General features: G+C 64.8%; 48 protein-coding genes and 4 tRNA genes. 26 read left to right on the top strand and 26 right to left on the bottom strand.

Annotated features, from left to right (window positions below):
• Positions 1–183 precede the first annotated feature (183 nt).
• The 4 genes from AC1ZV1_RS19735 (at position 184) to AC1ZV1_RS19720 (ending at position 647) form a co-directional block, all read left to right on the top strand.
• Positions 184–259 (top strand) — tRNA-Glu (locus AC1ZV1_RS19735).
• 2 nt (positions 260–261) lie between these two features.
• Positions 262–337, top strand: a tRNA-Gly gene (locus AC1ZV1_RS19730).
• An 84-nt stretch (positions 338–421) separates the two neighbouring features.
• A tRNA-Gly gene (locus AC1ZV1_RS19725) sits at positions 422–497 on the top strand.
• Between the two features lie 74 nt (positions 498–571).
• Positions 572–647 (top strand) — tRNA-Gly (locus tag AC1ZV1_RS19720).
• Positions 648–750: 103 nt separating this feature from the next.
• On the opposite strand, the gene AC1ZV1_RS19715 is transcribed toward AC1ZV1_RS19720, so the two are convergent.
• The 4 genes from AC1ZV1_RS19715 to AC1ZV1_RS19700 form a co-directional block, all read right to left on the bottom strand.
• Entirely contained in the window at positions 751–1,275 is a 525-nt protein-coding gene (locus AC1ZV1_RS19715) for a DUF3592 domain-containing protein (protein WP_484293234.1), read from the bottom strand.
• Between the two features lie 144 nt (positions 1,276–1,419).
• Positions 1,420–1,830, bottom strand: a complete 411-nt coding sequence (locus AC1ZV1_RS19710) for a PA2817 family protein (RefSeq protein WP_192432874.1) — start codon at positions 1,828–1,830, stop codon at positions 1,420–1,422.
• 72 nt (positions 1,831–1,902) lie between these two features.
• Complete coding sequence (locus AC1ZV1_RS19705; protein ID WP_484293233.1) at positions 1,903–2,322, bottom strand: PA2816 family glutamine-rich protein; 420 nt, start codon at positions 2,320–2,322, stop codon at positions 1,903–1,905.
• 119 nt (positions 2,323–2,441) lie between these two features.
• Positions 2,442–4,877 (bottom strand): acyl-CoA dehydrogenase, encoded by a 2,436-nt coding sequence (locus tag AC1ZV1_RS19700; RefSeq protein ID WP_484293232.1) that lies wholly within the window; start codon positions 4,875–4,877, stop codon positions 2,442–2,444.
• A 247-nt stretch (positions 4,878–5,124) separates the two neighbouring features.
• Here AC1ZV1_RS19700 and AC1ZV1_RS19695 point away from each other — a divergent pair, with 247 nt between their 5' ends.
• The 4 genes from AC1ZV1_RS19695 (at position 5,125) to AC1ZV1_RS19680 (ending at position 8,361) form a co-directional block, all read left to right on the top strand.
• Positions 5,125–5,784: a transglutaminase-like domain-containing protein gene (locus tag AC1ZV1_RS19695; protein ID WP_484293231.1), complete on the top strand. Its 660-nt coding sequence runs from the start codon at positions 5,125–5,127 to the stop codon at positions 5,782–5,784.
• A gap of 144 nt (positions 5,785–5,928) precedes the next feature.
• Entirely contained in the window at positions 5,929–6,546 is a 618-nt protein-coding gene (locus AC1ZV1_RS19690; protein ID WP_484293230.1) for a glutathione S-transferase, read from the top strand.
• A 106-nt stretch (positions 6,547–6,652) separates the two neighbouring features.
• Positions 6,653–7,585 (top strand): ABC transporter ATP-binding protein, encoded by a 933-nt coding sequence (locus AC1ZV1_RS19685; RefSeq protein ID WP_484293229.1) that lies wholly within the window; start codon positions 6,653–6,655, stop codon positions 7,583–7,585.
• Positions 7,582–8,361 (top strand): ABC transporter permease, encoded by a 780-nt coding sequence (locus tag AC1ZV1_RS19680; RefSeq protein WP_484293228.1) that lies wholly within the window; start codon positions 7,582–7,584, stop codon positions 8,359–8,361. The genes AC1ZV1_RS19685 and AC1ZV1_RS19680 overlap by 4 nt, the downstream gene beginning before the upstream one ends.
• Before the next feature lie 152 nt (positions 8,362–8,513).
• On the opposite strand, the gene AC1ZV1_RS19675 is transcribed toward AC1ZV1_RS19680, so the two are convergent.
• Complete coding sequence (locus AC1ZV1_RS19675) at positions 8,514–9,833, bottom strand: heavy metal sensor histidine kinase (RefSeq protein WP_484293227.1); 1,320 nt, start codon at positions 9,831–9,833, stop codon at positions 8,514–8,516.
• Positions 9,830–10,510: a heavy metal response regulator transcription factor gene (locus tag AC1ZV1_RS19670; protein ID WP_484293226.1), complete on the bottom strand. Its 681-nt coding sequence runs from the start codon at positions 10,508–10,510 to the stop codon at positions 9,830–9,832. The genes AC1ZV1_RS19675 and AC1ZV1_RS19670 overlap by 4 nt, the downstream gene beginning before the upstream one ends.
• A 126-nt stretch (positions 10,511–10,636) precedes the next feature.
• On the opposite strand from AC1ZV1_RS19670, the gene AC1ZV1_RS19665 reads away from it, so the two are divergent.
• The 5 genes from AC1ZV1_RS19665 to queF all read left to right on the top strand — a co-directional run bounded on the left by AC1ZV1_RS19665 (position 10,637) and on the right by queF (position 14,850).
• Positions 10,637–10,768, top strand: coding sequence for a co-regulatory protein PtrA N-terminal domain-containing protein (locus AC1ZV1_RS19665; protein ID WP_484293225.1), 132 nt, complete (start codon positions 10,637–10,639; stop codon positions 10,766–10,768).
• 171 nt (positions 10,769–10,939) lie between these two features.
• On the top strand, positions 10,940–11,491 hold the full coding sequence (gene copI / locus AC1ZV1_RS19660) for a copper-resistant cuproprotein CopI (RefSeq protein WP_484293224.1): 552 nt from the start codon (positions 10,940–10,942) through the stop codon (positions 11,489–11,491).
• A 10-nt stretch (positions 11,492–11,501) separates the two neighbouring features.
• Positions 11,502–13,163: a copper resistance system multicopper oxidase gene (locus AC1ZV1_RS19655; protein WP_484293223.1), complete on the top strand. Its 1,662-nt coding sequence runs from the start codon at positions 11,502–11,504 to the stop codon at positions 13,161–13,163.
• A gap of 9 nt (positions 13,164–13,172) precedes the next feature.
• Positions 13,173–13,880: a copper resistance protein B gene (locus tag AC1ZV1_RS19650; RefSeq protein WP_484293222.1), complete on the top strand. Its 708-nt coding sequence runs from the start codon at positions 13,173–13,175 to the stop codon at positions 13,878–13,880.
• A gap of 139 nt (positions 13,881–14,019) precedes the next feature.
• Complete coding sequence (gene queF, locus AC1ZV1_RS19645; protein ID WP_484293221.1) at positions 14,020–14,850, top strand: NADPH-dependent 7-cyano-7-deazaguanine reductase QueF; 831 nt, start codon at positions 14,020–14,022, stop codon at positions 14,848–14,850.
• An 84-nt stretch (positions 14,851–14,934) separates the two neighbouring features.
• Here the strand turns inward: queF and AC1ZV1_RS19640 are convergent, their stop codons facing one another.
• The 3 genes from AC1ZV1_RS19640 to pcrP form a co-directional block, all read right to left on the bottom strand.
• Positions 14,935–15,198, bottom strand: a complete 264-nt coding sequence (locus AC1ZV1_RS19640) for a DUF4404 family protein (RefSeq protein WP_484293220.1) — start codon at positions 15,196–15,198, stop codon at positions 14,935–14,937.
• Positions 15,199–15,276: 78 nt separating this feature from the next.
• The gene (locus tag AC1ZV1_RS19635) at positions 15,277–15,858 is read right to left on the bottom strand and encodes a phosphonate degradation HD-domain oxygenase (protein WP_484293219.1); all 582 of its coding nucleotides are present in this window, start codon (positions 15,856–15,858) and stop codon (positions 15,277–15,279) included.
• Entirely contained in the window at positions 15,855–16,598 is a 744-nt protein-coding gene (pcrP, locus tag AC1ZV1_RS19630; RefSeq protein WP_484293218.1) for an HAD superfamily inactivated hydrolase PcrP, read from the bottom strand. Before pcrP ends, AC1ZV1_RS19635 begins: the two co-directional genes overlap by 4 nt.
• 112 nt (positions 16,599–16,710) lie before the next feature.
• On the opposite strand from pcrP, the gene AC1ZV1_RS19625 reads away from it, so the two are divergent.
• The 4 genes from AC1ZV1_RS19625 to rssC all read left to right on the top strand — a co-directional run bounded on the left by AC1ZV1_RS19625 (position 16,711) and on the right by rssC (position 20,146).
• Positions 16,711–17,427: a UTRA domain-containing protein gene (locus AC1ZV1_RS19625; RefSeq protein ID WP_484293217.1), complete on the top strand. Its 717-nt coding sequence runs from the start codon at positions 16,711–16,713 to the stop codon at positions 17,425–17,427.
• 169 nt (positions 17,428–17,596) lie between these two features.
• Positions 17,597–18,301 carry an MlaA family lipoprotein gene (locus AC1ZV1_RS19620; RefSeq protein ID WP_484293216.1) on the top strand — a complete coding sequence of 235 codons (705 nt, stop codon included), beginning with the start codon at positions 17,597–17,599 and terminating at the stop codon, positions 18,299–18,301.
• A gap of 181 nt (positions 18,302–18,482) precedes the next feature.
• Positions 18,483–19,667 carry a two-component system response regulator RssB gene (gene rssB / locus AC1ZV1_RS19615; protein WP_484293215.1) on the top strand — a complete coding sequence of 395 codons (1,185 nt, stop codon included), beginning with the start codon at positions 18,483–18,485 and terminating at the stop codon, positions 19,665–19,667.
• On the top strand, positions 19,664–20,146 hold the full coding sequence (gene rssC / locus AC1ZV1_RS19610; RefSeq protein ID WP_448681851.1) for an anti-sigma factor antagonist RssC: 483 nt from the start codon (positions 19,664–19,666) through the stop codon (positions 20,144–20,146). The genes rssB and rssC overlap by 4 nt, the downstream gene beginning before the upstream one ends.
• Before the next feature lie 65 nt (positions 20,147–20,211).
• Here rssC and tal read toward each other — a convergent pair whose 3' ends face one another.
• Together tal and dusA are read right to left on the bottom strand one after the other, a co-directional pair.
• Complete coding sequence (gene tal / locus AC1ZV1_RS19605; protein ID WP_484293214.1) at positions 20,212–21,132, bottom strand: transaldolase; 921 nt, start codon at positions 21,130–21,132, stop codon at positions 20,212–20,214.
• Positions 21,133–21,194: 62 nt separating this feature from the next.
• Positions 21,195–22,196: a tRNA dihydrouridine(20/20a) synthase DusA gene (dusA, locus tag AC1ZV1_RS19600; protein WP_484293213.1), complete on the bottom strand. Its 1,002-nt coding sequence runs from the start codon at positions 22,194–22,196 to the stop codon at positions 21,195–21,197.
• A gap of 190 nt (positions 22,197–22,386) precedes the next feature.
• Here dusA and AC1ZV1_RS19595 point away from each other — a divergent pair, with 190 nt between their 5' ends.
• Together AC1ZV1_RS19595 and AC1ZV1_RS19590 are read left to right on the top strand one after the other, a co-directional pair.
• The gene (locus AC1ZV1_RS19595; protein WP_484293212.1) at positions 22,387–22,728 is read left to right on the top strand and encodes a hypothetical protein; all 342 of its coding nucleotides are present in this window, start codon (positions 22,387–22,389) and stop codon (positions 22,726–22,728) included.
• A gap of 64 nt (positions 22,729–22,792) precedes the next feature.
• A complete protein-coding gene (locus AC1ZV1_RS19590; RefSeq protein WP_484293211.1) occupies positions 22,793–24,436 on the top strand; it encodes a methyl-accepting chemotaxis protein in 1,644 nt (547 codons plus the stop codon).
• A gap of 90 nt (positions 24,437–24,526) precedes the next feature.
• Here the strand turns inward: AC1ZV1_RS19590 and AC1ZV1_RS19585 are convergent, their stop codons facing one another.
• From AC1ZV1_RS19585 to puuE, 5 genes are all read right to left on the bottom strand, one after another.
• Complete coding sequence (locus AC1ZV1_RS19585; protein WP_413349600.1) at positions 24,527–25,873, bottom strand: nucleobase:cation symporter-2 family protein; 1,347 nt, start codon at positions 25,871–25,873, stop codon at positions 24,527–24,529.
• 428 nt (positions 25,874–26,301) lie between these two features.
• On the bottom strand, positions 26,302–27,639 hold the full coding sequence (locus tag AC1ZV1_RS19580; protein ID WP_484293210.1) for a urate hydroxylase PuuD: 1,338 nt from the start codon (positions 27,637–27,639) through the stop codon (positions 26,302–26,304).
• 53 nt (positions 27,640–27,692) lie between these two features.
• Positions 27,693–28,199: an ureidoglycolate lyase gene (locus tag AC1ZV1_RS19575; protein ID WP_484293209.1), complete on the bottom strand. Its 507-nt coding sequence runs from the start codon at positions 28,197–28,199 to the stop codon at positions 27,693–27,695.
• Positions 28,200–28,268: 69 nt separating this feature from the next.
• Positions 28,269–28,784, bottom strand: coding sequence for a 2-oxo-4-hydroxy-4-carboxy-5-ureidoimidazoline decarboxylase (gene uraD / locus AC1ZV1_RS19570; protein WP_484293208.1), 516 nt, complete (start codon positions 28,782–28,784; stop codon positions 28,269–28,271).
• On the bottom strand, positions 28,781–29,716 hold the full coding sequence (puuE, locus tag AC1ZV1_RS19565; RefSeq protein WP_484293207.1) for an allantoinase PuuE: 936 nt from the start codon (positions 29,714–29,716) through the stop codon (positions 28,781–28,783). The genes uraD and puuE overlap by 4 nt, the downstream gene beginning before the upstream one ends.
• A 410-nt stretch (positions 29,717–30,126) precedes the next feature.
• Between puuE and uraH the strand changes: the two genes are divergently transcribed.
• Entirely contained in the window at positions 30,127–30,480 is a 354-nt protein-coding gene (uraH, locus tag AC1ZV1_RS19560) for a hydroxyisourate hydrolase (RefSeq protein ID WP_484293206.1), read from the top strand.
• A 405-nt stretch (positions 30,481–30,885) separates the two neighbouring features.
• Here the strand turns inward: uraH and AC1ZV1_RS19555 are convergent, their stop codons facing one another.
• The gene (locus AC1ZV1_RS19555; protein WP_484293205.1) at positions 30,886–32,232 is read right to left on the bottom strand and encodes an NCS2 family permease; all 1,347 of its coding nucleotides are present in this window, start codon (positions 32,230–32,232) and stop codon (positions 30,886–30,888) included.
• Between the two features lie 395 nt (positions 32,233–32,627).
• On the opposite strand from AC1ZV1_RS19555, the gene AC1ZV1_RS19550 reads away from it, so the two are divergent.
• On the top strand, positions 32,628–33,404 hold the full coding sequence (locus tag AC1ZV1_RS19550) for a GntR family transcriptional regulator (RefSeq protein ID WP_484293204.1): 777 nt from the start codon (positions 32,628–32,630) through the stop codon (positions 33,402–33,404).
• Positions 33,405–33,550: 146 nt separating this feature from the next.
• Here the strand turns inward: AC1ZV1_RS19550 and AC1ZV1_RS19545 are convergent, their stop codons facing one another.
• The 4 genes from AC1ZV1_RS19545 to AC1ZV1_RS19530 all read right to left on the bottom strand — a co-directional run bounded on the left by AC1ZV1_RS19545 (position 33,551) and on the right by AC1ZV1_RS19530 (position 38,781).
• Positions 33,551–35,008, bottom strand: a complete 1,458-nt coding sequence (locus AC1ZV1_RS19545) for an efflux transporter outer membrane subunit (protein ID WP_484293203.1) — start codon at positions 35,006–35,008, stop codon at positions 33,551–33,553.
• Positions 35,005–36,072: an HlyD family secretion protein gene (locus AC1ZV1_RS19540; RefSeq protein ID WP_484293202.1), complete on the bottom strand. Its 1,068-nt coding sequence runs from the start codon at positions 36,070–36,072 to the stop codon at positions 35,005–35,007. The genes AC1ZV1_RS19545 and AC1ZV1_RS19540 overlap by 4 nt, the downstream gene beginning before the upstream one ends.
• 26 nt (positions 36,073–36,098) lie before the next feature.
• Positions 36,099–37,694, bottom strand: coding sequence for an MFS transporter (locus tag AC1ZV1_RS19535; RefSeq protein WP_484293201.1), 1,596 nt, complete (start codon positions 37,692–37,694; stop codon positions 36,099–36,101).
• A 163-nt stretch (positions 37,695–37,857) separates the two neighbouring features.
• Positions 37,858–38,781 carry a LysR family transcriptional regulator gene (locus AC1ZV1_RS19530; protein WP_253448310.1) on the bottom strand — a complete coding sequence of 308 codons (924 nt, stop codon included), beginning with the start codon at positions 38,779–38,781 and terminating at the stop codon, positions 37,858–37,860.
• Between the two features lie 164 nt (positions 38,782–38,945).
• On the opposite strand from AC1ZV1_RS19530, the gene AC1ZV1_RS19525 reads away from it, so the two are divergent.
• Positions 38,946–39,368 carry a universal stress protein gene (locus AC1ZV1_RS19525; protein WP_484293200.1) on the top strand — a complete coding sequence of 141 codons (423 nt, stop codon included), beginning with the start codon at positions 38,946–38,948 and terminating at the stop codon, positions 39,366–39,368.
• A 217-nt stretch (positions 39,369–39,585) separates the two neighbouring features.
• Here the strand turns inward: AC1ZV1_RS19525 and guaD are convergent, their stop codons facing one another.
• From guaD to AC1ZV1_RS19500, 5 genes are all read right to left on the bottom strand, one after another.
• Positions 39,586–40,890 (bottom strand): guanine deaminase, encoded by a 1,305-nt coding sequence (gene guaD, locus AC1ZV1_RS19520; RefSeq protein WP_484293199.1) that lies wholly within the window; start codon positions 40,888–40,890, stop codon positions 39,586–39,588.
• A gap of 83 nt (positions 40,891–40,973) precedes the next feature.
• The gene (gene xdhC / locus AC1ZV1_RS19515; RefSeq protein WP_484293198.1) at positions 40,974–41,825 is read right to left on the bottom strand and encodes a xanthine dehydrogenase accessory protein XdhC; all 852 of its coding nucleotides are present in this window, start codon (positions 41,823–41,825) and stop codon (positions 40,974–40,976) included.
• A 192-nt stretch (positions 41,826–42,017) separates the two neighbouring features.
• On the bottom strand, positions 42,018–44,408 hold the full coding sequence (xdhB, locus tag AC1ZV1_RS19510) for a xanthine dehydrogenase molybdopterin binding subunit (protein WP_484293197.1): 2,391 nt from the start codon (positions 44,406–44,408) through the stop codon (positions 42,018–42,020).
• On the bottom strand, positions 44,401–45,864 hold the full coding sequence (xdhA, locus tag AC1ZV1_RS19505; RefSeq protein WP_484293196.1) for a xanthine dehydrogenase small subunit: 1,464 nt from the start codon (positions 45,862–45,864) through the stop codon (positions 44,401–44,403). The genes xdhB and xdhA overlap by 8 nt, the downstream gene beginning before the upstream one ends.
• 353 nt (positions 45,865–46,217) lie before the next feature.
• Positions 46,218–47,354: an alkane 1-monooxygenase gene (locus AC1ZV1_RS19500; RefSeq protein WP_484293195.1), complete on the bottom strand. Its 1,137-nt coding sequence runs from the start codon at positions 47,352–47,354 to the stop codon at positions 46,218–46,220.
• A gap of 182 nt (positions 47,355–47,536) precedes the next feature.
• On the opposite strand from AC1ZV1_RS19500, the gene AC1ZV1_RS19495 reads away from it, so the two are divergent.
• The 4 genes from AC1ZV1_RS19495 (at position 47,537) to ligA (ending at position 55,392) form a co-directional block, all read left to right on the top strand.
• Positions 47,537–48,196, top strand: a complete 660-nt coding sequence (locus AC1ZV1_RS19495; RefSeq protein WP_484293194.1) for a GntR family transcriptional regulator — start codon at positions 47,537–47,539, stop codon at positions 48,194–48,196.
• Between the two features lie 36 nt (positions 48,197–48,232).
• A complete protein-coding gene (gene smc / locus AC1ZV1_RS19490; RefSeq protein ID WP_484293193.1) occupies positions 48,233–51,721 on the top strand; it encodes a chromosome segregation protein SMC in 3,489 nt (1,162 codons plus the stop codon).
• Positions 51,722–52,020: 299 nt separating this feature from the next.
• On the top strand, positions 52,021–52,917 hold the full coding sequence (gene zipA, locus AC1ZV1_RS19485; RefSeq protein WP_484293192.1) for a cell division protein ZipA: 897 nt from the start codon (positions 52,021–52,023) through the stop codon (positions 52,915–52,917).
• Positions 52,918–53,004: 87 nt separating this feature from the next.
• Positions 53,005–55,392, top strand: a complete 2,388-nt coding sequence (ligA, locus tag AC1ZV1_RS19480; RefSeq protein WP_484293191.1) for an NAD-dependent DNA ligase LigA — start codon at positions 53,005–53,007, stop codon at positions 55,390–55,392.
• Positions 55,393–55,420: the final 28 nt, after the last annotated feature.

Here is a 55,420-nt window from a genome sequence, read left to right as displayed (position 1 = left end):
AATGTCTTAGTGATACTGCTGATAGCGGCAGCTCAGTTTTTACTCAGAAGTCTTTGATTTAAAAAATATTTCTACTAAGGGTTGACGGACTTTCAAAGCGTCCCTAGAATGCGCGCCACTTCGACGCGAAACGCAGAACTTGCCGGAACGACGAAGTCGGAAAGATGTTAAGTTCCGGGCCGCGTCCCCTTCGTCTAGTGGCCTAGGACACCGCCCTTTCACGGCGGTAACAGGGGTTCGAGTCCCCTAGGGGACGCCATTGCGGGAATAGCTCAGTTGGTAGAGCACGACCTTGCCAAGGTCGGGGTCGCGAGTTCGAGTCTCGTTTCCCGCTCCAGATTCTCGATCATCGCTTCGGCGGTGATCGAAAGATGAAATGGCGTTACCCTTCGGCGAAAGCTGAAGGTTGCAATAAGTTGCTGCGGGAATAGCTCAGTTGGTAGAGCACGACCTTGCCAAGGTCGGGGTCGCGAGTTCGAGTCTCGTTTCCCGCTCCAAAATCGAAACGCCGCCCAGTTGGGCGGCGTTTTCGTTAACCACCGGCGAATGCCGACGGTTACAGCAGGTTGATGCGGGAATAGCTCAGTTGGTAGAGCACGACCTTGCCAAGGTCGGGGTCGCGAGTTCGAGTCTCGTTTCCCGCTCCAGAATCGAAACGCCGCCCAGTTGGGCGGCGTTTTCGTTTGTGCCGAGAAAATGCCAACGCAAAAGCCCGCTCATGGCGGGCTTTTGCGTTTCCAGGGCCGGGGATCACGCGGCAGACGGCTGTTCCTCGCGGGGTACGAACAGGCGCCGGGTTGCCAACAGGTGGACGATGAAGCTGATCAGCGCAGCGCCCAGTACACCCACACCCAGGCGAGTGAACAGGCCGCTGGTGTCGGAGAGGCCTTGCAGTCGGTCGAGACGGTCGAAGTGCGCCGGGTTGGCGTTGGAGTAGGCGATCTGGAGCACGGTGCCTTCCGGATACTTGTCGGCGTTGCTGCCAGCGATGTCGAAGCGGCCGATGTAGGGCTGGCCTTTCACCTCGAACTGGTAGGTGAAGTGGTACATCTCCTTGGTACGGCCGCGGCGGCCGCGCTCCTCGGTGACTTCATCCAGCGCCAGTGGCGCGCTGACCACCGAGTGGTCGGCAAGGATGCGTTTGGCGCGCAGGTGATCGCCGATGGCGGTGAGACACATCACCAGGATGAAGCCGATGGCGAAGACCGTACAGAGGATGCTGGAGATGCGGCGGACCTTCTCGTGGGCCCCTTGCGAGATCTTGAAGCTGAGCATGACGTTCCCTGCCTTGTCGTGGAAAAGTAACAAAAGGCTACGAGCGGGACGGCAGGGTGTCCTTGTCAGTTTGTCAACCGGACCGGGTGGAGTGCTGGACAGATCGTCCGTGGCGCGGCGGCAGGTGCCGCGCCGCCGGGAACATCAGTGCTTCGGCGCGTCATCCGGCAGGGCGAGCACCTGCTTCTCGCGGTTCCAGTCGAAAGGCTCGCCGTTTTCTTCGGCCTCGAAGCGACGTTCGTCGAGCTGCTGGTACATCTGCAGCTCTTCGTCGGGCATGTAGTGCAGGCAGTCGCCGCCGAAGAACCACAGCAGGTCGCGGGGAATCAGGTGGGCGATCTGCGGGTAGCGGTGGAAGATCTGGCTGATCAGGTCCTGGCCCAGGTACTGGGCACCTTCCGGGTCGCGCGGCAGTTCCACCAGCAGTTCGTCGAAACGCTCGAGGAACAGGCCGTGGTTGTCCTCGGGAACCTGCTCGGCTTCGCCCAGGGCGCCAAGGATCATGCGCAGGTGGTTGAGCAGGGCGATATGGTGGTCGAGATAGGCGCTGGCCATGGGATTCCTCTGGAGCTCTGTACAAACGGCCGGGGAGTATATCGGGTTTCGCCGCCGCTGCCGCCGGAACGATCAGCGGATCGGTTGCATCTGGATCTGCCGGCGCTGGTTGTCGATCTGTTGACGCTGTTGGTCGAGCAGGCGCTGCTGCTGTTGCAACTGGTCCCGCTGCAGCTCGTTCTTCTGCCGCTGGATCATCTGGTCGCTCTGTCGACGTTGTTCGTTCCAGCGCCGCTGATTGTCCTGCTGTCGTTGAAGGTCCTGCTGCTGTATCTGCAGGCGCTGGTCCTCATAGTTCAGGCGCTGCCTGTCCAACTGGTTCTGCCGCAGCTGCTGCTGGCGGCGCAGGCTGTCCTGCTGTTGCTGGATCGGATCGATGACCGGGTTGGGGGGCGGCACCGGGCGTTGCCGGCTGGGGTAGAGCCAGGGATCGGCGTGGACGCTGCCGGCCAGCAGCATTGCCAGCAGCAGGAGGGGAAGGGATCGACGCATGGTGCGGTTCTCCATTGCGGTGATTGTCTGAGTGTGCGCCCAATAGCCCGAACAGGCCTTGCTTTGCGTCGGACAAAAAGAAGGGCGCCCGAAGGCGCCCCGTGCGTGGATGGCGTTGGTCAATCAGCCTTGCCGGCCAGTTCTTCCTTGGAGAAATCGTCCACATCGATTACCGCGCGGCGTGCGCGCTCGGCAGCGTGGAGGGTTTGCGCCTCGTCGGCTGCCAGCACACCTGCGTCGTGGGCGGCGTCGATGGGCGACTGCCCCGGCTTGGGCGTGACGCCGTGCTCCTTGAGTGCCTTGTGCAGTTTCTTTTGCAACGGCGCGGCGGCGGCCAACTGGTCGTAGGCAACGGTGAGCTTGGCGACCGGATCGTCTGCGCCAGTGGGCAAGTGCGCGCCAGCGAGGATCGCCTGTAGCGCCGGGTCGCTCAATGGGCGGCCGAGGATGTCGGCGATCTCGGCATCCAGCGCATCGCTCGGGCCACGGTGGCGACGGCCCAGTGGTAGCACCAGCACGCGCAACAGGCAGCCGAAGGCGCGGTTGGGGAAGTTGTCGATCAGGTCGGCCAGCGCGGCTTCGGCCTTCTCCAGGTTCTCCTCCATCGCCCAGTGCAGCAGCGGATGCAGGTAGTCCGGGTTGTCCAGGTCGTGGTAGCGCTTGAGCGCCGCAGAGCCCAGGTAGAGGTGGCTCAGCGCGTCGCCCAGACGCGCGGACAGGCGCTCGCGGCGCTTCAGCTCGCCGCCGAGCATCATCATGCTGAAGTCGGCGAGCAGGGCGAAAGACGCGGCAAGGCGATTCAGCGCGCGATAGTACGGACGGCTGATCCGATCGCCCGGCACCTGGTCGAAGCTACCGAAGCCCAGGCCGAGCAGCAGGCTGCTGGCGGCGTTGCTGACGGCGAAGCCGACGTGGTTCAGCAGCAGTTCGTCGAACTCGCGCTCCGCCTGGTCCTGGTCGTCGCGGCGGGCCAGTTCCATCTCCTTGAGCACGTACGGATGGCAGCGGATCGCGCCCTGGCCGAAGATCATCAGGTTGCGCGAGAGGATATTGGCGCCCTCGACGGTGATGAAGATCGGCGCGGCCTGCCAGGAGCGGCCCAGGTAGTTGTTCGGGCCCAGGATGATGCCCTTGCCGCCGTGGATGTCCATGGCGTGGGCGATGCACTCGCGGCCGCGTTCGGTGAGGTGGTACTTGAGGATCGCCGAGAGCACCGAGGGCTTCTCGCCCAGGTCCACCGCGTTGGCGGTGAGGATGCGCGCGCTGTCCATCATCCAGGCGTTGCCGCCGAGACGGGCGAGGGCTTCCTGGATGCCTTCGAAGGCCGACAGCGGCACGTTGAACTGCTCGCGTACCTGGGCGTAGCGGCCGCTGACGTAGCTGCCCGCCTTGGCGGCGCTGGTGCCCACCGCCGGCAGGGAGATGGAGCGGCCCACCGACAGGCAGTTCATCAGCATCATCCAGCCTTTGCCGATCATCTCCTGGCCGCCGATGATGTAGTCCAGCGGCACGAACACGTCCTTGCCGGAGTTCGGGCCGTTCATGAACGCGGCGCCCAGCGGCACGTGGCGGCGGCCGATCTGCACGCCGGGAGTGCTGGTGGGAATCAGCGCCAGGGTGATGCCCAGGTCCTCTTGCTCGCCCAGCAGATGGTCCGGGTCATGGCACTTGAAGGCCAGGCCGAGGAGGGTGGCCACCGGGCCGAGGGTGATGTAGCGCTTCTCCCAGGTCAGGCGCAGGCCGATCACTTCCTCGCCTTCCCACTGGCCCTTGCAGACCACGCCGACGTCGGTCATGCCGCCGGCATCGGAACCGGCCTGCGGGCTGGTCAGGGCGAAGCAGGGGATCTCGTCGCCGCTGGCCAGGCGCGGCAGGTAGCGCTGGCGCTGGGCATCGGTGCCGTAGTGCAGCAGCAGCTCGGCCGGGCCGAGGGAGTTGGGCACCATCACGGTGGAGGCGAGGTCGCCGCTGCGGGTGGCCAGCTTCATCACCACCTGGGAGTGGGCGAAGGCGGAGAAGCCCTTGCCGCCGTATTCCTTGGGAATGATCAGGCCGAAGAAGCCCTGGCTCTTGATGTAGGCCCAGGCTTCGGGCGGCAGGTCCATGTCCTTGCCGACCTGATAGTCATTGATCATCGCGCAAAGCTGTTCGGTGGGGCCATCGACGAAGGCCTGCTCCTCCTCGGTCAGCTGTGCGCGGGGGTAGGCCAGCAGGGTGTGCCAGTCCGGACGGCCGCTGAACAGCTGGCCGTCCCACCACACGGTGCCGGCCTCGATGGCCTCGCGTTCGGTCTCGGACATCGGCGGCAGGGTCTTCTTGAACCAGGCGAACAGCCGCGAGGTGAACAGGCTGCGGCGCAGGTCGGTGGCGAGAATCGTCACCGCGACCACGGCCCAGAGCAGCCACAACAGCACCATCCAGCCATGGGCGTGGCTGAACAGGCTCATCAGAACCAGGTACACGGCGACGATGCCGAGTGCTTTCAGAGGCGCGGCGCGGCGATGTGCGAGCCAGGCGACGCCGAGGATCAGAACCAGTAACCAGACGAGCAGCATGCGGATTCCTCCATGACAGCCAGCCCCGGCGACCGCAGGCCGCGGCGGGCTTGGTGACGAACGTGCGCGAACACAGCGGCAGGTATTTCCAGCGGGAACTCCCTTCACCATGCACTCAAAGCGTAGCTGGGCGAATCGGGCCGATGGCCGCATGGCCGGACAGCTTGGCCGGATCGCCGTGTCGGGCGGACGCCGGCGCTGGTTAGACTGTGGGCGCCATCACGGATGACCGCCCGGAGACAACGCCATGCAGTCCTACCTCCAGCCCAGCCGCTTCGTTGATAGTGACCACCCCGGTGTAATCGAGTTCGCTCTAAATCACCGGGGCGACGGCGGCACGCCGCTGGAGCAGGCGGTGGCGCTGTATTACGCGGTGCGCGACCAGATTCGCTACAACCCCTACGTGTTCAGCCGCGACCCGCAGACGCTCAAGGCCAGTCATGCGCTGGAAGCCGGTCAGTCCTACTGCGTGCCCAAGGCCACGTTGCTGGCGGCCTGCGCGCGGCACTGCGGCATCCCCGCACGGATCGGCCTGGCCGACGTGAAGAACCACCTGGCCACGCCGCGCCTGCTGGAATTGCTGCGCAGCGAGGTATTCGCCATGCACGGCTACACCGAGCTGTTCCTCGAAGGCCGCTGGGTCAAGGCCACGCCGGCCTTCGACATCGGCCTGTGCGAAGCCTTCGGCGTACTGCCGCTGGAGTTCGATGGGCGCACCGACAGCGTCTTTCACCCGTTCAACCGCGACGGCGAACGGCACATGGAGTACCTGCGCGACCACGGCCAGTTCCCCGATGTACCCGAGGCGTTCTTCTTCAGCTACCTGAAGCAGTGCTACCCGCATCTGTTCACCGGCGAGGAGGCGCCCCTGGAGGGCGACATGCGCAGTGAGGCGGCAAGGCAATAAAGCGATCGCCCATGAACGCAATCGATAGTAACCATCAGTACGCGAGTCTTTTTTCCTGGCGCCGTTGTCGGTAGGGTGCCGTCATCCGAAGTCACGCCTTCAGCCCGTGCCTTCATCCGATGACGACGACAAGAGAGGCGCAGCATGCTCAAGATCTGGGGCCGGAAGAATTCCTCCAACGTGCGCAAGGCGCTCTGGTGTGCGGAAGAGGCGGGTCTGGCCTATGAGCGGATCGATGCCGGCGGCGCGTTCGGTGTGGTCAACGACGCGCCTTATCGCGCGCTGAACCCCAACGGCGTGGTGCCGACGCTGGACGATGATGGCTTCGTTCTCTGGGAGTCCAACACCATCGTCCGCTACCTCGCCGCGCGCTACGCGCCGGACCTGTACCCGCAGGACCTGCAGCAACGCGCCAGCGCTGAGAAATGGATGGACTGGACCACCTCGTCCCTGGCAACGCCGTTCCGCACCGTGTTCTGGGGGACGGTCCGCACCGCGCCGGAGCAGCGCGACGTCGCCGCCATCCAGGCCGCCATCGATACCTGCGTGGGTTTGCTGGCAATCCCTGAGGCTGCGCTGGCCAAGCAGCCCTTTCTCACCGGCGAACAATTCGGCATTGGCGACATTCCGCTGGGCTGCTTCATCTATGCTTGGTTCGAAATGCCCATCGAGCGCCCGGCACAGCCGCATCTTGCGGCCTGGTACGAACGCCTGAAGGCGCGCCCGGCGTACCGTGATGCGGTAATGACCGACCTGACCTGAGGGCCTGCGCGTGCCGCGGAGGTTGCAATCCTCGCGGCGTACCCTTATCAAGCAGGCCTTTTTCCAAAGACATGCGTCTTTCTACCGACTTGCAACGGGAATACCCATGAGTTCCGCGCTGTCCATCCGTCAACTGACGAAGACCTACGGCAACGGCTTCCAGGCCCTCAAGGGCATCGACCTGGACGTCGCCGAGGGTGATTTCTTTGCTTTGCTGGGCCCCAACGGCGCCGGCAAATCCACCACCATCGGCATCCTCTCCACCCTGGTGAACAAGACCAGCGGCACGGTCAACGTGTTCGGCCATGACCTGGACAAGGACCCCTACGGTTTGAAGCGTTGCCTGGGCGTGGTGCCCCAGGAATTCAACTTCAACCAGTTCGAGAAGGTGTTCGACATCGTCGTCACCCAGGCCGGCTACTACGGTATCCCGATGAGCGTGGCCAAGGGCCGCGCGGAGAAATACCTGACCCAGCTGGGCCTGTGGGACAAGCGCAACTCCGCCTCCCGCGAGCTCTCCGGCGGCATGAAGCGTCGCCTGATGATTGCCCGCGCGCTGGTGCATGAGCCGCGCCTGCTGATCCTCGATGAACCCACCGCTGGCGTGGACATCGAACTGCGCCGCTCGATGTGGAACTTCCTCACCGAGCTCAACCAGGAAGGCATCAGCATCATCCTCACCACGCACTACCTGGAGGAGGCCGAGCAGCTCTGCCGCAACATCGCGATCATCGACCACGGCACCATCGTGGAGAACACCAGCATGCGCAAACTGCTGAGCAAGCTGCACGTGGAGACCTTCTACCTCGACTTGCAGGGCACGCTGAGCGAGGCGCCGAAGCTGGATGGCTACCCGGTGCGCCTGGTGGATGACCACACCCTGGAAGTGCAGGTGGACAAGTCGCTGGGCATCAACGGCCTGTTCGTCCAGCTCAACGCCCAGGGCCTGCAGGTGCTGAGCCTGCGCAACAAGAGCAATCGCCTGGAGGAGCTGTTCGTGTCGCTGGTGGAGAAGAATCTGTCGAAGGTGGCGGTATGAGTCACGAACTGCGCGCCAACTGGGTCGCCCTCAACACCATCGTCTACCGTGAAGTCCGCCGTTTCCTGCGCATCTGGCCGCAGACGCTGCTGCCGCCGGCGATCACCATGGTTCTGTACTTCGTTATCTTCGGCAACCTGATCGGCCGGCAGATCGGCGACATGGGTGGCTTCACCTACATGCAGTACATCGTGCCCGGCCTGATCATGATGTCGGTGATCACCAACTCCTACGGCAACGTGGTGTCGAGCTTCTTCGGCAGCAAGTTCCAGCGCAACATCGAGGAGCTGCTGGTCTCGCCGGTGTCGCCGCACACCATCCTCCTGGGCTTCGTCGCCGGCGGCGTGCTGCGCGGGCTGGCGGTGGGTCTGATCGTCACCCTGCTGTCGTTGTTCTTCACCGATCTGCAGGTCCACCACATTGGGATCACTGTGCTGGTGGTGCTGCTGACGGCGGCGATCTTCTCCATGGGCGGTTTCGTCAACGCGGTGTTCGCCCGCAACTTCGACGACATCTCGATCATCCCCACTTTCGTGCTGACGCCGCTGACCTACCTGGGCGGGGTGTTCTACTCGATCACGCTGCTGCCGCCGTTCTGGCAGACCGTGTCGCTGGCCAACCCGATCCTGCACATGGTCAATGCCTTCCGCTACGGCATCCTCGGCGTGTCCGACATCCGCATCGGTACGGCGGTGGTGTTCATGCTGGTCGCGACCGTGCTGCTGTACTTCTTCTGTGTGCGCCTGCTGGTGAGCGGCCGCGGCATGCGGCAGTGAGCGGCGCGTTGCGGTGATGAAAAAGGCCCCGGTTGGGGCCTTTTGTTTTTCTGGCATTTCGCGGCGGATGAGTTCCCCTTTAGGAGCGGGCTTGCTCGCAAACGAATTCACCGACAGCTCCGGCGTTGGGCGGTTCGCGAGCAAGCTCGCTCCTACAGGTCATGAAACTCGATGACGAACCGCGTCCACCCCTGCGCTGATTCGCAGCGAATCTCCCCGCCGTGGGCACGGACAATGGACCGGCAGATCGCCAACCCCAACCCGGCGTGCTCGCCCTGGCCTTCGCGGCGGGCCGGGTCGGCGCGGTAGAAGCGATCAAACAGGCGCGGCAGGCGCTCGGCGGGAATCTCCCGGCCAGGGTTCTCCACGCTCAGCCGGCCTGGCTCCAGGCGCACGCGAATCTGCCCACCGTCCGGAGTGAAGCGCAGCGCATTGTCCAGCAGGTTGGCCAGCACCCGGCGCAGCAGGGCGCGGTCGCCCTGCACCGACAGCTCGCCGTCGCGCTCCAGGCGGATGGACTTCTCCTCGGCCAGCGGCCCGTAGAACTCCAGCAACTCGTCCACCTCGCCAGACAGTTCCAGCGGCTCGCTGCTGGGCGTCAGCAGGCCGTGGTCGGCCTTGGCCAGGAACAGCATGTCGTTGACCATCGCCGTGAGCCGCTCAAGTTCCTCCAGGTTGCCGTGCAGCGCCTCGCGGTAATCCTCCAGGCTGCGCGAGCGCGACAGCACCACCTGGGTCTGGGTCAGCAGCCCGGTGAGCGGCGTACGCAGCTCGTGGGCAATGTCGGCGGAGAAGGCCGACAGGCGCTGGAAAGCTTCTTCCAGGCGCGCCAGCATGGCGTTCAGCTCGCCGGCCAGGCCGCGCAGTTCCTGCGGCATCTGCCCGGCATCCAGGCGGGTGGTCAGCGAGTGCGCGCTGACCCTCGCTGCCACCTCGCTCATGCGTCGCAGCGGGCGCAGGCTGGCGCGGGCGGCCCAGGCACCGAGCAGGGCGGTGGCCAGGGCGGAGAGGCCCATGGTCATCCAGATCAGCCGTTGCATGCGCTGCAGGAAGTGCTGGTGGTGGGTGATGTCGAGGATCAGCGTCAGTTGCGCGCCGTCGCGCTGCTGGGCGTCCAGCGGAGCCTGCAGTTCGCGGAACGAGGGCTCCTCGCCGTTGGCCATGTTCATCGCCGGGCGCTGTTCGAACCAGATGGCACCGTCCGCGCCCTGCAGGCGCAGGCCGAGGTCGGGGTGGCGGCGCAGCTCCCGGCGCAATTCGGCGGTGTGTGGTGCAAGCTGCTGCGGGCCGCCAACGTCGCCCAGCATGTCGCGGAAGATTGCCAGCTTGCCGGCCATCAACTGGTGGTCGAGCTCGATGAAATGCGCCTCGCTGGCGCGGCTGAAGATGATTCCGGCCAGCAGTGACACGGCGGCAGTGCAGGCGGCGAACAGCAGGCTCAGGCGCAGGCCGAGGGACAAGCGTGCGCTCATGCTTCGCGCTCTTCCAGCACGTAGCCCATGCCGCGCACGGTGTGGATCAGGCGCTGGGGGAAGTCGTCGTCGACCTTGGCGCGCAGGCGGCGGATGGCGACTTCGATGACATTGGTGTCGCTGTCGAAATTCATATCCCACACCTGGGAGGCGATCAGCGACTTGGGCAGCACTTCGCCGCAGCGACGCAGTAGCAGTTCCAGCAGGGCGAATTCCTTGGCGGTCAGGTCGATGCGCTTGCCGGCGCGCTGCACGCGGCGGCGCAGCAGGTCCAGTTCGAGGTCCGCCAGTTGCAGGGTGGTTTCCTGAATCTGCTGGCCACCACGACGCAGCAGCGTGCGTACGCGGGCCAGCAGTTCGACGAAGGCGAAGGGCTTCACCAGGTAGTCGTCGGCGCCCAGTTCCAGGCCGCGCACGCGGTCTTCCACGGCATCGCGTGCGGTGAGGAACAGCACGGGCACGGCGCTGCCGGCCTGGCGCAGCGCCTGGAGGATCTGCCAGCCGTCACGGCCGGGCAGCATCACATCGAGGATCAGCAGGTCGTGCTCGCCGGTCAGCGCCAGTTGCAGGCCTTCATCGCCGTCGGCGCTCAGGTCGACGGCGAAGCCGGCTTCGCTCAAACCCTGCTGCAGGTACTGGCCGATGCGTGGTTCGTCTTCGACGATGAGGAGTTTCATCCGGGTATCCCTTGTGGCGCTCGGGGCGCAGCTGTCATCAGGGTAATGGGGCGGTCAGCGAACTGACAGTGTCGGCGTTACAGACTGGCGGCCTGTTCATTTTCCAGCGCCATCGAGGAGCTCGCCATGCACCTGATCATCTCCACGCTCTTTGCCGTGCTGTTCTTCCCCGCCACGCCAGCCTGGGCTGACGGGGGAGGGGACATCAGCTTCCAGCGCATGCAGGAACAGGCCAGCACGGTGCGCCAGGCCTGTTGAGTCCGATTCATCGTGCTGCCCCTTGCCCGCCTTCGGCGGGCTTTTTTTCGCCTTCCTTATACCCTGCGCGGGGTGGGCCGGCGCCAAGCTGACAGAGTTGTAATCTTCCCGACAGGTAACCCTCAGCCGCCGGCAGCGACCATGGCCACAGTCCCCTACAGGAGAGTCGCCATGTTCCTGCGTCATCTGCTTCAAGCTTCCATCCTTGGTCTCGCCGTTGCCATCAGCCTGCCCGTCCTGGCCGATGCCGGGCATGCCTACGATTTCGGCAAGCCGGCGAAGGCCGCCCAGGCCACCCGCACCGTCGAGATCAAGCTGGGCGAGATGTTCTTCGAGCCGGAAAGCATCGACGTGAAGCCGGGCGAGACCGTGCGTTTCATCATCCACAACACCGGCAGCCTGCTGCATGAATTCAACCTGGGCAGCGCCGCCCTGCATGTCGGCCACCAGAAGGAAATGCAGCAGATGATGGACGCCGGAATGCTCACGCCCACCGGCATGCAGCACGACATGAGCCAGATGGATCACAGCAAGATGGGCCATGGCGACAAGCCGATGGGCCAGATGATGAAGCACGACGACCCCAACAGTGTGCTGGTCGAGCCGGGCAAGACCGCCGAGCTGACCTGGACCTTCAGCAAGACCACCAGCCTGGAGTTCGCCTGCAACATTCCGGGGCACTACCAGGCCGGCATGGTCGGCAAACTGACCGTCAAGCCCTGAGCGCGTCGCGATGATCCGCGCAAGGGAATGGGCTCTGGGGGCGCTGCTGCTGGCACCGTTGGCGGTCCAGGCGGGCGTGTATGACCTGACGATTGGCGAGGGCGAGCTGAACCTGTCCGACGGCGCCCGCAAGGCGCTCACGGTAAATGGCCGCACGCCCGCGCCCGAACTGCGTTTCAAGGAGGGCGAGGACGTCGAGTTGCGTGTCACCAACGCCCTTGATCGTGACACCTCGCTGCATTGGCACGGGCTGATCCTGCCCTATACCCAGGATGGCGTGCCGGGCATCAGCTTCCCCGGTATCAAGCCCGGCGAGACCTTCACCTACCGTTTCACCGTGAAACAGTCCGGCACCTACTGGTACCACGCCCACAGTGACTTCCAGGAGATCGAGGGGCTCTACGGCCCGCTGGTGATCGAGCCGAAGACACGCGAGCCCTACCGTTACGACCGCGAGTACACCCTGCTGCTGGCCGACTGGCACGACACCCGGCCGGAAACCGTGTTCGCCAACCTGAAGAAGCAGAGCGATTACTACAACCGCAACCAGCGCACCCTGGGCGACTTCATCGCCGATTCCAGCGCCAAGGGTTTCATGGCGACCCTGCGTGATCGCCTGGACTGGGGCGGCATGCGCATGGCGCCGACGGATATTGCCGACATCGCCGGCTTTCGTTTCCTGATCAATGGCCAGGACAGCGAGCAGAACTGGAGCGGCCTGTTCAAGCCCGGCGAGCGGCTGCGCCTGCGGATCATCAACGGCTCGGGCATGAGCTACTTCGACCTGCGCATCCCCGGCCTGAAGATGACTGTGGTGCAGGCCGATGGCAACGACGTGCAGCCCGTGACGGTGGACGAGCTGCGCATTGCCGTGGCCGAGACCTACGATGTGATCGTCCAGCCGCAGGAAGACCGTGCCTACACCTTCTTTGCCGAGGCCATGGATCGCAGCGGCTACGCCCGCGCCACCCTGACACCGCGCGCCGGGTTGCAGGCCGAGGTCCCTGCGCTGCGCGAGCGGCCACTGCTGACCATGGCCGACATGGGCATGAGCCACGGGGGCATGGATCACAGCGGCATGGCGATGGCGGGGCGGGGCGGAGACTCGAACGAGGCAGGCATGGCCGGCATGGACCATTCGCAGATGGCGGGCATGGATCACTCGGCCATGGCCGTGCCGAAGTCCGACTACGCGCCGGGCAGCGGCCTGACGCCACAGCCGGCGGAGCCGGGCAATCGCCTGCTGGTCTATGCGGACCTCAAGGCCATGCGCCCCTATGCCGACTACCGCGCGCCGGACCGCACCCTCTCATTCCGTCTGACCGGCAACATGGAGCGCTACTTCTGGTCCATCGACGGCAAGAAATACTCCGAGGCCGAGCCGATTCGCCTGACCTACGGCGAACGGGTGCGCATCCGCTTCGTCAACGACACCATGATGACCCACCCCATGCACCTGCACGGCATGTGGATGCAGCTGGACAAGGGCAACGGTCGCTTCAACCCGCTCAAGCACGTGGTCAGCGTGGCGCCGGGCAGCACCCTGGACGTCGACGTGCCCGCCGACGCCCTGGGTGAGTGGGCCTTCCACTGCCACCTGATCTACCACATGGCTGCCGGCATGATGCGCAAGGTCATCGTCGAGCCGGCTCCCGCCAGCGCCAGCCTCTGAGGAACCGCCATGAATCGCATAGCAACGGTGGCCTGCGCGGCAACCCTGGGCCTGGCCTTGCCCGCTGAAAGTGCCGAAATGGACGATATGCCCATGGGCTCGCTGCTGATCCAGCGCCTGGAAAGCCGCTTCCGCGGCAACGACCAGGCGCTGGGCTGGGAAGCCCAGGGCTGGTACGGCACTGACTACCAGAAGCTGCGCCTGAAGCTGGAAGGCGAGCGCGACGCTGGCGGCCCGACCAACGACAACGAGGTGCAACTGCTCTATCAGCGCATGGTGGCGGACTTCTGGGACTGGCAGGTGGGCGTGCGCCACGACGACCAGCCGGGACCGGCGCGCAGCTACGCGGTGCTGGGCATCCAGGGCCTGGCGCCGCAGTGGTTCGAGGTGGACGCCAACCTGTTCCTCAGCGAACGCGGCGATCCGTCGCTGCGCCTGGAGACCGAGTACGAGCTGTTGTTGACCCAGCGACTGATCCTCGAACCCTCCCTGGAGTACAACCTGGCGCTGGCCGATGACCGTGATATCGGCGTGGGCGCTGGCGGCAGCGAGCTGGAGGCGGGTCTGCGACTGCGCTACGAGCTGCGCCGGGAGTTCGCGCCGTATGTCGGTTACGTCTGGAGCAAGACCTATGGCCGTAGCGGCGATATCGCCCGCGCGGAAGGCGAGAGCGACGAGGAGGGCTACTGGGTCGCCGGCGTGCGGATGTGGTTCTGATAGCGCCATCCTACAAAGGCGCATGCTGGATACGTCGGAATATCCGGCTCGTCCGCCGCCTGCTGAAAGGGGCGGCGGATTTGTATACACTCGCCGCCTCGCGCCACCACCCGCATCGCCGATCCAGCAGGTCTTTCCCATGCAGCATCCCGCCGAACACTCGCCCCTGGGCAAATCCAGCGAATATGTCTCCACCTACGCGCCGGAACTGCTGTTCCCGATCTCCCGCACCACCAAGTGGGCGGAGCTGGGCCTGACCGCCGATACCCTGCCGTACCAGGGCGTGGACCTCTGGAACTGCTACGAGCTGTCCTGGCTGACCGCGTCGGGCAAGCCGGTGGTGGCCATCGGCGAGTTCTCGATCCCGGCACAGTCGCCGAACATCATCGAGTCCAAGTCCTTCAAGCTCTACCTCAACTCGCTGAACCAGACCGCCTTCGACAACCCTGATGCCGTGCGCGCGGTGATGGAGCGGGACCTGTCTGCCGCCGCCGGTGCGCCAGTGGGTGTGCGTGTGCGTGGCCTGGACGAAGTGGCGGCCGAAGGCGTCGCTGTCATCGACGGTACCTGCGTCGACGATCTGGATATCGCGGTACAGAGCTACGATCACCCGCGTCCGGAACTGCTGCGTTGTGACGACACCCGGCGCATCGACGAAGTCCTCTACAGTCACCTGCTCAAATCCAACTGCCCGGTCACCGGCCAGCCGGACTGGGGTACGCTGGTGGTCGAGTACAGCGGCCCGGCGCTGGATGCCGCGAGTCTGCTGGCCTATGTCGTTTCCTTCCGCCAGCACCAGGACTTCCATGAACAGTGCGTCGAGCGTATCTACCTCGACCTGCAACGCCTGCTGCAGCCGACCCGCCTGACCGTCTATGCGCGCTACGTGCGTCGTGGCGGGCTGGACATAAACCCCTATCGCAGCAGCGAGGCGGTGCAGCCGGACAATTGCCGCCTGGTGCGCCAGTAACGCTCGGCGCGCCTGCAAGACGCGGATACGAAAAACCCGGCCGAAGCCGGGTTTTTTCATGTCTGGAGAGACGAAAGGTCGAGTTCAGATGCCCATGTTCGCCAGGCTCTGCACGATGGAGCGCAGCGTGCCGGCCAGTGTCGGATGGCTCGCCTCGAAGCGCTCCACGGCCAGGTTGACGTTGTCCATCAGGGTCTCGTCGGCCAGCGCCTCTTCGTTGGCCAACTGCATCTCGATGTCCCTGATCAGGGCTTGCAGCGATTCGCGCTCTTCCGCGTTCAGCGGCGGCTGGCGTTCCAGCTGGTCGCGCAGGGCCTGGAGTTCTTCCTGGAGGCGTTGTGTCGGCATGGTGGTGTCCTTCTGCGGTACGTACCCAAAGATGGACCTCGTCCTACGGGGAAAAGGTCCATCGCCATGCCCTTGAGCTTAACTCGCCGCGCGCACCCTTGCCTGATGCCGATCAACGCGCAGGAGGCGGTCGATCAGTGGGAAGAAGTGTTCCAGCTCCGGCGTGCGCATGGCCGGGTCCTTGCCCAGGTCATCCAGACGGCGCAGGGTCAGTGCGTCCTGGGAGAAGGGGGCGCTGAGGAAGGCATTGGCGCCGCGCTCATCGAACGGCCCGCCCTGCAGCGCCAGGCTCTGCCGCGACGCCCAGGACAGGCCGGCGTGGTAGGCCGGATCGACCGCGCAGAGGTAGCGCTTGGCGGCCACGTGCAGACGGATCGGCTGCCAGACCGAATCGGGCAGCAGTTCGCGCAGCAGATTGGCGCCGAACTCCTCGTGGCGCTGGTCCTGTTCATCGATCAGCTGCGGGTCTTCATAAAGGTGGCCGATATCGTGGAGCAGGGCGGCGATCACCAGGCTGTCGGAACAACCGGCGCGTTCGGCCAGGGTGGCGCATTGCAGCGCGTGCTCGGCCTGGCTGACGGCTTCGCCATAAGGCTCGGCGCCGTGGCTGGCGAAGCGCTCGGCCAGCTCGTCGAGGAAGCGGTGGCGCTCGTGCTTCATGGCTTTTCTCCTTTCAGGCGGCGGCCGGCGATGTCCTGCAGGCAGGAGTCCAGCTCGCCCAGATGATCGATGACCGAATGCACGCCGAGGCGGTACAGGCCCAGCGTCGCCTGGGCACGCAGGCGATCACGGTCTAGGTTGCCAAGAGCGTCCCAGTCACCCGGCGCGTGGCCGCACAGGGGGCCGCTGGCCGCCAGGCCGATGGTCCAAAGGCCTGCATTCAGCCCGGCCTGGAGCAGACGAGGCTGGCCGCTGACCAGCACGCAGCCGTCCAGTAATGGAGTGCCAAGCTGCATCAGGGCCTGCCAGCAGGAGTCCGGTGCAGGCCATTGGCGCCCTGCGATTTCCAGGCCGGCGGCAAGGTGGTTGTCCAGGGCGGCAGACAGATGCAGGGCGGTGGCTCTGGGCAGTTCGTCGAGCCAGGCACAGGGCACGCCACGCTGGTGCAGCGCTTGCAGCGCATCCAGCGCGCCGGGCGTGGCTTCCGCGTGGGCCTGGGCGGCGGCGTCCAGGGCCGACTGGAAGCGATCGCGCTCCCGGTCATCGGCGCTGCGCCCCAGGGCCAGCTCCAGGGCTTCCTGCGGGGGCAGGGCGAGGGCGTTGGTCAGGCGTTCCGGCGGACAATCGGGACAGGTGCGTTGCAGGGCTACCGGCAGCGTCCTTGCGCCGAAGTCCACCAGATCGCCCGACAGTCCGAACAGCAGAGTCGTGAAGCGCGGAAGGTCGGCGGTCGCAGGCATGGTGGGCTTTTCTGATAGTTGGTCTAGGCCAGACTAGCGGGGCAATGTGACGGTCCGATGAAGTCCGCTGCGCTGCCGTTATAATCGCCGCGCCTCATTGTGGAAGATGCCCATGCCGGTCGATCCCATGCCCCATTACCTGCGCATTCGTGACCAACTGGCGCAGGACATCGCCAACGCCTCTCTGAGCCAACGACTGCCCGCCGAGCGCGAGCTGGCCGAGCGCTTCGGCTGCACCCGCGTCACCCTGCGCGAGGCGCTGCAGCAGCTGGAGACCGAAGGCGTGCTGTACCGCGAGAACCGCCGTGGCTGGTTTATCGCGCCGCCGCGCATCCGCTACAACCCGACGCGCACGACGGGGTTCATGGATTACGTCCAGGCCCAGGGGCGTGTGCCGCGTACCGAGGTGCTGCTGGCCGAGCGCCGCGCTGCGGGGCCTGCGCTGGCGCGACGCATGGCGCTGGCCGAAGAGGCCGAGGTGTTCCACATCCTGCGCCGCCGCTGGGTCGATGAGCGGCCGGTGATGCTGGAGGAAATCACCCTGGATGCCACGTGGTGCCCCGGAGTGCTGGACCACCCGCTGGATACCTCGCTTACCCGCGTGCTGCGTGACGCACTGGGATTGACCCTGTCGCGTTCCGAGCTGGCCATGCATTCCACGGCGCTGGCGGAGGGTCGGGCGATGCCGTTGCAGCTGACGCCCGGTTCACCGGGCCTCAAGGTGGAGCGCGCAAGCTTTGCCGAGGGTGGCCGGCTGGTGGAGTGGGATCAGGAGTTCTGGCGCTCCGATGCGCTGGAAATTGTCATCGAAGCACGGTATCCGGACTGAAGTGGCACTATGCTTTCAACTGGAAGCAAGCGAAACGGCGATCCACGGTTCTGAATCGAACTCCTGCGAGCGCGGTCCGGGTCTGCAAAACCGTTGCGCCTCTATATACTCTGCCCGCATAGCGGGGCCGCCATGGCTGGCCCGATTGACTTTCACTGGAGAATTTCCGATGCGCCCACTAGGCGTCCAATGGACGAAACGCTGCTTCAGCCTGCTCGCCGCTGCTGGCCTGGCCACCATTCCCTTCCTGGCGCAGGCCGCCAGCGAGGACGATCCGTGGGAAAGCATCAACCGTCCGATCTTCACCTTCAACGATACCCTGGACACCTATGCGCTCAAGCCGCTGGCCCAGGGGTACCAGTACGTCACCCCGAACGTCGTGCAGGATGGCGTGCACAACTTCTTCGGCAACATCGGTGACGTGAAGAACCTGGTCAACGATCTGCTGCAACTGAAGTTGCGCGACGCCGGCGTCGACACCAGTCGCCTGTTGTTCAACACCACCTTCGGCCTCGCCGGCTTCATCGATGTGGCGACCCACATGGGCCTGCGCCGCAACGACGAAGACTTCGGCCAGACTCTCGGCCACTGGGGGGTTGGCAGTGGCCCGTACGTGATGCTGCCGCTGCTGGGCCCGAGCACCCTGCGCGATGCGCCGGCGCTCATTCCGGACGCCTATACCGGCCCGTATCCGTACATCGACAATGTGCCGGTTCGCAACAGCATGCGGGCCGTGGACGTGGTCGACACCCGCGCCGACCTGCTCAAGTCCGAGAAGCTGATCAGTGGCGACAAGTACACGTTCATCCGCAACGCCTACTTGCAGAACCGCGAGTTCAAGGTCAAGGACGGCGAAGTCGAAGACGACTTCTGATCGGCGTTGCGCTTAGCGCGTTCCTGCCCTCCAGCCCGCGCCATTCGTGGTGCGGGCTGCGCCTGCTTGAACCCTTGAGCGGATGGGAGTAGTGTCTGCGCCTTGTCGCGACTGACCCGCGCCGCTGTTCCCTAGAATGAGCGCCAAACCACAACCCCGGCGCCGTTTGCCTGGATGACCCATGCACAAAGCCAGTGCCTCGCTGCTGATTATCGATGACGACGACGTCGTCCGCGAAAGCCTCGCCGCCTACCTGGAAGACAGCGGATTCAAGGTCACACAGGCCACCAATGGCCTGGAAGGCCTGAAAGTCTTCGAGCACGAACTCCCCGATCTGGTGATCTGCGATCTGCGCATGCCGCAGATGGACGGCCTGGAGCTGATCCGTCGTGTCAGCGAGATGGCCGTGGAAACCCCGGTGATCGTGCTGTCCGGTGCCGGTGTCATGAGCGACGCTGTCGAGGCATTGCGCCTGGGCGCCGCCGACTACCTGATCAAGCCGCTGGAAGACCTCGCCGTTCTGGAGCATTCAGTACGCCGTGCCCTGGATCGCGCCTTCCTGCGTTCGGAAAACCGCCGCTACCGCGAGAAGCTGGAAACCGCCAACCGCGAGCTGCAGGCCAGCCTGAACCTGCTCCAGGAAGACCAGAACGCCGGTCGCCAGGTGCAGATGAACATGCTGCCGGAGACGCCCTGGGATTCTGAAGGCCTGACCTTCGCCCACCAGATCATCCCGTCGCTGTACCTGTCGGGCGATTTCGTCGACTACTTCCGTGTGGATGCTCGCCGCATCGGTTTTTACCTGGCCGACGTTTCCGGGCATGGCGCGTCCTCCGCCTTCGTCACTGTGCTGCTGAAGTTCATGACCACGCGGCTGCTGTACGAATCCAAACGCAACGACATGTTGCCGGAATTCAAGCCGTCGGACGTGCTCGGCCACATCAATCGCGGGTTGATCAACTGCAACCTGGGCAAGCACGTGACCATGCTCGGCGGGGTGATCGACCTGGACACCGACCGTCTGACCTACAGTATCGGCGGCCACCTGCCGTTGCCTGTGCTTTATGTCGACGGCGAAGCTCGCTATCTGGAAGGCCGTGGCTTGCCGGTCGGGCTGTTCGACGAAGCGACTTACGAGGATCACGTCCTCGATCTGCCCAAGTCCTTCAGTCTTTCCCTGTTCTCGGACGGAATTCTCGACGTGCTCCCGGGAGCAACGCTGAAGGAAAAGGAGACGGCACTGCCCGAGCAGGTCGTTGCTGCCGGTGGAACCCTGGATGGCCTGCGCCAAGTCTTCGGGCTGGCCAAGTTGTCCGAGATGCCGGATGATATTGCCTTGCTGGTGTTGAGCAGGAACATTGCATGAGTACCGGTAAAATCCAGTTCGCCGAGCAGGATGGCTCATTTGTCCTGAAGTTCGTGGGCGAAGTCCGACTGACCCTGTGTTCGGCGCTGGATGCCACCATTGAAAAAATCTTCGCCGCGTTGAATTTCTCGGCGATCATCATCGATCTCACGGAAACCCAGAGTATCGACAGCACTACGCTCGGCTTGCTGGCGAAGTTGTCGATCCTCTCGCGGCAGAAGATCGGTCTGTTGCCCACGCTGGTCACCACCAACGCGGACATCACCCGTTTGCTGCAGTCGATGGGCTTCGATCAGGTGTTCAACATCGTCGATCGCCCGATTCCGTGCTCGGATTGCCTGACCGATCTGCCTCCCCAGGACCAGTCCGAGGAGGTGGTGCGCGGCAAGGTGCTCGAAGCCCACCGTATCCTCATGGGCCTGAACGAGACCAACCGCGAGGCCTTCCACGATCTGGTGAGCGCGCTAGAGCGCCACTGATTCGATGAGCCCTACTGCAAGCCGGCGCCCTGGGGCGCCGGTTTGCATTGGCTCGTCCACTGTTTTCAGCGGCTGGCGAGCAGCGCCTCGAGTTTCTCCTGGTCGCGGGCGAACAGGCGGATGCCTTCGGCCAGCTTTTCGGTGCCCATGGAGTCTTCGTTCATCTGCCAGCGGAAGGTGCTCTCGTCCAGCACCTGGCGCGCCTCGCCGCCGCCGGGTTGCAGCGTGCGCGGCAGCTCGCCCTGGCTGTCGGCCAGTTGCTGTAGCAGGTCCGGGCTGATGGTCAGGCGGTCACAGCCGGCGAGTTGCTCGATCTGCCCGAGGTTGCGGAAGCTGGCGCCCATCACCACGGTCTCGTAGCCGTTGGCCTTGTAGTAGCGATAGATGCGCGAGACGGACTGCACGCCGGGATCTTCCGCGCCTTCGTAGTCGCGATTGTTGGCCTTCTTGTACCAGTCGTAGATACGCCCGACGAAGGGCGAGATCAGGAACACACCGGCATCGGCGCATGCGGCGGCCTGGGCGAAGGAGAACAGCAGGGTCAGGTTGGTCTGGATGCCTTCTCGCTCGAGCTGTTCGGCGGCGCGGATGCCTTCCCAGGTGGAGGCGATCTTGATCAGCACGCGCTCGCGGCCAATGCCGTGCTGGTCGTACAGGTCGATCAGGCGGTGGGCGCGCTGCAGGGTCGCTTCGGTGTCGAAGGACAGGCGGGCGTCCACTTCGGTGGAGATGCGTCCCGGGATCACGCCCAGGATATCCTTGCCCACGGCGACAGCGAAGCGGTCGCAGGCGAGACCAGCGTCACCCTGTGCGCCTTCGGTGGCGCGGGCCAGGTGCTCGGTGTAGCGGGGCAGGGCGGCGGCCTTCAGCAGGAGCGACGGATTGGTGGTGGCATCCACCGGCTTCAGGCGGGCAATGGCGTCGAAATCGCCGGTATCGGCGACAACCGTGGTGTATTGCTTGAGTTGTTCCAGCTTGGAGGTCATGGCGCGTCTTCCGTAGAGAGTGCACCGACCTTACCCGAGGCCGGTGTGCCACTCAACGGGACTCAGTGACCGGCGAGAAGTTCGCCGGCCTGATCCAGCAGCGCCAGGGAATCCTTGGTCTTGTGCACGTCCACCGAGAGCAGCTGGCGGAAGCGACGCGCGCCCGGGAACCCCTGGGCCAGGCCGAGCACATGGCGAGTCACGTGATGCATTGCGCCGCCCTCGGCGATGTGTCGCTCGATGTAGGGGCGCATCCGTGCCAGGGCTTCGGCGCGGGTGATGGCCGGCTCCTGCGAGCCATACAGCGCGGCGTCCACCTGGGCCAGCAGGTAGGGGTTGTGATACGCCTCGCGGCCGAGCATCACGCCGTCGAACACCTGCAGGTGCTCGCGGCACTCCTCCAGGGTCTTGATGCCGCCGTTGAGAACGATCTCCAGTTCGGAGAAATCGCGCTTGAGCTGTGCAGCGATGTCGTAGCGCAGCGGCGGAATTTCACGGTTCTCCTTGGGCGACAGGCCTTCAAGGATGGCGATGCGCGCGTGCACGGTGAAGCTGCGACAGCCGGCGTCACGAACCTGGCCGACGAAGTCGCAGAGCGCTTCGTAGCTGTCGCGACCGTTGATGCCGATGCGATGCTTGACCGTTACCGGGATTGACACCGCATCGCGCATGGCCTTCACACAGTCCGCCACCAGCGCCGGGTGGCCCATCAGGCAGGCGCCGATCATGTTGTTCTGCACGCGGTCGCTGGGGCAGCCGACGTTCAGGTTCACCTCGTCGTAGCCTGCGGCTTCGGCCATCTTCGCGGCGGCTGCCAGGTCTGCTGGGTTGCTGCCGCCCAGTTGCAACGCCAGCGGGTGCTCGCACTCGTCGTGGCGCAGGAAGCGCGCGGCATCGCCATGCAGCAATGCGCCGGTGGTGACCATCTCGGTATAGAGCAGAGCGTGGCTGGACAGTTGGCGCAGGAAGAACCGGCAATGGCGGTCAGTCCAATCCATCATCGGCGCCACGGAGAAGCGGCGGGAGGGCTCGGGGCGCGTGGTAGTCGGTGTGGCAGTGGTCATCGGTACGTCGTAAATGGCTTCGCAAGGGGCGCGAATCGCTCGCGCCGGCGGAAAGGGCGGAGATTTTACCGGGGTTGCCGGTGCAGCGCACGAAAACTGGCGGGCGGTCTGTTGCCAGCGCACCTTGCTCAGGCGGTCATATCTGACACAACTGCTACCCTCTGGGTCTCTGATGGAAGGAGCTCATTCGATGAACCCCTTATTGTTGGCGCTTCCGCTGATCCTGCTGGCCGCGTGTTCCTCGCCGGGCGCGCTGAAGGAAGAGGCACCGGCGTTGCGGCTGGAGAGCGGCAAGTCGCCTTCGGTGTACATGACCTGCCTGTTGCCGAAATGGCAGTCGATACGTCCATCAGCGGCCGTGAAGGAAATCCGCTTCGGCTACCGACTGCTGATCCCGGCAGCATCGGGCGATACGGCCGAGGTGCTGCTGGAGACGACGGCGGCGGACAAGGGCAGTGAAGTCGTGCTCTATCGACGCAATGCGCCGAGCCCGGACGATGCGATCACGCTGGCTGCACGCAGCTGCCTGTAGCGACTCAAGCATCGCCTCGTCTACCACTAAGGAACGATAGCCGCCGCGTGGCGCAGGCGGCCTAATGGCTCTGACAAGAATAATCGGGCTCCCCGGCAGCGTGTCTGCGCTGCGTAGCGGTAGGGCCCGCCTGAAGAGAGCTGCCGCCATGGATATCGCGCGTCCGCGTATCGTCCTCATCCTTACCCTGCAGACTTGCGGCCTGGTGCTGCTGTTCATCGCCCAGGCGCTCGGCGGTTGGCCATTGTCGTTATGCCTGCTGCTTGCCGCAGTGCTGCTGTGGGGGCCCTGGTTCATTCGTGAGAGGGCCGCTCCGGCCAGTGCGCTGGCGGTGTTGCCGGATGTCGCTGAGTTGACGCGTGAACTGTCCCAGGGCACCAGCCGCAATGCGCTGTCCGCTGCCGGGGTGTCATTTTCGGTACAGCGCCTGGTGGAGAAGCTGGAGTCGCAGGTGGTGGCCGCCGAGCAGATCGTGGGCAGCGCCGAGGTGATGATCCATACCGAGCGTGCCACATCGAACCTGGCGCGCCAGGCGAAGGAGGCGGCGACGCTCGCCCGCGCCGGCAGCGATGCCGGGCGCAGCGAACTGCAGTCTGCCATTGAATGCATGCGCCAGTTGAGCCAGCGTGCCAGCGCCAGCCGCGCGCTGATCGAGACGCTGAACGCGCGCAGCGAGGATATCCAGCGCGTTACCCAGGTGATCCAGTCCATTGCCAGCCAGACCAACCTCCTGGCGCTCAATGCGGCTATCGAAGCGGCGCGGGCGGGCGAGCATGGTCGTGGTTTCGCGGTCGTCGCCGAGGAAGTTCGCGGGCTCGCGGGCCGCACCGCGGAGGCCACCGACGAGGTTGGGCAGATGGTCGAGGACATCCAGCGCCAGACCAGTGAAGTCGTGGAGCAGATTCGCCAGCTCACTGACGATCTTGGCCTGGGCGTCGGTCAGGTGGAGAGCACCGGCCGCCAATTGCAGGAGATCGCCGGGCTGGCCGCCACCGTGGAAACCCAGATCACCGAGATTGCCGAGGGCGCGGAGATCAACCGCAACCAGTTGGACAGCCTGTTCGCCGCCGTCGAGCAGGTGCGCGGCGACCTGCGCGTCAGCGATGAGCAGACCCACCGTCTGGCGGACGCCGCAGTCCAGCTGGAGACCCAGGCGGAAATGATCAGCGAGCGGCTGGCCGAAGTCGCGCTGGACGATTACCACCAGCGCATCTATGACCTCGCCCGCGCTGGTGCGCAGGCCATCGGTGCGCGTTTCGAGACGGATATCGACACCGGGCGCATCGGTCAGGATGACCTGTTCGATCGCGACTACCAGCCGATGCCTGGTACCCGTCCGCAGAAGTACCGCACGCGCTTCGACCGCTACACCGACGAGGTGCTGCCGCGCATCCAGGAGGACCTGCTGCAACGCCACGAAGGGCTGGTGTTCGCGATCGCCTGTACCGCCGAGGGTTACGTGCCGACGCACAACCAGGCGTTCAGCCATCCGCCGTGCGGCGACCTGCACGTGGATATGCTCAAGAGCCGCAGCAAGCGCCTGTTCAACGACCGCACCGGCGTGCGCTGTGGCAGCCACAACCAGCCCATGCTGCTGCAAACCTACTGCCGTGACACCGGCGAACTGATGCACGACCTGTCGGTGCCGATCTACGTGCGCGGACGCCAGTGGGGTGGGTTGCGCCTGGGTTACCGGCCGGAGGCCTGAGCCACGGAGCCGGATCGCAGGCGAAAAAAAGCCGCGAAGGAGTTGGACGCGGCTGGGTGCGGGCGTCCGGGAGACGCCCGCGAAAGGGGCTCAGTGATGCCCGCAGAGGGCGTCGCGGCCATGCTCGCCGAGGATGTTGAACAGAATGTTCAGCACCACGGCCCAGATCGCGGTCATTGCGATGCCGCTATGAGTGATCGGCTCCATCCACTGGGGCAGGGCAGCGAAGAAGTCCGGACGCACCACCGGTACCATTCCCATGCCAATGCTCACCGCCACCAGCAGTTGATTGCGGCGATCAACGATGTCCGCTTCATGGAGGATGCGGATGCCGCTGGCGGCGACCATACCGAACATGGCGATACCGGCGCCGCCCAGTACGGCCGGCGGAATCGAGGCGACCAGGAAGGCGGCCTTGGGCAGCAGCGACAGGGCGATCAGGAACAGCGCGGCGGCGGCGGTGACGTAGCGGCTGCGTACACCGGTCATCTGTACCAGGCCGATGTTCTGGGCAAACGAGGAGTGGGTGAAGGTATTCATGAAGCCGGCGACGAACGAGGCGCTGGCGTCGCACAGCAGGCCACGGCGCAAGCGGTTGGGGCAGATCTCGGTCTCGGTGATCTTGCCCAGGGCGAGGAACATGCCGGTGGACTCGACGAAGATGATCACCACGACCAGACACATGGACAGCACCGGCGCGAGATGGAATTCCGGTGCCCCGAAATGCAGCGGGGTGACCACGTCGAACCAGGGGCGCTGCTCGATGCCGTCCAGGCTCACCATGCCCATGCTGGCGCCGATGATGTAGCCCAGCAGCATGCCGATCAGAACCGAAACGTTGACCCAGAAGCCTTTCAGGAAACGGTTGATCAGCAGGATCACCGCCAGCACGAAGGACGACAGGGCGAGGTATTCGATGGCGCCGAAGTTGGCGGCGGCCTTTCCACCGCCGGCCCAGTTGATCGCCACCGGGAACAGGCACATGCCGATGGACGTGATCACGGTGCCGGTCACCAGCGGCGGGAAGAAACGCACGATGCGGCTCATGAACGGCGCGATGAGCATGCCGAAGAAGCCCGCGGCGATAGTCGCACCGAAGATGCCGGTCATGCCCACGCCGGGCATTCCGGCCATGGCCACCATGCTGCCGACGGCAGCGAAGCTGGCGCCCATCATCACTGGCATGCGGATGCCCACCGGGCCAATGCCGAGCGATTGCACGAGCGTGGCGATGCCGGCAACCAGCAGGTCGGCGTTGATCAGGAAGGCGATTTCTTCGCGGGAGAGACCGGCGGCCTGGCCGACGATCAGCGGAACGGCGACGGCGCCGCCATACATCAGGAGAACGTGCTGGAAGCCGACCAGCAGCAGTTGCAGCAAGGGCAAACGCTGGTCGACGGGCGAGCCGGTATGGGAGCGCTCAGTTACCACGGACATGCAACACCTCGGTTTTTATTGTTGTCAGTCGCTGGTTGTCGGGCGGGCACGACAACCGGGAAGTACTGGCCGATCTCACCCCCGGGGCCGAGCGGGTGAAGCGGTGCGGGACTTTATATCTTTGATGTGTATTACGTTCAATCGATTTTTGTATACAACTCGTCGGTCACGTTTTGTCTCCATGGTGCTGCATGGCTCTAGGCCGCATGTTTCCTGGGTTTGGTATTTATGTAGCCATTGGTCGAGTGGACTACATTTTTTGTTTCCGCGCTGGAGGCTGTTGCAGGAGCACGCCCTGCGCGTGATCCTGGGCAGGGCATGCTCCGGCAGAGGAAATCCTTGCCATGCGGGTCACGAGCAGACCTGTGTTTCTTGTAGGCATAAAAAAACCGCACCCGAAGGTGCGGTTTTCTGGCCGTGCCGCAGGCTCAATTAACCTGGGCGCCCTTGGATATCCAGTCTCCGACGAGCTTGCGCTCTTCCGGGGTCATCTGGGTGATGTTGCCCAGCGGCATGACCTGCGACGCCACGGCCTGCGCCTGGATGCGCGGGGCGAGCTGCTGGATCTGCTGCGGGGTGTCGAACATCACGCCAGCCGGTGCGGTGCTGAACAGGTTGCTGGTCGGCTTGGCCGAGTGGCATACGGCGCAACGCTCCTGGATAACGTGGTGGACCTTGTCGAAGCCTTCGGTCGAACTTCCAGCGGTGGACGCCTGGGCCGGAGCAGCCTGAGCCTGCTGGGCGGCGGCAGCCTTGGCGGCTTCCTCGTCCTTGGCGCGCTCGGCCGGCGTCTTGCCGCCAACGGCGGTTTCCGGCAGCGGCTGATACTCCACCTTCGCCGGCTGGGCGCTGGCGGTGTTGTCAGTGCTGGGGAAGTTCGGACCGGTGACGAAGGCCAGGGCGATCATGCCGACTGCGCCTGCGGGCAGCGCCCAGGCCATGCCGTTGCCCTCGTGGCGGGTGTTGAAGTAGTGACGCACGATCACCGCCAGCGCCGCGATGCAGGTCAGGATCAGCCAGTTGTAGTGGCTGCCGTAAGTGCTCGGGAAGTGGTTGCTGATCATGATGAACAGCACCGGCAGGGTGAAGTAGTTGTTGTGGCGCGAACGCAGCAGGCCCTTGGCCGGCAGTACCGGGTCGGGCTCGCGGCCTTCCTCGATGGCCTTAACCAGCGCGCGCTGGGCCGGCATGATCACGCGGAACACGTTGCCCACCATGATGGTGCCGATGATGGCGCCCACGTGCAGGTACGCACCGCGACCGCTGAACACCTGGCTGAGCAGGTAGGCGGCGAGGACCAGCAGGCCGAACAGGATGGCGCCGAGCAGGGCAGGTTTCTTGCCCAGCGGGGAGTCGCACAGGGTGCTGTAGACGAACCAGCCGGCGATCAGCGAGCCGATGCCGATGGCCACGGCGGCGGCCGGAGCCAGGTCGCTGCCCGGGGCGATCAGGTACAGGGTCGGGTTCAGGTAGAACACGATGGTCAGCAGGCAGACACCCGACATCCAGGTGGAGTAGGCCTCCCATTTGAACCAGTGCAGGTTGTCCGGCATTTTCGGCGGGGCGAGCTTGTACTTCTCCAGGTGGTAGATGCCGCCACCATGGATCGCCCAGAGGTCACCGGAAAGCCCCTCGCGCGGGTTGGCGCGGTTGAGGTTGTTTTCCAGCCAGACGAAGTAGAACGAGGCGCCGATCCACGCGATACCCACGATCATGTGGACCCAGCGGACCAGCAGGTTCAGCCATTCGATGAGATGTGCTTCCACAGTTTTTTACCTCTTGCCCGGGTGCCGCCGTCGCGGCAGGCGGGCCTCTCTTATTAGTTTGATTGGGGGTCGAGGAGGAGCTGTTCGTCCTCGGTGAAGAAATGCTCGTCGCAGTTGTTGCCAGAACCGCTGCGATCGACCACCAGGAAGTCATCCCGCTTTTCGATCGTCAGCACCGGGTGGTGCCAGACGCCGCGGTGGTAATTGACGCCCTGCTTGCCGTTGGACAGGAAAGCGCGGACGAGACCCGATACAGGTACATCGCCAACTGGCGCGACCACGATCAGAAATGGGTTGCCGAGCAGCGGAATGAACGCCTGGCTGCCCTGCGGGTGACGTTCCAGCATGCGGATGCGCAAGGGCATCTCCAGGGACTCGGCGCTGAAGATGCTGATGATCGCCTTGTCATCGGGCTGCGCCGTTTCGACGGTGGCAAGCTTGTGATAACGGCGGGTGGAACCGTTGTTGATCATGAAGAAATCACTGCCTTCGGTCTCGATGACATCACCGAACGGTGCGAAGGCTTCTTTGGTCAACGGCTCGATCTTCAGGGTACGCATGGCTGGTCTTCTTATATCGTTGTTCGCAAGAACCCCCTTCCCAGGGAAGGGGAATGAAGGTCCGCTTGTTCAGAGTTGCTGCAGGCGGAACATCGCGATCTTGTTGATCTCCGCCAGAGCGGTCTGGAACTCCTGCTCCGGCGTGTTGTGGATGCGCTCTTCGAACGCGGCCAGGATCTGGTGGCGGTTGCTGCCCTTCACTGCCTTGATGAAGGGAAAGCCGAACTTGGCCTTGTAGGCGTCGTTGAGTTCGGTGAAGCGGGCGAACTCCTCGGCGGTGCAGTCCTGGATGCCGGCACCGGCCTGTTCGGCGGTACTGGAGGCGGTCAGCTCGCCACGGATCGCGGCCTTGCCGGCGAGATCCGGGTGGGCGTTGATCAGTGCCAGTTGCGCGTCGTGGCTGGCGGACAGGAGGATGTCGGCCATGCGCTGATGCAGCAGTTCGATGTCGTTCAGGGTGTCGTCGACACCGAGGTCGTAGGCTTTCTCGGCGACCCACGGAGAGTGCTCGTAGATGTCGGCGAAGGCGGCGACGAAGGCTGCGCGGTCGAGGCTGGCCGGGGCCAGGGTCTGGAATCGGCTCATGCCTTGTGCTCCTGCGCTTTGAACGGGTGGTTCTCGTGCCAGTGTTTGGCGATGTCGACGCGGCGGGTGATCCACACCTTCTCGTGACCTTTAACGTACTGGATGAAACGCTCCAGCGAGGCCATACGCGCCGGACGGCCGAGCAGGCGGCAGTGCATGCCGATGGAGAGCATCTTTGGCGCGCCTTCGGCACCTTCGGCGTAGAGCACGTCGAAAGCGTCTTTCAGGTACTCGAAGAAGTCGTCGCCCTTGTTGAAGCCCTGCACCTGGGTGAAGCGCATGTCGTTGGTGTCCAGGGTGTAGGGGATCACCAGGTGCGGCTTCTCGGCGGTGCTCGCCGGGTCCCAGTAGGGCAGGTCATCGTCGTAGGTGTCGGAGTCGTAGAGGAAGTTGCCGTCTTCGCGAACGATGCGGCGGGTATTCGGGCCCAGGCGACCGGTGTACCAGCCCTGCGGGCGCTGGCCGGTCAGCTCGGTGAGAATGCGCACGGCTTCGAACATGTGTTCGCGTTCCTGCGCTTCGTCCATGTACTGGTAGTCGATCCAGCGGTAGCCGTGGCTGCAGATCTCATGGCCGTCGGCGACCATCTGACGGATCGCCTCGGGATGGCGCTGGGCGGCCATGGCCACGGCGAACACGGTCAGCGGCAGGTCGTACTTGCGGAACAGTTTCAGCAGGCGCCATACGCCGGCGCGGCTGCCGTACTCGTACAGCGACTCCATGCACATGTTGCGCTCGCCCTTGAGCGGCTGAGCGGCCACCATCTCGGAGAGGAAGGCTTCGGATTCGGCGTCGCCGTGAAGGATGTTGCGCTCGCCGCCTTCCTCATAGTTGAGGACGAAGGACAGGGCGATGCGCGCATCGTTCGGCCAGTGCGGATGGGGGATGTTGTTGCCGTAACCGATCAGGTCGCGTGGGTAGTCAGCGCTCACTGCAGTGTTCCTTCTTGTGGTTGGCGGTCGGCGCCGGGTCGGTGGACTGTGCGCTGCCGTTGATGGGCGTATTGTATACAAAATGTGGAGTGGTCTGTAAATACAATCTGCGCAACGGTCGTTTCACTCCGTCCGTCGCCGGTCAATCAGGCCTGGATGCCTGGTGTGCCCTGTTATGGCGCGCCACGGTGCGCGCTATCGGGCAGTTTGGTACCCGGGTGCCGAGTAGGAAGGCAGGGGCTTTTTGCAGGGTTGAATTACTTTTTTGTATACAATCAACCGCGCTGCTGGGTATATTCCTTCAACCAAACGTACCTGCGGAGGCCCTGTAATGGCGCTCCGCCCATTCGCATCAACAAGACAGAGGAGGAAGGTGTCGGCCGGCTTTGCCGCAGGACACCGATAAGCCCATGGGACGCCTGACCACCCACGTACTGGATTCCGCCCACGGCTGCCCTGGCCATGGCATCACGATCGAGCTGTACCGCGTCGAAGGCCAGCAACTGGAGCTGATCACCACCCGCGTGACCAACGACGATGGCCGCTGCGACGAGCCGCTGCTGCAGGGCGATGACTTCCGCGCTGGTGTCTACCAACTGCTGTTCAATGCGGGCGACTACTACCGCGCCCGTGGCGTCGAACTGCCCCAGCCGGCGTTCCTCGACCAGGTCGTGCTGCGTTTCGGGATCGCTTCGGAAAGCGACCACTACCATGTACCGCTGCTGATTTCCCCCTACAGCTACTCCACCTATCGCGGCAGCTAGTCCCCGCCCATAGGTCTTCCCAGACTCTTCGTGGAGTCTTCCTCAGCCCGCCCACACTGCGGGCTTTTTTTTGCCTGCCATTTGTGTTGGTCGCCCTGGCTGCCGGTGAAGAGGGTCTGGTCGGGCTGTACTGGATCGACGGCGGGAGAGGCTCACGCCGTGAACCGGGTCCTGCTTGTCGGATGGCCATTGCTGGACCGGGTGAATGAGATCGGGAGCGCGATGGGGGCCGTCTGATGAACGCCAGTCCAGCACTCCTGCGCAGTACTTGCCGGTGACGCTGCCGGTGCTCGATCACCCTGGGCCGGATGGTCCTGGCAGGCACTGCTCGCCAGCCCGTGTGGCCGCTGGAAAACAGAAGGCCCCGGCTATCGCCGGGGCCTTCTGCATCACGAGGAGAGTGACTCAGAGGAAGATGAACTTGGCCACGAAGATGGCGCACAGCGCGTACAGGCTGATGGTCACGTCCTTGTGGCGGCCGGTGAAGACCTTCATCGCCACGTAGGTCACGAAGCCCAGGGCGATACCGTCGGCGACCGAGAAGGTCAGCGGCATCATGATCACGGTGACGATGGCCGGAATGGTCTCGGTGTGCTCGTTCCAGTCGATGTGGGCCATGCCGCCCATCATCAGCATGGCGACGTAGATCAGGGCGCCGGCGGTGGCGTAGGCGGGGATCATGCCGGCCAGCGGGGCGAAGAACATCGCTGCGACGAACAGCACGCCCACCACCACGGCGGTCAGGCCGGTGCGGCCGCCGGCGGCGACGCCTGCGGCGCTTTCCACGTAGCTGGTCACCGGCGGTACGCCGAGCACTGCGCCGAAGGCACTGGAGGTGCTGTCAGCCTTCATCGCCTTGGACAGGTTCTCGATGCGGCCGTCTTCACGGACCAGGTGCGCCCGCTGGGCAACGCCCATCAGGGTGCCGGCGGTGTCGAACATGTGCACGAAGAGGAAGGCCAGGATCACGCTGATCATGGTGACGTTGAACGCACCGGAAATATCCATGGCCAGGAAGGTCGGCGCCAGGCTCGGCGGCATGGAGAACACGCCGCCGAACTTGACGATACCCAGGGCGATACCGGCGACGGTGACAGTGAGGATGCTGATCAGGATGCCGCCGAACACGCGGCGGTATTCCAGTACCGCGATCATCAGGAAGCAGATGGCGGCGAGCAGCGGGCCGGGGCTGGTCAGGTCGCCCAGGTGAACCAGGGTGGCAGGGCTGGCGACCACGATGCCGGCGGTCTTCAGGCCGATCAGCCCGAGGAACAGGCCGACGCCGGCGCCCATGGCGAAGCGTAGGCTGACCGGAATGCTGTTGAGCAGCCATTCGCGGATACGCGAGAAGGTCAGGATCATGAAGGCGATGCCGGAGATGAACACCGCGCCCAGCGCGATCTCCCAGCTGTAGTTCATGGTCTTGACCACGGTGTAGGTGAAGAAGGCGTTGAGGCCCATGCCCGGCGCGAGGCCAACCGGCCAGTTGGCGTACAGGCCCATCAGGAAGCAGCCGAGCGCTGCGGCGAGACAGGTCGCGACGAAAGCGGCGCCGTGGTCGATGCCCGCGTCGGCCATGATGTTGGGGTTGACGAAGATGATGTACGCCATGGTGATGAAGGTCGTGAGACCCGCGGCGAGCTCGGTCTTCACGGTGGTGCCATGCTGGCTGAGCTTGAACAGGCGTTCGAGCAGGCCGGTAGCAGGCGGGCTGGTTGCAAAGGCTTGTTGTTCTTGTTTGGTGCTTTCCACAGCGGTACTCCTCAACGCTCTTGTTGTTGGTCCCTTGCCGTCGGCTGGTTCACCTGCGTCCCTTGCGCTAACGGAAAGAGTTGTGAGGGTGTGAATGTTGACCTTTGGGTCAGGAAGTCACGCCGCGATTATGCAGTTGTGTACAAAAAGTTCAAATAATGTTTCGTGTGTTGCTGAAAGATTTTTACAAGCAAAGCGTCGGAATGGTCGCACGCTGATCTTCCCCAAGCTCCTGCGCCGCGCGGCCTTGGGGTTGATGACGAGTCGCTCGCGACGGCTGCACGATAGTGGCCACTTTGTGTACACTGTGCCCCATGCCTGGCCCGCGGCCAGCTTCACTTAAGCCCCCACGGATTTCGCGCCGGTTCAACCCGGCTGAGCAGGGTTCGACTCCGATGACCGACCAGTTGCAACAGATCAGGAAGCAGCCGCGCAATGGCAAGAGCCGCAGCGGCACTCAGGACGAGATCGTCTACGCGCACATCTTCGACGCCATCCTCGAGCAGCGCCTGGCGCCCGGTACCAAGCTGAGCGAAGAAGCCCTCGGTGAAATTTTCGGCGTCAGCCGCACCATCATCCGCCGCGCGCTGTCGCGCCTGGCCCACGAGCAGGTCGTCCTGCTGCGCCCCAACCGTGGCGCCGTGGTGGCCAGCCCGAGCATCGACGAAGCGCGGCAGATCCTCTTCGCCCGCCGCACCGTCGAGCGCGCGATCACCGAACTGGCCGTGGACAACGCCAGCAGCGATACCCTTGCCGAACTGCGCGACATGGTAAAGCAGGAGCAATCCAGCTTCGCCCGTGGCGACCGTGGCGCCGGCATCCGCCTCTCCGGCGAATTCCATCTGAAGCTCGCCGAGATGGCGAAGAATGCGCCGCTGGTGGTCTTCCAGCGCAGCCTGGTATCGCAGACCTCGCTGATCATCGCCCAGTACGAAAGCGGCGGCCGCTCGCACTGCTCGTTCGACGAGCACAACGAGATCCTCGACGCCATCGAGAAGGGCGACAAGGAAAAGGCCGTGACCCTGATGATGCATCACATGGCCCACATCGACGATAAGCTGAACCTGGACGTGGACGGCGCCTCCGGCGACCTGCACGCGGTGTTCTCGCACCTGCTGGCCGGCAAGAAGAAGCCGCGCCGCAGCAAGGCAGACGCCGACTCGGCGGCTTGATCTTCGAGACAGCAAAAAGCCCCGCGGATGCGGGGCTTTTTCGTTTCAGCACGGATAGCTCTTTTCCTTTGTAGGAGCGAGCTTGCTCGCGAACGCACGTCACCATCAGGTATCGGCGTGAATCAGGTTCGCGAACAAGCTCGCTCCTACAGGCTTTGGGCGCTCTCCTCGGTCTGCTGCCAGCCGCCACCCAGGGATTTGTAGAGCAGCACCAGGGTGGTCGCCACGGCCTCGCGGCTACGCACCTGCTGCTCCTCGGTGGCCAGCAGTTCGCGCTGGGCGCTGAGCACATTGAGGAAGTCCACGGCGCCCGCTTTGTACTGCTCGCGGGCGTTGTCCAGGGCGGTACGGCCGTGTTCGGCTGCTGCATCGAGGCTGGCGAGGCGACGCTGGTCGGCGGCGTAGTCGGTGAGTGCGTCGTCCACTTCGCGCCAGGCGTTGAGCACGGTGCGGCGGTAGGCGATGGCCGATTCCTGCTGCTGTGCTTCACGCAGGGCGAGCATGCCCTTCAGGCGGCCGCCCTCGAAGATCGGCAGTGACAGGCTCGGGCCGATGCCGAAGGTGCGGCTGTTCCAGTCACCAAAGTTGGACAGTTGCAGCGCCTGGAAACCGAAGCTGCCGTTGAGGCTGATGCGCGGGTAGAAGTCCGCCTTGGCCACGCCGATGCTGGCGGTGGCAGCGTGCAGCGCAGCTTCGGCGCGGCGGATGTCCGGGCGGCGCTGGGCCAGCTCGGAGGGCAGGCCGACTGGCACGCCACGCGGCGGTTGCGCTACGGGCCTGGCCTGGGCGAGTTCGGCTTGCAGTGCGCCGGGCGCTTCGCCAAGCAAGTAACCCAGGGCGTTGATCAGCCGCGCCTGACGCTTCTGGCTGTCAGGCAGGCGTGCCTCGATGCTGGCGACCTGGGTCAGTGCTTCGGCGACGTCCAGTTCGGTGGCGACACCATCGGAGCGGCGCAGGCGGGTCAGCTCCAGGCTGCGCTGGGCGATCTCCAGGTTGCCGCGGATGATGGCTTCCAGGTCCTGTTCGGCACGCAGTTGCAGGTAGTTGCGCGCGGTCTCCGCAAGCACCGAGACCAGCACGTCGCGGCGGCTTTCCGCGGTGGCCTGGACATCGGCGTCGGCCGCTTCCAGCTCGCGGCGCACACGGCCCCAGAAGTCCAGTTCCCAGGACAGGTCGAAGCCGCCGTCGAGCTGGTTGAAGCTGTCCTTGCCGGCTTTGCCGGACGGATCGCTCAGGCCGACCTCGCTGTTGCGTTTGCGCTGGTAGCCCAGGTCCGCGCCGACGTTGGGCACGGCGTCACCGCCCAGCGCCTGGCGGATCGCCCGACTCTGCTGCAGGCGTGCATCGGCTTCGCGCAGGTCCAGGTTGGCATCCGCCACGCGGCGTTGCAGGTCATTGAGCTGCGGGTCGCGCAGCAGCGTCCACCACTGCGCTTCCATCGGCGCATCAAGTGTCTGGCTGGGCGCTTCACCACGATGGGCGGACCAGCTCACCGCGTCGGCCTCATTCGGCCGCTGGAAGTCCGGGCCCACGCTGCAGGCACTGAGAGTCAGCAGGCTGAGGCCCGCCAGCAACAGGAAAGGGGGCGTGCGTGCGGCGATCATTGCACGGCCACCGTCTGCTCATCGCTGGCGTGCTTGCCAGTGTCGATGCGGGCGATCACCGACATGCCCACACGTAGCCTGTCGCGCAGCGGCTGGTCGGGGTCGAGGACAATCTTCACCGGGATGCGCTGGACGATCTTGGTGAAGTTGCCGGTGGCATTGTCCGGGGCGATCGGCGCGAAGCTCAGGCCGGTGGCCGGGGCGATGCTGTCGACGTGGCCGTGCAGCGTCTCGCCGGGGAAGGTGTCGATGCTGATCGCCACGCGCTGTCCGGGCTGCACGTCGGTCAGTTGGGTCTCCTGGAAGTTGCCGACCACATAGGCGTCCTGCAGGGGGACGACGGCGAGCAACGCATTGCCCGGCGTGGTGTAGGCGCCGACGCGTACGGCACGGCGGCCGACCATGCCGTCGAAGGGGGCGCGGATCTCGGTGTACGACAGGTTCAGCTGCGCCTGCTGCAGTTGCGCCTGGCCACGCTTCAGCGCGCCGAGAACCTCGGCCTGCTGGGCGAGCAGCACGTCGAGCTGCTTGCGGGAGGCAAGGGCGGCGGCCTTGTCCTTGTCCAGCACGGCTTTCGCCGAGTCGACGCGCGAGCGTGCTTGCTGGGCATTCTGCAGCGTGCCGGCGCCTTGGGTGGCGAGGTGCTGGTAGCGATTCAATTCCTGCGCGGCAAAGGTCAGAGCGGCCTGGTCGGCCTGTACCTGGGCGGCGGTCTGGGCGATCACCGCCTGCTGGCGCTCGAGGTCGGCGGCGACGTGGTGATGACGCGCCTCGGCGGCCAGCACATCGGCCTCGGCGGCATCCAGTGCGGCGCGATAGTCACGCGCATCGATGCGCACCAGGACCTGGCCGGCCTTCACCGGCTGGTTGTCTTCCACCAGCACGTCCTCGATGAAGCCGGCGACTTTCGGCGCCACCAGGGTGAAATCGGCATGGACGTAGGCGTCGTCGGTACTCTGCTCGCGGGTGGGACCCAGCAGGCGCAGCAGCAGGTAGATGACAAGGGCGAACAGCAGCACGGCGACCAGGGCCAGACTGCCGCGACGGGAGCTCAGTTTCGACATGGGCAGACCTTTCATTCAGCAGAAATTCAGTTCGTGGGGACGACAGGGCGCGGCGGGTAAACCCGTAGCGGCATCAGGGGAATCAGGAGGAGCAGGGCAGCGGCCAGCCAGGACATCGCCAGCAGCGTGTCGGAGGCAGCGAGAACACCCGCCTGTCCGCGCACCTGGCCGGCCAGGCGGCCAATGTTCTCGGCGCCGCCCAGTTGCTCCAGGCGCAGGCCGAGGGCTTGCTGGGCGTTGCCCAGGTGATCGACCAGGCGGTTGGAGTGGTAGTGCTCGCGCCAGGTCATCAGGATCGACACGACGGCGCTGCCGAGCACCGCCGAGAATCCGCGCACGCTGTTGAACCAGGCCGAGGCAAACGGTCCTTCGATGGGCGCGACCACACTGGTGGCGGACATCAGCAGTGGCACGATGGCCATGGGCTGGCCGATGATCTGCAGCGCCAGCAGCCCGTAGAAGTTTTCCCGCGTCCACTCGCTGGTGAGCTGGCTCATGCCAAAGGCCGACAGGCCGCACAGGCTGATGCCGATCGCCAGCACCCAGCGGCAATCCACCCGCGGGATGTTGCACAGCGCGGCGATCAGCGGCAGGGAGATCAGTTGCGGTAGCGCCACCAGCAGCGCCATGGGCGCTGATTGCAGGGGGCGATAGCCGTGGGCCGAGGCCAGGTACGAGGCCGGCACACCGGAGCAGGCGCCGAGTACCACGAGCACGCCGGCCAGGGTGATCAGCGAGTGGGTGAAGTTGCGCCGCTTGAGGATGTCCAGGCGGTAGAACGGCAGCGGATGCGTCCATTCGTTGATGAAGAACGCCACCAGCAGCCCGGCGCCGCCGACCACCAGCAGGGTGATCAGGTCGGACTCGAACCAGTCCAGGCGCTCGCCCTGCAGCAGGCCCATCACCAGCATCAGGATGCCCGGCAGGCCGAGAGCGAGGCCCAGGTAATCGAACTGGCGCAGCCGTTCCAGGCGCAGCGGGTCCTGCGGGATGCCCCAGGCGACGGCGCCCAGTGCCACCGCGCACAGCGGGATGACCTGCCAAAATACCCACTGCCAGCCGACGAACTCGGTCCACAGCGCCGCCAGCGGCATGCCCAGGTTCGGTGCGAAGGTCGCGGTCAGCGCATAGGCACCCAGGCCGTAGAGCTTGATACCGGGTGGCAGGAAGCGCAGCGCCACGGTCATCAGCATCGGTGGCATGCAGCCGCCGGCGAAGCCCTGCAGCAGGCGCAGCAAGTACAGCGTCTCGACGTTCGGGGCGAAGGGGCAGAGCAGCGCGAGCAGGGCGAAGCAGGCGATGGCGCCGAGGGTGAAGCGGCGCAGCGAGACGGTGACCGAGAACCACGGCGCGAACGCCATGGCGGCGACCTGCGCCGCCGAATACAGGGCGAGCAGCCAGGTGCCTTCGTCGTGACCGATGGACAACGCGCCGCGCACGTCGGTCATGGCGAGGTCGGTGACCTTCTCGTTCAGGCCGGCGCTGAGGGACGCGATCAGTACGCCCACCATGCCGACCACGATGCGCAGGCCGAACGGCTGGGCAGCAGGTGGTGCGGGTCGTACCGGAGACGATGCGCCCGGTTGTGGGCGGGTGGCGGAAATCGGGGCGAGCGCGGTCATGGCCGGCCTCCACAGGGATGGCCGATGCCGCCGCCGCAGGGCGGTGGTGTGCAAGGCATAGGAATCAACTCGGGTATTTGCGACCGAGTCTAGGGAAGGGGAATAGCTGTGGAAATTGAAATGATTGCAGCTAATCAGTGCGTCAGGTGCACTGATTGTGCGTTCAGCTCAGCAGGCCGGAACTCTCGCGCAGTTCGATGCAGACGCGTTTCACCGTCTGCCGCAGCCAGCTGTGCGCCGGGTCGTTGTCGAAGCGCGGGTGCCAGGCCTGCAGGATCACCACGGATTTCAGCGGCAGCGGGATGTCGAACTGGCGCAGGGCGAAGCCCAGGCGATCCAGACGCCACAGCGAGTGCTCGGCGATGGGCAGCACCAGGTCGGATTCCAGCAGGGCGAAGATCGATGAGTGGAAGGTCGGCGCGGTGAGGCGAATTTCCCGACGCAGGCCGAGGTTCGCCAGTTCCTCGTCGATCGGTCCGATAGCCCGGCCACGCCGGGAGACGCTGATCTGCGGGAAGGAGGCAAAGCGCTCGGCGGTGATCTCGTCGTCGAAGATCGGATGGTCGCGGCGCGCCAGGCCGACAAAGCTGGTGGTGAACAGCGTCTGCGTGCGGATTTCCGGTTCCAGCGTCGAGGTGGCGCCGATGTACAGGTCGATGCGGTTCTGCCGCAGGGCTTCGTCGTCGAAGTCGGCTTCCGGGGCGATGCGCAGGCTGCAGCGCGGCGCCTCTTCCTTCATCACCGCCAGCATGCGCGAGGCGAAGCCGCCCACCAGCACGTTGTTGGAGCGCAGTACGAAGCAGCGTTCGAGCTGGTCCATGCGCAGGTTTTCCTTGGCGTTGAACAGGCGCATGGCGTGTTCCACCAGATCGCTGACTTCCTCGCGCAGTTGCAGCGCGCGGGGCGTCGGTACCAGGTTGCGGCCGGCGCGGACCATGATCGGGTCGCCCACCGCCTCGCGGATGCGCGACAGGGTGCGGCTCATCGCTGGCGGACTGAGGTGCATGCGCCGCGCGGCACCGACCACGCTGCCTTCTTCCAGCAGGATGTTGAGGGCGACCAGCAGGTTGAGATCGGGCAGGGCCATGGCGACTCCGGCAGGTTGGTGCGATGCCATTCATGTTCCGTTGCGACGGGGTCAATGGGCAAGCGTGCGTTTCATGCAATGGTCCATTACGTTTTGCGTGCCTTTACGCTCCGCGCCCTGGCCCGAAGAATGGCGGCGGATTTCGTTTCATGAAGGAGAAGGGCATGTTCAAACGGATTCTGCTGGCCATCGATGGTGCGGCGCAGTCGCCACGCATCATCGCGACTGCCGGCGAGCTGGCACGTTGCAACGGCGCGCAGGTGCACGTGGTCTGCGCTGTGGACCGCGCCTTCGCGATGCCACGCCAGGATGCGCTGGAGTATCCGCCGGCCGAGCAGGAACAGCACGAGGCACAGGCGCTGGTGGACGAGGCGGTGGCGCAGGTGCAGCCCTGCATTGCTTCCGGCGCGGTGGTTGCGGGTGATCCGGCGCGGGCGATTCTGCGCGAAGCCGAACGACTGGCGTGCGACCTGATCGTGATCGGCCATCGGCACCTGGGGCGGATCGAGCGGCTGCTGGACCCATCGGTAGGGCAGCGGGTGATCGAGCGGGCGCCCTGTCCAGTGCTGGTCGAAGTCAGGGATTAGCGGCTGGTTCTGTGCCGTGCGGTTCGCGAGCAAGCGCTGCGGGATTCCGAGGGTGCAGGCCGGTGCGGAGTTTTCCTTGTAGGAGCGCGCCAGGCCCGCGCGCCAGGCGCGCTCCTGCCGGGAGTGATTCGTGCAAGGAGCGCGCGAACTGGAATGAAAAGCGGCCCCGGCGCCGGGTTGGTCCTGAGCGAGGCCCCGGCGCCGAAGCCGTAAGGGGTCAGCCGCGGCGATGCACGTTGCGGCCGTGCGCGAAGGTTTCCTTCACGGTACGGTCGTCGCCGAGGATGACCAGTGCGAAGAGTTTCTCCTCCAGGGTTTTCGCCTGCTGCAGGCGGTAGTCCAGCAGCGGGGTGGCCTTGTAGTCGAGAACCACGAAGTCGGCCTCGTTGCCCTGGGCGAAGCTGCCGACCTTGTCGTCCAGTTCCAGTGCGCGGGCGCCGCCGAGGGTGGCCAGGTACAGCGACTTGAAGGGGTCGAGCTTGATGCCCTGCAACTGCATGACCTTGTAGGCCTCGTTCAGCGACTGCAGCTGGGAAAAGCTGGTGCCGGCGCCGACGTCGGTGCCCAGGCCGACCTTGACCTTGTGCTTTTCCAGCTTCGCCAGGTCGAACAGGCCGCTGCCGAGGAACAGGTTGGAGGTCGGGCAGAAGGCCACGGCCGAGCCGGTTTCCGCCAGGCGCTGGCACTCGCCGTCGCACAGGTGCACGCCATGGGCGAATACCGAGCGCGGGCCGAGCAGGCCGTGGTGGTCGTAGACGTCCAGGTAGCCCTTGCGCTCCGGGAACAGCGCCTTCACCCACTCGATTTCCTTGAGGTTCTCCGACAGGTGCGTGTGCAGGTAGACGCCCGGGTGCTCCTTGAGCAGGCGGCCGGCGGCATCCAGCTGTTCCGGGGTGCTGGTAGGAGCGAAGCGCGGCGTCACCGCGTAGAGCAGGCGACCCTTGCCGTGCCAGCGTTCGATCAGGGCCTTGCTGTCGGTGTAGCTGCTTTCGGCCGTATCGGTCAGGTAGTCCGGCGCATTGCGGTCCATCATCACCTTGCCGGCGATCAGGCGCAGGTCGAGCTTCCCGGCCGCTCCGAACAGCGCGTCCACCGACTGCGGGTGCACGGTGCCGAACACCAGCGCGGTGGTGGTGCCGGCGCGCAGCAGTTCCTTGAGGAAGATGCCGGCGACGTCGGCGGCGTGGGCCGGGTCGGCGAACTGCTTCTCGGTGGGGAAGGTGTAGGTGTTCAGCCAGTCCAGCAGCTGCTCGCCGTAGGAGGCGATCATGCCGGTCTGCGGGTAATGGATGTGGGTGTCGATGAAGCCGGGGGTGATCAGCGCGTCGCGGTACTCCACCACCTCCACGCCGCCCAGGTGCGGCAGCAGGTCGGCAGCGTGGCCGAGGCGGGCGACCTTGCCGCCTTCCACCAGCAGGATGCCGTCATCGAAGTACTGGTAGGACTTCTCCACACCGACGTCTGCCGGGTCGGCGACGCTGTGCAGGATGCTGGCGCGGTAGGCTTTGGCTTGAGTGCTCATCGATCTCTCTTCAGTCGTGTTTCGGGGCCGGGGCGCGCGCGGGCGCCGGGGCGGGATGGGCAGGCGCCCATGCTACGGAAATTTCAGGCGCCGCCTTCGGCGGTGCGTGCGCGGCGGCTGGTGGGTAACAGTTTGGCCACGGTGTTCTCACCCTTGCCGGTCTCCTGACCGAAGGTGGCGTTGTAGGTGGCGATCACCTCGCCGGCGATGGACACCGCGATCTCCACCGGCAGCTTGCCCTTCACCTCGCTGATGCCCATGGGGCAGCGCATGCGTTGCACGGTGTCGGCGGTGAAGCCACGGTCGCGCAAGCGGTGTTCGAACTTGGCGCGCTTGGTGTCCGAGCCGATCAGGCCGAAATAGGTGAAGTCGTTGCGCTCGAGGATCTTCGCGGTCAGCTCCAGGTCCAGCGCGTGGTTGTGGGTCATGACGATGAAGTAGCTGCCGGCGGGCATCTCGTCGATCTCGTCGATCACCTCTTCGTTGATCACGCGGGTCACGCCCTCGGGGATGTAGCCGGGAAATTCGGCCTCCCGCGAGTCGATCCAGCGCACCTTGCACGGCAGGCTGGCGAGCAGCGGGACCAGCGCGCGGCCGACGTGGCCGGCGCCGAATACGGCGATGTGCGCCTGGGGCTGGCCCATGGGTTCGAACAGCAGCACGGTGGCGCCGCCGCAGCACTGACCAAGGCTGGCGCCGAGGCTGAAGCGCTCCAGCTTCGGCTCGCGCTTGTGGCCCAGCAGCATGTCGCGGGCGATCTGTATGGCCTTGAATTCGAGATGGCCGCCGCCGATGGTGTCGTAGGCCTTGTCGGCGCTGACGACCATCTTCGAGCCGGCGTTGCGCGGCGTCGAGCCGCGTTCTTCGATGATGGTTACCAGCACGCTGGCTTCGGCGCGCTGTTGCAGGTCGGCGAGGGCACTGATCCAGTTCATGGCTTCAACCTCTGAGGCTGGGCGTTTCGTAGGAGCGAGCTTGCTCGCGAATGGACTTCCCGGCGGCTACGGCGCTGGGCGGTTCGCGAGCAAGCTCGCTCCTACAGGTTCCTGAAAGGGTGGGGCGCCGCTGGCAGGGCGGAGGACGGAAGTGGGGACGTCTGTCCCTGCCAGCGGTGCCCCATGGTCACATCAGGCCGGTTCGACCTGCACCTGGGGCTTCTCGGCCTGGGCCGCCTTCAGCTTGCGCATCTGCTCCACGCCCCAGAGCACGCGCTCGGGGGTAGCCGGGGCGTCGATCTGCGGCTGGGCGCGGTAGTCGGCCAGGCTGGCCACGGCGTCCTTGATTGCGCAGAACACCGAGATGCCCAGCATGAACGGCGGCTCGCCGACGGCCTTGGAGTGGAACACCGTCTGCTCCGGGTTCTTGCGGTTCTCCACCAGCTTCACCCGCAGGTCGATGGGCATGTCGGCGATGGCCGGGATCTTGTAGCTCGCCGGGCCGTTGGTCATCAGCTTGCCCTTGGCGTTCCAGACCAGCTCTTCCATGGTCAGCCAGCCCATGCCCTGGACGAAGCCGCCTTCCACCTGGCCGATGTCGATGGCCGGGTTCAGCGACGCGCCGACGTCATGGAGGATGTCGCTGCGCAGCATCTTGTACTCGCCGGTGAGGGTGTCGACGATCACTTCCGAGCAGGACACGCCGTAGGCGAAGTAGTAGAACGGCCGGCCGCGTGCCTGGCTGCGGTCGTAGTAAATCTTCGGCGTGCGGTAGAAACCGGTGGAGGAGAGCGACACCTGCCCGAAGTAAGCCTGCTGGATCAGTTCCTCGAAGGGCAGAATGAGGTCGCGCACGCGCACCTGGTTGTTGCGGAACTCGACGTCTTCCTCGGTCACCTTCCAGTGCTTGGCGGCGAACTCCACCAGGCGCTGCTTGAGGATCTCGGCGGCGTTCTGCGCGGCCTTGCCGTTGAGGTCGGCGCCGGAAGAGGCAGCGGTCGGCGAGGTGTTGGGCACCTTGTCGGTGTTGGTCGCGGTGATCTGCACGCGGTCGATGTCGACCTGGAAGACCTCGGCGACGACCTGGGCGACCTTGGTGTTCAGGCCCTGGCCCATTTCGGTGCCACCGTGGTTCAGGTGGATGCTGCCGTCGGTGTAGATGTGGATCAGCGCGCCGGCCTGGTTGAGGAAGGTGGCGGTAAAACTGATGCCGAACTTCACCGGGGTCAGAGACAGCCCCTTCTTCAGCACCGGGCTGCTGGCGTTGAACGCGCGAATCTCGGCGCGACGCTTGGCGTACTCGGCGCTGGCTTCCAGTTCCTCGGTCATTTCCTGCAGCAGGTTGTGTTCCACCTGCTGGTAGTAGTGGGTGACGTTGCGCTCGTCCTTGCCGTAGTAGTTGCGCTTGCGGACCTCCAGCGGGTCCTTGCCGAGGTGGCGCGCGACCGCGTCCATGATCTCCTCGATGGCGACCATGCCCTGCGGGCCGCCGAAGCCGCGGTAGGCGGTGTTCGAGGCGGTGTTGGTCTTGCAGCGGTGACCGTTCACCGTGGCGTTGCCGAGGAAGTAGGCGTTGTCGGAGTGGAACATCGCACGATCGACGATCGAGCCGGAGAGGTCTGGCGAGTAGCCGCAATTGCCGGCCAGCTCGATGTTGATGCCGTGCAGCAGGCCGTCGTCCTCGAAGCCCACGTCGTACTCGACATAGAAGGGGTGGCGCTTGCCGGTCATCTGCATGTCTTCGACGCGCGGCAGGCGCATCTTCGCCGGGCGGCCGGTGAGACGCGCGATCACCGCGCACAGGCATGCCGGGGCGGCTGCCTGGGTTTCCTTGCCGCCGAAGCCGCCGCCCATGCGGCGCATGTCGATGACCACCTTGTTGAAGGAGATCCCCAGCACCTCGGCCACCAGCTTCTGCACTTCGGTGGGGTTCTGCGTCGACGTGTAGACAATCACGCCACCGTCTTCGGTGGGCATCACCGAGGAAATCTGCGTTTCCAGGTAGAAGTGTTCCTGGCCGCCGATGTGCAGGGTGCCTTGGATGCGATTCGGCGCGGTGGCGAGCTTCGCCTCGGAGTCGCCGATTTTGTGCTGGTGGCTGTCGAGCACGAAGTGCTTCTTGCGCAGCGCTTCGACCACGTCGAGCACCGGCTCCAGGTCCTCGTATTCGATGATCGCAGCCATGGCCGCCTTGCGCGCGGTTTCCAGGCTGTCGGCAGCGACGGCGATGACCATCTGGCCGACGTACTCGACCTTGCCGTCGGCCAGCAGCGGGTCACCCGCAACCACCGGGCCGATGTCCAGCTGGCCGGGCACGTCGTCCCTGGTGATGGCGATGGCGACGCCGGGGAACTGGTAGCAGGGGCTCACGTCCAGCCGGGTGATGCGTGCGTGGGCGCGGTCGCTCATGCGGGCATAGACGTGCAGCTGGTTGGGAAACTCCAGGCGGTCGTCGATGTAGATCGCTTCGCCGCTGACATGCTTGGGCGCGCTCTCGTGCTTGACGCTGCGGCCCACGCCGGTGGTGAGGTCGGCGCGGAACAGCGCGGTGAGTTCTTCCTGGCTCTTCTGGGGCTTATGCATAGTGGGTCACCCGGGTCACGGCCTGAGGAGCTTCCAGTTCCAGGAAGCATTTGCGCAGCAGGTTCTGCGCGGTGAGCAGGCGGTATTCCTTGCTCGCACGGAAGTCGGTGAGCGGGGCAAAGTCCTCGCTCAGTGCCAGCGCGGCGCGTTCGAAGGTGGCGCTGTTGAAGGTCTGGCCGAGCAGCGCCGCCTCGCAGGCAGCGGCGCGTTTCGGAATGGCGGCCATGCCGCCGAAGCCAGTGCGTACGGCAGTGATCGTGCAGTTCTCCACCGTCAGGCTGAAAGCCGCGCAGACAGCGGAGATGTCGTCGTCCAGGCGCTTGGAGACCTTGTAGGCGCGGAACGCCTGGCCGGGCTGCGGACGCGGAATGATCACCTGCTCGATGAACTCGCCTTCCTGACGTGCGGTGACCTTGTAGTCGATGAAGTAGTCGTCGATGCGCAGTTCGCGGCGCGCGTTGCCTTTGCGCAGCACCAGGCGCGCGCCGAGGGCGATCAGCAGCGGCGGCGAATCGCCGATGGGGGATGCGTTGCCGATGTTGCCGCCCAGGGTGCCCTGGTTGCGGATCTGCAGCGAGGCGAAGCGGTGCAGCAGTTCGCCGAAGTCCGGGTAGTCGCGGGAGAGTGCTTCGTAGCAGTCGGTCAGCGGAGTCGCCGCGCCGATCTCGATGCGGTCGTTGAAGACCTCGACGCGCTTCATTTCCTCGACGTGACCGACGTAGATCATCACCGGCAGTTCACGGTGGAACTGGGTGACTTCCAGGGCCAGGTCGGTGCCGCCGGCGAGCAGGCGTGCCTGTGGGTTGGCGGTGTAGATATCGGCCAGGTCGGCGATGGTCAGCGGCAGCAGGCAGCGCTTGTCGCCGCTGTTCAGCTCGGCGGTTTCGCTGGGCGCGATGGCTTTCAGCTGGGCGATGATCTCGGGTTGGGCGACGTCGAACTGGTCAGGCTGCTTCTGGCAGCAGGATTGCTCGGCGGCATCGAGGATCGGGCGGTAGCCAGTGCAGCGGCACAGGTTGCCGGCCAGCGCTTCGTGGGCCTCGGCCTTGCGCTCTTCAGCGGTTTCGCCTGCCGTGTTCTTCTGCAGGGCGAACAGCGACATGACGAAGCCTGGGGTGCAGAAGCCGCACTGCGAGCCGTGGCAGTCGACCATGGCCTGCTGCACGCCGTGCAGTTCGCCGCGGTGCTTGAGGTCGTCGACGCTGATCAGCTGCTTGCCGTGCAGCGACGAGACGAAGGTGAGGCAGGAGTTGAGGGTGCGATAGCGGATGCGCTCGGCGCCTTCCTCACCCACCAGCTCGCCGACCACCACGGTGCAGGCGCCGCAGTCACCGGAGGCGCAACCCTCCTTGGTGCCGGTCTTGCCCAGGGTCTGGCGCAGGTAGTTGAGCACGGTGAGATTGGGATCGAGGCGGTCTTCGACGCGCAGCTCGCGATTGAGCAGGAACCTGATCAAGGCTTGCCTCCAGGCTGATTCTTGTTTTTGGTTGGGCACTGGATGGCGAATTTATGGAAAGCTGACTTTTGAGTCAATAAATTTTCTGTCTCATTGGTCAGAAAGTTTTTCCGAAGGTGATAAATGGTCTTGGAAAGGTGTAGAGGCGCGCCGTGCGCGTGATATGGCAAGGAAGTGCCCGGTAGGATGGGTGGAGCCTAAGCGATACCCGTGCTGTCGCCGAGCGAGACTGGATGGGTATCGCTGCGCTCCACGCCATCTAGGAGAGCGCAGCGCAGTCGCGACCAGGCGGCAGAAAGAAAAAAGGCGGCAAGCCGGGGTAGGGCTTGCCGCCAAGGCGTGGAACTCGTCTATCAGGCTTGTTGGGTAGCGCTCAGTTGGTATTCCTCGCCGGCGTAGTAGGCGCGCACCCGGCGGTCCATCACGGCGCGCCAGAGCGGCGGGAACAGCGCGAGGACGATCATGCCGGCATAGCCATTGGGCAATTGCGGGCTTTCGTCGAAGTGCCGCAGCACCTGATAGCGGCGCTTGGCATTGGCGTGGTGGTCGGAATGGCGCTGCAGGTGGAAGAGGAACAGGTTGGTCAGCAGGAAGTTGCTGTTCCAGGAATGCTCGTGAGTGGTCCGCTCGTAGCGTCCGGTGTCCAGGCGGCGACGGTGCAGACCGTAGTGTTCGACGTAGTTGACGATCTCCAGCAGGGTGAAGGCCATCACCGACTGGCCGATGAAATACACCGCGCCGATCCAGCCGAAGGCGACGCTGAAGCCGACCAGGAACAGCGCGCTGATCACGTACCACCAGATCAGCTCGTTGCGCCAGTGCAGTGCGGGCAGGCCCTTGCGCTTGAGGCGTTCGCTCTCCAGCTTCCAGGCGTTGAGGAAGTTGTGCTTGTAGGCGTGGGGCAGGAAAGCGTACAGGCTTTGGCCGTAGCGCGAGGATGAGGCATCTTCCGGCGTGGAGACATGCACATGGTGACCGCGCACGTGTTCCACCTTGAAGCCTGCGTAGCAGACGGCCGCCAGCAGCAGCCCGCCGGCGTTCTGCTCCAGCTGTGGGTCCTTGTGGATCAGCTCGTGGGACACGGTGATGCCAATGGCGCCCATGACGGTGCCCACCGAAAGAATCCAGCCGAGCTGGCCAACCCAGTTCCAGGCCTCATAGCTGGCCAGCACCCAGCCACCGTAAGCCAGCATGCCCAACAGCAGCGGCACGGTCAGCAGGCTGAGGAATCGGTAGTACCCCTCGCGCTCCATGGGTGGGACTTCCTCGATCTCGTCGGGGTTGGCCTGATCGCGGCCGACCACGAAGTCCAGCAGCGGGATCACCCCGAAGACCACCGTGATCACCAGCCAGGGCCACGCATTGGGGTATTCGCTACCGAAGGACCACCAGTAGCTGACGGGAATCCCGAAAACGGGAACCAGCCAGATCCAGTAGCCGGCTTTCTTGAGACGCAACATCCAGGCAGGGGAAAGGAACAAGGCGAACATGGACGACTCCCGAGACGTCTCTTGTGTAGGATTGTCAGACAATCCTGCGCCAGTTCCGCCTGGTGGACGCACCAACCTTTGTTCTGTCGTCTCTCCTGGGCGGGAGATTGCGCGGTAACACCCTGTGTTACACTTCGCGTCCGCAACACCCCCTCGAAAGCGCCCGATTCTTAAGGACAACCATGACGTTCAAGGCCCCGGACAGCCTGGCTGAGCAGATCGCGCATCACCTTGCCGAACGCATCATCCGGGGCGAACTCAAGGAACGCGAGCGCATCCAGGAGCAGAAGGTCACCCAGACCCTCAACGTCAGCCGCGGCTCGGTCCGCGAAGCGCTGCTGATCCTCGAACGCCGCCACCTTGTTGTCATCCTGCCGCGCCGCGGTGCGCAGGTGTCCGAATTGTCCGCCGCGCATGTCGAAAGCCTTTATTCGCTGGTGATGGAGTTGTACATCATGCTCGCCAGCAGCGTCGCCCGGACCTGGCGCGAGGACGCCGAACTGGCGCCTTTCATGGCGATCCAGCAGCGTCTGCTGGATAACCTCGAGCGCGGCGATATCAACGCCTTCGTCGAGTCCAGCTTCGACATCATGCGTGCCGCCTTCCCGTTCGCCGCCAATCCCTACCTGCAGGAGACCGTCGAAAACCTCCTGCCGGCCATCAGTCGCACCTATCATCTGGCCCTGGAGCGCCGCAAAGGCGAGATGAGCCAATTCATCGGCAGCTTCGAAAGCCTGCTGCGCGCAGTGGTGGGACGCGACGAGGCGGGCATCCGCGAGGTCCTGCTCGACTACGGTCGGCATAACAGCCAACTGGTCCTGGCCGCACTGGCTGAACGATAAGCTCTCAATAAGAGACAGAAAGGGGGAAGAGGGCGCATGCGGCTCAAGTGCATCAAGCTGGCGGGCTTCAAGTCCTTCGTCGACCCGACGACGGTCAATTTCCCGAGCAACATGGCGGCGGTGGTCGGCCCGAACGGTTGCGGCAAGTCCAACATCATCGACGCCGTTCGCTGGGTGATGGGCGAGAGTTCGGCGAAGAACCTCCGTGGCGAGTCGATGACCGACGTCATCTTCAACGGCTCCAACACGCGCAAACCGGTGACCCAGGCGTCCATCGAACTGGTCTTCGACAATTCCGACCAGACCCTGCTAGGCGAGTACGCCAGCTACGCCGAGATTTCCATCCGCCGTCGCGTGACCCGCGACGGGCAGAACACCTACTTCCTCAACGGCACCAAGTGCCGCCGCCGCGACATCACCGACATCTTCCTCGGCACCGGCCTCGGGCCGCGCAGCTACTCGATCATCGAGCAGGGCATGATCTCCAAGCTGATCGAAGCCAAGCCCGAGGATCTGCGCAACTTCATCGAGGAAGCCGCCGGCATCTCCAAGTACAAGGAGCGCCGCCGCGAGACCGAGAACCGAATCCGCCGCACCCAGGAAAACCTTGCGCGTCTCACCGACCTGCGCGAAGAACTGGAACGCCAGCTAGAACGCCTGCACCGCCAGGCCCAGTCGGCGGAGAAGTACCAGGAATTCAAGGCCGAGGAACGCACCCTCAAGGCCCAGCTCGGCGCCCTGCGCTGGCGCGACCTGAACGAGCAGGTCGGGCAGAAGGAAAAGGTGATCGGCGACCAGGAAGTGGCCTTCGAGGCGTTGGTGGCAGAGCAGCGCAGTGCCGACGCCAGCATCGAACGCCTGCGGGACGGCCACCACGAGCTGTCGGAAACCTTCAACCAGGTACAGGGCCGCTTCTATTCCGTGGGCGGCGACATCGCCCGCGTCGAGCAGAGCATCCAGCACGGCCAGCAGCGCCTGCGCCAGTTGCAGGATGATCTGCGCGAGGCGGAGAAATCCCGCCAGGAAACCGAATCCCACCTGGGCCACGACCGCACCTTGCTCGCCACCCTGGGCGAGGAGCTCGAGCGCCTGGCCCCGGAACAGGAAATCAGCGCCGCCGCCGCCGAGGAAGCCACCGTCGGCCTGGAAGATGCCGAGCAGCGCATGCACGACTGGCAGCAACGCTGGGACGCCTTCAACCAGCAGAGCGCCGAGCCGCGCCGCGAGGCGGAAGTGCAGCAGTCGCGCATCCAGCACCTGGAGCAGAGCCTGGAGCGCCAGGGCGAACGCCAGCGCCGCCTGAACGACGAGCGTACGCAACTGGCCGCCGACCCGGAAGATGCCGCGATCCTCGAACTGGGCGAGCAGGTCGCTGCGATCGAGTTGCTGCTGGAAGAGTCGCAGCTCGAAGAACAGGAACTGGCCGAGCGCCTGGAGCGCGTGCGCCAGTCCCTGCAGGAAAGCACCGCCGCGCAGCACCAGGCGCAGGGCGAGTTGCAGCGCCTGAATGGCCGCATCGCCTCGCTGGAAGCTCTGCAGCAGGCCGCGCTCGATCCGGGCGACGGCACCGCGCACTGGCTGCGCCAGCAGGGCCTGGAGCAGCGCCCGCGCTTGGCCGAGGGCCTGCGCGTGCAGCCGGGTTGGGAGCTGGCGGTGGAAACCGTGCTTGGCGCCGATCTGCACGGTGTACTGCTGGACGACGTGAAGGGATTGCCATTCGACGCGCTGGAAAAGGGCGAACTGCGTCTGCTGGATCTGGCCGCCGGCGCCGTTTCCCGCCCCGGCAGTCTGCTGGATAAAGTCGAGACCGATGTCGATCTGAGCTACTGGCTGGGCCGCGTACGCCCGGTGGAAACCCTGGAGCAGGCGCTGGCCCAGCGTGCTGCGTTGGGTGACGGCGAAAGCCTGATCAGCCGCGACGGCTACTGGGTCGGCCGCAACTTCCTGCGCGTGCGTCGTGGCGAATCCGCCGACGGCGGCGTGCTGGCGCGAGGCCAGGAGCTGGAGCGCCTGTATGTCGAACGCGAAACGCTGGAGCAGCGCCTCGCCGACATCGACGAACAACTGGTGCGCCTGCGCGACGAACAGCGCCAGGCCGAAGAGGGCCGCGACCAGGTGCGTCGCCGCCTGCAGGACGAAGGCCGTCGTCAGGGCGAGCTAAAGGCGCAGTTGTCGGCGCAGCAGGCCAAGGTCGAGCAGCTGACCCTGCGCCGCCGTCGTCTGGATGAGGAGCTGGCCGAACTGGCCGAACAGCACGCCATCGAGCAGGAGCACCTGGGCGAAGCCCGTGTGAGCCTGCAGGAAGCGCTGGACGCCATGGCGGTCGACACCGAGCGCCGCGAATCACTGCTGGCCGAACGTGACGGCATGCGCGAAAAGCTCGACCGCATTCGCCAGGAATCGCGCCAGCACAAGGATCATGCCCATCAGTTGGCCGTGCGCGTCGGTTCCCTGCGTGCCCAGCACGAATCCACCCGCCAGGCGCTGGAGCGTCTGGACGGCCAGGCGGTGCGTCTGGTCGAGCGCTGCGAGCAGCTCAACCTCAACCTGGAGGAGGGCGCCGCGCCGCTGGAAGAGCTGCGCATGCGCCTGGAAGAGCTGCTTGATCGGCGCATGGCGGTGGAGGATGAGCTCAAGCATGCGCGCCTGGCGCTGGAAGACGCCGACCGCCAGCTGCGCGACGCCGAGAAGCGCCGCACCCAGGCCGAGCAGCAGTCGCAACTGCTGCGCGGCCAGCTGGAGCAGCAGCGCATGGAATGGCAGGCCCTGAACGTGCGGCGCAAGTCGCTGCAGGAACAGCTCCACGAGGACGGCTACGACCTGCATGGCGTGCTGGGCACCTTGCCCCACGATGCTGCCGAGAGAGTCTGGGAAACCCGTCTGGAAGAGCTGGCGGCGCGCATTGGTCGTCTGGGCCCGATCAACCTCGCGGCGATCGAGGAATACCAGCAGCAATCCGAGCGCAAACGCTACCTGGACGACCAGAACGACGACCTGGTGGAAGCGCTGGATACCCTGGAAAATGTCATCCGCAAGATCGACAAGGAAACGCGCAACCGCTTCAAGGAAACCTTCGACCAGATCAATGCTGGCCTTCAGGCATTGTTTCCCAAGGTTTTCGGTGGCGGTCACGCCTATCTGGAACTTACCGGCGAGGATCTACTCGATACCGGGGTGGCGATCATGGCGAGGCCGCCGGGCAAGAAGAACAGCACCATCCATCTTCTGTCCGGTGGCGAGAAGGCCCTGACCGCTCTGGCGCTGGTGTTTGCGATCTTCCAGCTGAATCCGGCACCGTTCTGCATGCTCGACGAAGTGGATGCGCCGCTGGACGATGCCAACGTCGGTCGTTATGCGCGGCTGGTGAAGGAAATGTCGGAAAAAGTGCAGTTCATCTATATCACCCACAACAAGATCGCCATGGAGATGGCCGATCAATTGATGGGGGTGACCATGCACGAACCGGGTTGTTCGCGTCTGGTGGCGGTGGATGTGGAAGAGGCTGTTGCGCTGGCGGAAGCCTGATCTTGCAAGTGAACTTGAGCTATGCTGGCAAGATGCCGCGTAACAAGTCTAAGGTATTGATTTGATTGGGGTAGAATTCGCTTTGCAGGTGCCGGTGGCGACAGCTATGAAAAGTTGCAAAGAGTGCGGCGGAGCGTCGCCTCAGGCAGTGTAAAGTTATGTGAGAGCGTGTTAGCTTAACGCCCACTTTTGTATCGCGTGGAAAACATCAGTCAGAACATGAAGTTGGCTCCACGTTTTCAAGGGATAGGACGTCCTTTTTTTCATTATCATTTTTTGTTCAGGGGCTACGGGATTAGATGGATATCGGTCTGCGCGAATGGCTGATCGTCATTGGGCTTATCGTGATCGCCGGCATTCTGTTCGACGGCTGGCGTCGTATGCGGGGCGGCAAGGGCAAGTTGCGTTTCAAGCTGGATCGCCAGTTTGCCAACCAGCCCGATGACGGGGATGAAACGAACCCTGAACTGCTCGGGCCTTCCCGCGTGGTCGAGCACCGCGAGCCGGAGCTGGACGAGGAAGACCTGCCCAAGCTCAGCGCCAAGGAGTCGCGCGGCAAGCGCCGTGGCGAACCGCGCCAGGGCGACCTGAACCTGGACGACCCGGCCCCGAACCTGCTCGGTCCGCTGGACGAAGAGGATTTTCCCAACCCGCTGGACGAGCCCGCGCAGGAAAAGGAAAAGCCCAGGAAAGACCGCAAGAAGGACAAGGAGCGTGCCGCTCCCGCGGCGGCCGCTGCGACGTCGTCCGCGCCTCAGGCTCCGGTCGAGGAAGTGCTGATCATCAACGTCATCAGCCGGGACGAAAACGGTTTCAAGGGCCCGGCGCTGCTGCAGAACATCCTCGAAAGCGGCCTGCGCTACGGCGAGATGGACATCTTCCACCGCCACGAAAGCATGGCCGGCAACGGCGAAGTGCTGTTCTCCATGGCCAACGCGGTCAAGCCGGGCACCTTCGATCTGGACAACATCGACCAGTTCAGCACCCGCGCCGTGAGCTTCTTCCTCGGCCTGCCGGGCCCGCGCCATCCCAAGCAGGCGTTCGACGTGATGATCGCCGCCGCCCGCAAGCTGGCCCAGGAGCTCAACGGCGAGCTGAAGGACGAGCAGCGCAGCGTGATGACCGCGCAGACCATCGAGCACTACCGTCAGCGCATCATCGACTTCGAGCGACGCGCCCTGACCCAGAAGCGCTAAGCTTTCCGCACGCTGCACAGAAGCCCCAAGCGAACCTTGGGGCTTCGTATTTCTACCTCAAGCAGAAAAGCCGCCCGAGATTCCCGCATGACCGATTCCCAGAACGCTGCCGAACGCATTGCCCAACTGCGCAGCGAACTCGACGACCACAACTATCGCTACTACGTGCTCGACGAGCCGAGCGTGCCGGACGCCGAGTACGACCGCCTGTTCCGCGAGCTGAAGGCGCTGGAGACCGAGCATCCCGAGCTGATCACGCCCGAGTCTCCGACCCAGCGCGTCGGCGGCGCAGCGGCTTCCGCATTCGGCGAGGTGCGCCATGAAGTGCCGATGCTCAGCCTGGGCAACGCCTTCGAGGAGCAGGATCTCAATGACTTCGATCGCCGCGTGCGCGAAGGCCTGGCGGACCAGTTGCCCGCTTCCGACCTGTTCGGCGGTGGCGCCGAGGTGGAGTACAGCTGCGAACCCAAGCTCGATGGCCTGGCGGTCAGCCTGCTGTACGAGAACGGCGTGCTGACCCGTGGCGCGACGCGCGGCGACGGCACTACCGGCGAAGACATCAGCGTCAATGTGCGCACCATTCGCAATGTGCCGCTGCGCCTGAAGGGCGAGGGCTGGCCGGCGGTTCTGGAAGTGCGGGGCGAGGTCTTCATGTCCAAGGCCGGATTCGAAGCGCTCAACGAGCGGCAGATGGCAGCGGGTGGCAAGACTTTCGCCAACCCGCGCAACGCCGCCGCCGGGAGCCTGCGCCAACTGGATTCGAAGATCACCGCCAGCCGTCCGCTGGAGTTCTGCTGTTATGGGTTTGGTCGCGTCGAGGGGGGCGCGTTGCCGGGTACCCAGGTTGATATCCTCGAGGCCTTGAAGGGCTGGGGCATCCCGATCAGTCGCGAGCTGAAACTGGCTAGGGGTGTCGACGGTTGCCGCGCCTATTACGAAGATATCGGTGCCCGCCGCGACAGTCTTGCGTACGAGATCGACGGCGTGGTGTTCAAGGTCAACCGCATCGACTTCCAGCGTGAGCTGGGCTTCCGTGCTCGCGAGCCGCGCTGGGCCATTGCTCATAAATTCCCGGCGCGCGAAGAGCTCACCGAACTGCTCGATGTGGAATTCCAGGTTGGCCGTACCGGCGCAGTGACGCCCGTGGCACGTCTGAAGCCCGTCCAGGTGGCGGGCGTGACCGTGTCCAACGCCACCCTGCACAACATGGACGAGGTCGCTCGCCTGGGCCTGATGATTGGCGATACCGTGGTCATCCGTCGTGCCGGCGATGTGATTCCGCAGGTGATGCAGGTCGTGACCGAGCGGCGTCCTGCCGATGCGCGCCCGGTGGAAATTCCCACCCAGTGCCCGGTATGCGGTTCGCAGGTCGAGCGCACCCAGCTGGTCAAGCGCAGCAAGGGCAAGGAGTCGGTCAGCGAAGGCGCCATCTATCGTTGCGTTGGCCGACTGTTCTGCCAGGCGCAGCTCAAGCAGGCGATCATCCACTTCGTCTCGCGCCGTGCCATGGACATCGATGGTCTCGGCGACAAGATCGTCGAGCAACTGGTGGGCAAGGGCCTGGTGAAGTCGCCGGCGGACCTCTACACCCTGACCTTCGAGCAGGTCATCGAGCTGGAGGGCTTCGCCGACGTGTCCACGCGCAATCTGCTCGCCGCGATTGCCGACAGCCGCAAGCCGGCGCTGGCTCGCTTCGTCTTCGCCCTGGGTATCCCGGACGTGGGCGAGGAGACCGCCAAGTTGCTGGCCCGCTCCCTGGGCTCCCTGGCGCGCATCCAGAAGGCGCTGCCGGAAGTGCTGACCTACCTGCCGGATGTCGGTGGCGAGGTTGCCTACGAGATCCACAATTTCTTTGGCGACGAACACAACCGCGAGGTCATCGCCCAGTTGCTGGAGCGCGGCATCGAGCTGCAGGACGAGGGTGAGGTGTCCGCAGAGTTCGCGGCCGTCGCCACGCTGGCGGGCTTCATCGACAAGCTGAACATTCCCTTCATCGCCGCCACCGGCGCCGAGAAGCTGGCGGACCGTACGGGCAGCCTCGACTCGCTCATCGCCCTGAGCCAGGACTGGCTGGACCTCAGCACCCTGAAAGGGGTGAACGAGAAGGCCAGGCAGTCGGTGCGCGAGTATTTCGCCGACGCTGCCCGTGTCGAGCGTGCCAAGGCCGTCGAGGCGCAACTGGCGGAGTTCGGCATGCACTGGCGCAGCGAGCGCAAGGTGGTCGAAGGTCTGCCGCTGGCCGGCCAGACCTGGGTGCTGACCGGTACCCTGGAAGCCATGAGCCGCGATGTCGCCAAGGAAAAACTCGAAAGCCTGGGCGCCAAGGTGGCTGGCTCCGTCTCTGCCAAGACCCATTGTGTCGTCGCAGGACCCGGAGCCGGTTCGAAATTGGCCAAGGCCCAGGAACTCGGCGTCGCCGTAATGGACGAAGAGCAGCTGATCACGCTGCTGGCCGACCATGGCATCGGCGCCTGACACGCCTTTCTTTCGATCAAAGAATCAA

The sequence above is a fragment of the Pseudomonas sp. BB438 genome, from assembly GCF_057180225.1.
This window is presented reverse-complemented; position numbering and strand designations above follow the sequence as displayed.

Excerpts from the sequence above, each read along its gene's own strand:
- AC1ZV1_RS19715 (WP_484293234.1), bottom strand. The coding sequence starts at position 1,275 with ATGCTCAGCTTCAAGATCTCGCAAGGGGCCCACGAGAAGGTCCGCCGC.
- AC1ZV1_RS19710 (WP_192432874.1), bottom strand. The coding sequence starts at position 1,830 with ATGGCCAGCGCCTATCTCGACCACCATATCGCCCTGCTCAACCACCTG.
- AC1ZV1_RS19705 (WP_484293233.1), bottom strand. The coding sequence starts at position 2,322 with ATGCGTCGATCCCTTCCCCTCCTGCTGCTGGCAATGCTGCTGGCCGGC.
- AC1ZV1_RS19700 (WP_484293232.1), bottom strand. The coding sequence starts at position 4,877 with ATGCTGCTCGTCTGGTTACTGGTTCTGATCCTCGGCGTCGCCTGGCTC.
- AC1ZV1_RS19695 (WP_484293231.1), top strand. The coding sequence starts at position 5,125 with ATGCAGTCCTACCTCCAGCCCAGCCGCTTCGTTGATAGTGACCACCCC.
- AC1ZV1_RS19690 (WP_484293230.1), top strand. The coding sequence starts at position 5,929 with ATGCTCAAGATCTGGGGCCGGAAGAATTCCTCCAACGTGCGCAAGGCG.
- AC1ZV1_RS19685 (WP_484293229.1), top strand. The coding sequence starts at position 6,653 with ATGAGTTCCGCGCTGTCCATCCGTCAACTGACGAAGACCTACGGCAAC.
- AC1ZV1_RS19680 (WP_484293228.1), top strand. The coding sequence starts at position 7,582 with ATGAGTCACGAACTGCGCGCCAACTGGGTCGCCCTCAACACCATCGTC.
- AC1ZV1_RS19675 (WP_484293227.1), bottom strand. The coding sequence starts at position 9,833 with ATGAGCGCACGCTTGTCCCTCGGCCTGCGCCTGAGCCTGCTGTTCGCC.
- AC1ZV1_RS19670 (WP_484293226.1), bottom strand. The coding sequence starts at position 10,510 with ATGAAACTCCTCATCGTCGAAGACGAACCACGCATCGGCCAGTACCTG.
- AC1ZV1_RS19665 (WP_484293225.1), top strand. The coding sequence starts at position 10,637 with ATGCACCTGATCATCTCCACGCTCTTTGCCGTGCTGTTCTTCCCCGCC.
- copI (WP_484293224.1), top strand. The coding sequence starts at position 10,940 with ATGTTCCTGCGTCATCTGCTTCAAGCTTCCATCCTTGGTCTCGCCGTT.
- AC1ZV1_RS19655 (WP_484293223.1), top strand. The coding sequence starts at position 11,502 with ATGATCCGCGCAAGGGAATGGGCTCTGGGGGCGCTGCTGCTGGCACCG.
- AC1ZV1_RS19650 (WP_484293222.1), top strand. The coding sequence starts at position 13,173 with ATGAATCGCATAGCAACGGTGGCCTGCGCGGCAACCCTGGGCCTGGCC.
- queF (WP_484293221.1), top strand. The coding sequence starts at position 14,020 with ATGCAGCATCCCGCCGAACACTCGCCCCTGGGCAAATCCAGCGAATAT.
- AC1ZV1_RS19640 (WP_484293220.1), bottom strand. The coding sequence starts at position 15,198 with ATGCCGACACAACGCCTCCAGGAAGAACTCCAGGCCCTGCGCGACCAG.
- AC1ZV1_RS19635 (WP_484293219.1), bottom strand. The coding sequence starts at position 15,858 with ATGAAGCACGAGCGCCACCGCTTCCTCGACGAGCTGGCCGAGCGCTTC.
- pcrP (WP_484293218.1), bottom strand. The coding sequence starts at position 16,598 with ATGCCTGCGACCGCCGACCTTCCGCGCTTCACGACTCTGCTGTTCGGA.
- AC1ZV1_RS19625 (WP_484293217.1), top strand. The coding sequence starts at position 16,711 with ATGCCGGTCGATCCCATGCCCCATTACCTGCGCATTCGTGACCAACTG.
- AC1ZV1_RS19620 (WP_484293216.1), top strand. The coding sequence starts at position 17,597 with ATGCGCCCACTAGGCGTCCAATGGACGAAACGCTGCTTCAGCCTGCTC.
- rssB (WP_484293215.1), top strand. The coding sequence starts at position 18,483 with ATGCACAAAGCCAGTGCCTCGCTGCTGATTATCGATGACGACGACGTC.
- rssC (WP_448681851.1), top strand. The coding sequence starts at position 19,664 with ATGAGTACCGGTAAAATCCAGTTCGCCGAGCAGGATGGCTCATTTGTC.
- tal (WP_484293214.1), bottom strand. The coding sequence starts at position 21,132 with ATGACCTCCAAGCTGGAACAACTCAAGCAATACACCACGGTTGTCGCC.
- dusA (WP_484293213.1), bottom strand. The coding sequence starts at position 22,196 with ATGACCACTGCCACACCGACTACCACGCGCCCCGAGCCCTCCCGCCGC.
- AC1ZV1_RS19595 (WP_484293212.1), top strand. The coding sequence starts at position 22,387 with ATGAACCCCTTATTGTTGGCGCTTCCGCTGATCCTGCTGGCCGCGTGT.
- AC1ZV1_RS19590 (WP_484293211.1), top strand. The coding sequence starts at position 22,793 with ATGGCTCTGACAAGAATAATCGGGCTCCCCGGCAGCGTGTCTGCGCTG.
- AC1ZV1_RS19585 (WP_413349600.1), bottom strand. The coding sequence starts at position 25,873 with ATGTCCGTGGTAACTGAGCGCTCCCATACCGGCTCGCCCGTCGACCAG.
- AC1ZV1_RS19575 (WP_484293209.1), bottom strand. The coding sequence starts at position 28,199 with ATGCGTACCCTGAAGATCGAGCCGTTGACCAAAGAAGCCTTCGCACCG.
- uraD (WP_484293208.1), bottom strand. The coding sequence starts at position 28,784 with ATGAGCCGATTCCAGACCCTGGCCCCGGCCAGCCTCGACCGCGCAGCC.
- uraH (WP_484293206.1), top strand. The coding sequence starts at position 30,127 with ATGGGACGCCTGACCACCCACGTACTGGATTCCGCCCACGGCTGCCCT.
- AC1ZV1_RS19550 (WP_484293204.1), top strand. The coding sequence starts at position 32,628 with ATGACCGACCAGTTGCAACAGATCAGGAAGCAGCCGCGCAATGGCAAG.
- AC1ZV1_RS19545 (WP_484293203.1), bottom strand. The coding sequence starts at position 35,008 with ATGATCGCCGCACGCACGCCCCCTTTCCTGTTGCTGGCGGGCCTCAGC.
- AC1ZV1_RS19540 (WP_484293202.1), bottom strand. The coding sequence starts at position 36,072 with ATGTCGAAACTGAGCTCCCGTCGCGGCAGTCTGGCCCTGGTCGCCGTG.
- AC1ZV1_RS19535 (WP_484293201.1), bottom strand. The coding sequence starts at position 37,694 with ATGACCGCGCTCGCCCCGATTTCCGCCACCCGCCCACAACCGGGCGCA.
- AC1ZV1_RS19530 (WP_253448310.1), bottom strand. The coding sequence starts at position 38,781 with ATGGCCCTGCCCGATCTCAACCTGCTGGTCGCCCTCAACATCCTGCTG.
- AC1ZV1_RS19525 (WP_484293200.1), top strand. The coding sequence starts at position 38,946 with ATGTTCAAACGGATTCTGCTGGCCATCGATGGTGCGGCGCAGTCGCCA.
- guaD (WP_484293199.1), bottom strand. The coding sequence starts at position 40,890 with ATGAGCACTCAAGCCAAAGCCTACCGCGCCAGCATCCTGCACAGCGTC.
- xdhC (WP_484293198.1), bottom strand. The coding sequence starts at position 41,825 with ATGAACTGGATCAGTGCCCTCGCCGACCTGCAACAGCGCGCCGAAGCC.
- xdhB (WP_484293197.1), bottom strand. The coding sequence starts at position 44,408 with ATGCATAAGCCCCAGAAGAGCCAGGAAGAACTCACCGCGCTGTTCCGC.
- AC1ZV1_RS19500 (WP_484293195.1), bottom strand. The coding sequence starts at position 47,354 with ATGTTCGCCTTGTTCCTTTCCCCTGCCTGGATGTTGCGTCTCAAGAAA.
- AC1ZV1_RS19495 (WP_484293194.1), top strand. The coding sequence starts at position 47,537 with ATGACGTTCAAGGCCCCGGACAGCCTGGCTGAGCAGATCGCGCATCAC.
- smc (WP_484293193.1), top strand. The coding sequence starts at position 48,233 with ATGCGGCTCAAGTGCATCAAGCTGGCGGGCTTCAAGTCCTTCGTCGAC.
- zipA (WP_484293192.1), top strand. The coding sequence starts at position 52,021 with ATGGATATCGGTCTGCGCGAATGGCTGATCGTCATTGGGCTTATCGTG.
- ligA (WP_484293191.1), top strand. The coding sequence starts at position 53,005 with ATGACCGATTCCCAGAACGCTGCCGAACGCATTGCCCAACTGCGCAGC.